The sequence below is a fragment of the Citrobacter sp. Cpa228 genome, from assembly GCF_030333085.1.
GTDB classification, from domain to species: domain Bacteria; phylum Pseudomonadota; class Gammaproteobacteria; order Enterobacterales; family Enterobacteriaceae; genus Citrobacter; species Citrobacter pasteurii.
In genome coordinates, this window is record NZ_JAOWGQ010000051.1 from 1 (window position 1) to 57,671 (window position 57,671).

Annotated in this window: 51 protein-coding genes, 1 rRNA gene and 1 pseudogene (1 of these 53 running past the window's edge); 16 read left to right on the forward strand and 37 right to left on the reverse strand. The window is 52.2% G+C overall.

Features of this window, described 5'->3' with window-relative positions:
• Together OGX91_RS13785 and gmhB are read right to left on the reverse strand one after the other, a co-directional pair.
• Positions 1 to 1,542 (reverse strand): 16S ribosomal RNA (locus tag OGX91_RS13785).
• Positions 1,543 to 1,906: 364 nt separating this feature from the next.
• Positions 1,907 to 2,473, reverse strand: a complete 567-nt coding sequence (gmhB, locus tag OGX91_RS13790) for a D-glycero-beta-D-manno-heptose 1,7-bisphosphate 7-phosphatase (RefSeq protein ID WP_005132069.1) — start codon at positions 2,471 to 2,473, stop codon at positions 1,907 to 1,909.
• 189 nt (positions 2,474 to 2,662) lie between these two features.
• Here gmhB and metN point away from each other — a divergent pair, with 189 nt between their 5' ends.
• The 6 genes from metN to proS all read left to right on the forward strand — a co-directional run bounded on the left by metN (position 2,663) and on the right by proS (position 8,254).
• Entirely contained in the window at positions 2,663 to 3,694 is a 1,032-nt protein-coding gene (gene metN / locus OGX91_RS13795) for a methionine ABC transporter ATP-binding protein MetN (protein ID WP_005132072.1), read from the forward strand.
• The gene (locus OGX91_RS13800; protein WP_005132073.1) at positions 3,687 to 4,340 is read left to right on the forward strand and encodes a methionine ABC transporter permease MetI; all 654 of its coding nucleotides are present in this window, start codon (positions 3,687 to 3,689) and stop codon (positions 4,338 to 4,340) included. The genes metN and OGX91_RS13800 overlap by 8 nt, the downstream gene beginning before the upstream one ends.
• A gap of 44 nt (positions 4,341 to 4,384) precedes the next feature.
• Positions 4,385 to 5,200: a methionine ABC transporter substrate-binding lipoprotein MetQ gene (metQ, locus tag OGX91_RS13805; RefSeq protein ID WP_003829145.1), complete on the forward strand. Its 816-nt coding sequence runs from the start codon at positions 4,385 to 4,387 to the stop codon at positions 5,198 to 5,200.
• 116 nt (positions 5,201 to 5,316) lie between these two features.
• Positions 5,317 to 5,721: an envelope stress sensor lipoprotein RcsF gene (rcsF, locus tag OGX91_RS13810; RefSeq protein ID WP_040230040.1), complete on the forward strand. Its 405-nt coding sequence runs from the start codon at positions 5,317 to 5,319 to the stop codon at positions 5,719 to 5,721.
• Positions 5,718 to 6,425 (forward strand): tRNA (N6-threonylcarbamoyladenosine(37)-N6)-methyltransferase TrmO, encoded by a 708-nt coding sequence (gene tsaA, locus OGX91_RS13815; RefSeq protein ID WP_005132077.1) that lies wholly within the window; start codon positions 5,718 to 5,720, stop codon positions 6,423 to 6,425. Before rcsF ends, tsaA begins: the two co-directional genes overlap by 4 nt.
• A 110-nt stretch (positions 6,426 to 6,535) precedes the next feature.
• Positions 6,536 to 8,254 (forward strand): proline--tRNA ligase, encoded by a 1,719-nt coding sequence (gene proS / locus OGX91_RS13820; protein ID WP_040230039.1) that lies wholly within the window; start codon positions 6,536 to 6,538, stop codon positions 8,252 to 8,254.
• A gap of 43 nt (positions 8,255 to 8,297) precedes the next feature.
• Here the strand turns inward: proS and nlpE are convergent, their stop codons facing one another.
• From nlpE to OGX91_RS13835, 3 genes are read right to left on the reverse strand one after another with little or no spacing between them, the layout of a single operon-like run.
• Positions 8,298 to 8,996 (reverse strand): envelope stress response activation lipoprotein NlpE, encoded by a 699-nt coding sequence (nlpE, locus tag OGX91_RS13825; RefSeq protein WP_155021536.1) that lies wholly within the window; start codon positions 8,994 to 8,996, stop codon positions 8,298 to 8,300.
• Between the two features lie 30 nt (positions 8,997 to 9,026).
• The gene (arfB, locus tag OGX91_RS13830) at positions 9,027 to 9,449 is read right to left on the reverse strand and encodes an alternative ribosome rescue aminoacyl-tRNA hydrolase ArfB (protein WP_005132081.1); all 423 of its coding nucleotides are present in this window, start codon (positions 9,447 to 9,449) and stop codon (positions 9,027 to 9,029) included.
• Positions 9,446 to 9,991 carry a YaeQ family protein gene (locus tag OGX91_RS13835; RefSeq protein WP_040230036.1) on the reverse strand — a complete coding sequence of 182 codons (546 nt, stop codon included), beginning with the start codon at positions 9,989 to 9,991 and terminating at the stop codon, positions 9,446 to 9,448. Before OGX91_RS13835 ends, arfB begins: the two co-directional genes overlap by 4 nt.
• Before the next feature lie 199 nt (positions 9,992 to 10,190).
• Here OGX91_RS13835 and OGX91_RS13840 point away from each other — a divergent pair, with 199 nt between their 5' ends.
• Together OGX91_RS13840 and rof are read left to right on the forward strand one after the other, a co-directional pair.
• Entirely contained in the window at positions 10,191 to 10,391 is a 201-nt protein-coding gene (locus OGX91_RS13840; RefSeq protein ID WP_005132083.1) for a YaeP family protein, read from the forward strand.
• Complete coding sequence (gene rof, locus OGX91_RS13845) at positions 10,378 to 10,638, forward strand: Rho-binding antiterminator (protein ID WP_040230035.1); 261 nt, start codon at positions 10,378 to 10,380, stop codon at positions 10,636 to 10,638. The genes OGX91_RS13840 and rof overlap by 14 nt, the downstream gene beginning before the upstream one ends.
• Before the next feature lie 64 nt (positions 10,639 to 10,702).
• Here the strand turns inward: rof and tilS are convergent, their stop codons facing one another.
• The 20 genes from tilS to rpsB form a co-directional block, all read right to left on the reverse strand.
• Entirely contained in the window at positions 10,703 to 11,995 is a 1,293-nt protein-coding gene (gene tilS, locus OGX91_RS13850) for a tRNA lysidine(34) synthetase TilS (RefSeq protein WP_040230034.1), read from the reverse strand.
• 61 nt (positions 11,996 to 12,056) lie between these two features.
• Positions 12,057 to 12,446, reverse strand: a complete 390-nt coding sequence (locus OGX91_RS13855) for a VOC family protein (RefSeq protein WP_286626553.1) — start codon at positions 12,444 to 12,446, stop codon at positions 12,057 to 12,059.
• A gap of 64 nt (positions 12,447 to 12,510) precedes the next feature.
• Positions 12,511 to 14,649 (reverse strand): lysine decarboxylase LdcC, encoded by a 2,139-nt coding sequence (ldcC, locus tag OGX91_RS13860; RefSeq protein WP_286626554.1) that lies wholly within the window; start codon positions 14,647 to 14,649, stop codon positions 12,511 to 12,513.
• Between the two features lie 99 nt (positions 14,650 to 14,748).
• Complete coding sequence (gene accA, locus OGX91_RS13865) at positions 14,749 to 15,708, reverse strand: acetyl-CoA carboxylase carboxyl transferase subunit alpha (RefSeq protein WP_003018513.1); 960 nt, start codon at positions 15,706 to 15,708, stop codon at positions 14,749 to 14,751.
• Positions 15,709 to 15,720: 12 nt separating this feature from the next.
• Entirely contained in the window at positions 15,721 to 19,203 is a 3,483-nt protein-coding gene (gene dnaE / locus OGX91_RS13870; protein WP_005132092.1) for a DNA polymerase III subunit alpha, read from the reverse strand.
• A 24-nt stretch (positions 19,204 to 19,227) separates the two neighbouring features.
• A complete protein-coding gene (rnhB, locus tag OGX91_RS13875; protein WP_005132093.1) occupies positions 19,228 to 19,824 on the reverse strand; it encodes a ribonuclease HII in 597 nt (198 codons plus the stop codon).
• Complete coding sequence (gene lpxB, locus OGX91_RS13880) at positions 19,821 to 20,969, reverse strand: lipid-A-disaccharide synthase (protein ID WP_005132094.1); 1,149 nt, start codon at positions 20,967 to 20,969, stop codon at positions 19,821 to 19,823. The genes rnhB and lpxB overlap by 4 nt, the downstream gene beginning before the upstream one ends.
• A complete protein-coding gene (gene lpxA, locus OGX91_RS13885) occupies positions 20,969 to 21,757 on the reverse strand; it encodes an acyl-ACP--UDP-N-acetylglucosamine O-acyltransferase (protein ID WP_005132096.1) in 789 nt (262 codons plus the stop codon). The genes lpxB and lpxA overlap by 1 nt, the downstream gene beginning before the upstream one ends.
• Before the next feature lie 3 nt (positions 21,758 to 21,760).
• A complete protein-coding gene (gene fabZ, locus OGX91_RS13890; RefSeq protein WP_003018528.1) occupies positions 21,761 to 22,216 on the reverse strand; it encodes a 3-hydroxyacyl-ACP dehydratase FabZ in 456 nt (151 codons plus the stop codon).
• 104 nt (positions 22,217 to 22,320) lie between these two features.
• Positions 22,321 to 23,346, reverse strand: a complete 1,026-nt coding sequence (lpxD, locus tag OGX91_RS13895) for a UDP-3-O-(3-hydroxymyristoyl)glucosamine N-acyltransferase (protein WP_040230032.1) — start codon at positions 23,344 to 23,346, stop codon at positions 22,321 to 22,323.
• Positions 23,347 to 23,349: 3 nt separating this feature from the next.
• On the reverse strand, positions 23,350 to 23,835 hold the full coding sequence (skp, locus tag OGX91_RS13900) for a molecular chaperone Skp (RefSeq protein ID WP_005132103.1): 486 nt from the start codon (positions 23,833 to 23,835) through the stop codon (positions 23,350 to 23,352).
• Between the two features lie 122 nt (positions 23,836 to 23,957).
• Complete coding sequence (gene bamA / locus OGX91_RS13905) at positions 23,958 to 26,378, reverse strand: outer membrane protein assembly factor BamA (protein WP_005132105.1); 2,421 nt, start codon at positions 26,376 to 26,378, stop codon at positions 23,958 to 23,960.
• A 29-nt stretch (positions 26,379 to 26,407) separates the two neighbouring features.
• Positions 26,408 to 27,760: a sigma E protease regulator RseP gene (gene rseP, locus OGX91_RS13910; RefSeq protein WP_005132106.1), complete on the reverse strand. Its 1,353-nt coding sequence runs from the start codon at positions 27,758 to 27,760 to the stop codon at positions 26,408 to 26,410.
• Positions 27,761 to 27,771: 11 nt separating this feature from the next.
• Entirely contained in the window at positions 27,772 to 28,629 is an 858-nt protein-coding gene (gene cdsA, locus OGX91_RS13915) for a phosphatidate cytidylyltransferase (protein WP_040230031.1), read from the reverse strand.
• Positions 28,630 to 28,641: 12 nt separating this feature from the next.
• Positions 28,642 to 29,400 (reverse strand): (2E,6E)-farnesyl-diphosphate-specific ditrans,polycis-undecaprenyl-diphosphate synthase, encoded by a 759-nt coding sequence (ispU, locus tag OGX91_RS13920; RefSeq protein WP_040230029.1) that lies wholly within the window; start codon positions 29,398 to 29,400, stop codon positions 28,642 to 28,644.
• A 188-nt stretch (positions 29,401 to 29,588) separates the two neighbouring features.
• The gene (gene ispC / locus OGX91_RS13925) at positions 29,589 to 30,785 is read right to left on the reverse strand and encodes a 1-deoxy-D-xylulose-5-phosphate reductoisomerase (protein WP_286626559.1); all 1,197 of its coding nucleotides are present in this window, start codon (positions 30,783 to 30,785) and stop codon (positions 29,589 to 29,591) included.
• A gap of 96 nt (positions 30,786 to 30,881) precedes the next feature.
• Entirely contained in the window at positions 30,882 to 31,439 is a 558-nt protein-coding gene (gene frr, locus OGX91_RS13930) for a ribosome recycling factor (protein WP_005132113.1), read from the reverse strand.
• A 139-nt stretch (positions 31,440 to 31,578) separates the two neighbouring features.
• Positions 31,579 to 32,304 carry a UMP kinase gene (pyrH, locus tag OGX91_RS13935; RefSeq protein ID WP_005132114.1) on the reverse strand — a complete coding sequence of 242 codons (726 nt, stop codon included), beginning with the start codon at positions 32,302 to 32,304 and terminating at the stop codon, positions 31,579 to 31,581.
• 145 nt (positions 32,305 to 32,449) lie between these two features.
• Positions 32,450 to 33,301: a translation elongation factor Ts gene (tsf, locus tag OGX91_RS13940; RefSeq protein ID WP_005132116.1), complete on the reverse strand. Its 852-nt coding sequence runs from the start codon at positions 33,299 to 33,301 to the stop codon at positions 32,450 to 32,452.
• A gap of 132 nt (positions 33,302 to 33,433) precedes the next feature.
• Positions 33,434 to 34,159 carry a 30S ribosomal protein S2 gene (gene rpsB, locus OGX91_RS13945; protein ID WP_005132117.1) on the reverse strand — a complete coding sequence of 242 codons (726 nt, stop codon included), beginning with the start codon at positions 34,157 to 34,159 and terminating at the stop codon, positions 33,434 to 33,436.
• Between the two features lie 448 nt (positions 34,160 to 34,607).
• Between rpsB and map the strand changes: the two genes are divergently transcribed.
• From map to OGX91_RS13965, 4 genes are all read left to right on the forward strand, one after another.
• A complete protein-coding gene (gene map, locus OGX91_RS13950; RefSeq protein ID WP_005132119.1) occupies positions 34,608 to 35,402 on the forward strand; it encodes a type I methionyl aminopeptidase in 795 nt (264 codons plus the stop codon).
• A 113-nt stretch (positions 35,403 to 35,515) separates the two neighbouring features.
• Positions 35,516 to 38,188 (forward strand): bifunctional uridylyltransferase/uridylyl-removing protein GlnD, encoded by a 2,673-nt coding sequence (glnD, locus tag OGX91_RS13955; protein WP_005132121.1) that lies wholly within the window; start codon positions 35,516 to 35,518, stop codon positions 38,186 to 38,188.
• A 31-nt stretch (positions 38,189 to 38,219) separates the two neighbouring features.
• Entirely contained in the window at positions 38,220 to 39,044 is an 825-nt protein-coding gene (dapD, locus tag OGX91_RS13960) for a 2,3,4,5-tetrahydropyridine-2,6-dicarboxylate N-succinyltransferase (RefSeq protein WP_005132123.1), read from the forward strand.
• Between the two features lie 109 nt (positions 39,045 to 39,153).
• A complete protein-coding gene (locus OGX91_RS13965) occupies positions 39,154 to 39,540 on the forward strand; it encodes a DUF3461 family protein (RefSeq protein WP_003018562.1) in 387 nt (128 codons plus the stop codon).
• A 94-nt stretch (positions 39,541 to 39,634) separates the two neighbouring features.
• Here OGX91_RS13965 and cdaR read toward each other — a convergent pair whose 3' ends face one another.
• From cdaR to dgt, 3 genes are all read right to left on the reverse strand, one after another.
• Positions 39,635 to 40,792, reverse strand: a complete 1,158-nt coding sequence (cdaR, locus tag OGX91_RS13970) for a DNA-binding transcriptional regulator CdaR (RefSeq protein ID WP_005132128.1) — start codon at positions 40,790 to 40,792, stop codon at positions 39,635 to 39,637.
• A 147-nt stretch (positions 40,793 to 40,939) separates the two neighbouring features.
• Positions 40,940 to 42,373, reverse strand: coding sequence for a serine endoprotease DegP (gene degP, locus OGX91_RS13975; RefSeq protein ID WP_005132129.1), 1,434 nt, complete (start codon positions 42,371 to 42,373; stop codon positions 40,940 to 40,942).
• Positions 42,374 to 42,502: 129 nt separating this feature from the next.
• Positions 42,503 to 44,020 (reverse strand): dGTPase, encoded by a 1,518-nt coding sequence (gene dgt, locus OGX91_RS13980; RefSeq protein ID WP_149691226.1) that lies wholly within the window; start codon positions 44,018 to 44,020, stop codon positions 42,503 to 42,505.
• A gap of 83 nt (positions 44,021 to 44,103) precedes the next feature.
• Here dgt and mtnN point away from each other — a divergent pair, with 83 nt between their 5' ends.
• From mtnN to OGX91_RS13995, 3 genes are read left to right on the forward strand one after another with little or no spacing between them, the layout of a single operon-like run.
• Positions 44,104 to 44,802: a 5'-methylthioadenosine/S-adenosylhomocysteine nucleosidase gene (mtnN, locus tag OGX91_RS13985; RefSeq protein ID WP_005132132.1), complete on the forward strand. Its 699-nt coding sequence runs from the start codon at positions 44,104 to 44,106 to the stop codon at positions 44,800 to 44,802.
• Positions 44,795 to 45,595, forward strand: coding sequence for a vitamin B12 ABC transporter substrate-binding protein BtuF (btuF, locus tag OGX91_RS13990; RefSeq protein WP_149691225.1), 801 nt, complete (start codon positions 44,795 to 44,797; stop codon positions 45,593 to 45,595). The genes mtnN and btuF overlap by 8 nt, the downstream gene beginning before the upstream one ends.
• A gap of 37 nt (positions 45,596 to 45,632) precedes the next feature.
• Positions 45,633 to 46,256 (forward strand): TRIC cation channel family protein, encoded by a 624-nt coding sequence (locus tag OGX91_RS13995; RefSeq protein WP_005132135.1) that lies wholly within the window; start codon positions 45,633 to 45,635, stop codon positions 46,254 to 46,256.
• Between the two features lie 119 nt (positions 46,257 to 46,375).
• On the opposite strand, the gene erpA is transcribed toward OGX91_RS13995, so the two are convergent.
• The 3 genes and pseudogenes from erpA to clcA all read right to left on the reverse strand — a co-directional run bounded on the left by erpA (position 46,376) and on the right by clcA (position 48,223).
• A complete protein-coding gene (erpA, locus tag OGX91_RS14000; protein WP_003018581.1) occupies positions 46,376 to 46,720 on the reverse strand; it encodes an iron-sulfur cluster insertion protein ErpA in 345 nt (114 codons plus the stop codon).
• Positions 46,713 to 46,778 (reverse strand): annotated as a pseudogene (yadW, locus tag OGX91_RS14005) (small protein YadW). The gene erpA and the pseudogene yadW overlap by 8 nt, the downstream one beginning before the upstream one ends.
• A 23-nt stretch (positions 46,779 to 46,801) precedes the next feature.
• Positions 46,802 to 48,223, reverse strand: coding sequence for a H(+)/Cl(-) exchange transporter ClcA (gene clcA, locus OGX91_RS14010; protein WP_040230022.1), 1,422 nt, complete (start codon positions 48,221 to 48,223; stop codon positions 46,802 to 46,804).
• 168 nt (positions 48,224 to 48,391) lie between these two features.
• Between clcA and hemL the strand changes: the two genes are divergently transcribed.
• Positions 48,392 to 49,672, forward strand: coding sequence for a glutamate-1-semialdehyde 2,1-aminomutase (gene hemL / locus OGX91_RS14015; RefSeq protein ID WP_005132140.1), 1,281 nt, complete (start codon positions 48,392 to 48,394; stop codon positions 49,670 to 49,672).
• A 115-nt stretch (positions 49,673 to 49,787) separates the two neighbouring features.
• Here the strand turns inward: hemL and fhuB are convergent, their stop codons facing one another.
• The 6 genes from fhuB to OGX91_RS14045 form a co-directional block, all read right to left on the reverse strand.
• Positions 49,788 to 51,770: a Fe(3+)-hydroxamate ABC transporter permease FhuB gene (fhuB, locus tag OGX91_RS14020; RefSeq protein WP_199947491.1), complete on the reverse strand. Its 1,983-nt coding sequence runs from the start codon at positions 51,768 to 51,770 to the stop codon at positions 49,788 to 49,790.
• A complete protein-coding gene (fhuD, locus tag OGX91_RS14025; RefSeq protein WP_040230018.1) occupies positions 51,767 to 52,657 on the reverse strand; it encodes a Fe(3+)-hydroxamate ABC transporter substrate-binding protein FhuD in 891 nt (296 codons plus the stop codon). Before fhuD ends, fhuB begins: the two co-directional genes overlap by 4 nt.
• Positions 52,657 to 53,454 (reverse strand): Fe3+-hydroxamate ABC transporter ATP-binding protein FhuC, encoded by a 798-nt coding sequence (fhuC, locus tag OGX91_RS14030; protein ID WP_005120619.1) that lies wholly within the window; start codon positions 53,452 to 53,454, stop codon positions 52,657 to 52,659. The genes fhuD and fhuC overlap by 1 nt, the downstream gene beginning before the upstream one ends.
• A 47-nt stretch (positions 53,455 to 53,501) precedes the next feature.
• The gene (gene fhuA / locus OGX91_RS14035; RefSeq protein ID WP_286626567.1) at positions 53,502 to 55,736 is read right to left on the reverse strand and encodes a ferrichrome porin FhuA; all 2,235 of its coding nucleotides are present in this window, start codon (positions 55,734 to 55,736) and stop codon (positions 53,502 to 53,504) included.
• A 210-nt stretch (positions 55,737 to 55,946) separates the two neighbouring features.
• The gene (locus OGX91_RS14040; protein WP_223237023.1) at positions 55,947 to 56,948 is read right to left on the reverse strand and encodes a fimbrial protein; all 1,002 of its coding nucleotides are present in this window, start codon (positions 56,946 to 56,948) and stop codon (positions 55,947 to 55,949) included.
• A 35-nt stretch (positions 56,949 to 56,983) separates the two neighbouring features.
• Positions 56,984 to 57,671 carry the 3' end of a fimbria/pilus outer membrane usher protein gene (locus tag OGX91_RS14045; protein ID WP_199947490.1) on the reverse strand. 1,796 nt of this gene lie beyond the right edge of the window, so 688 of the gene's 2,484 nt are visible here — the last part of the coding sequence; its start codon lies off the right edge, out of view; the stop codon is at positions 56,984 to 56,986.

Here is a 57,671-nt window from a genome sequence, read left to right on the forward strand (position 1 = left end):
TAAGGAGGTGATCCAACCGCAGGTTCCCCTACGGTTACCTTGTTACGACTTCACCCCAGTCATGAATCACAAAGTGGTAAGCGCCCTCCCGAAGGTTAAGCTACCTACTTCTTTTGCAACCCACTCCCATGGTGTGACGGGCGGTGTGTACAAGGCCCGGGAACGTATTCACCGTGGCATTCTGATCCACGATTACTAGCGATTCCGACTTCATGGAGTCGAGTTGCAGACTCCAATCCGGACTACGACATACTTTATGAGGTCCGCTTGCTCTCGCGAGGTCGCTTCTCTTTGTATATGCCATTGTAGCACGTGTGTAGCCCTACTCGTAAGGGCCATGATGACTTGACGTCATCCCCACCTTCCTCCAGTTTATCACTGGCAGTCTCCTTTGAGTTCCCGACCGAATCGCTGGCAACAAAGGATAAGGGTTGCGCTCGTTGCGGGACTTAACCCAACATTTCACAACACGAGCTGACGACAGCCATGCAGCACCTGTCTCACGGTTCCCGAAGGCACTAAAGCATCTCTGCTAAATTCCGTGGATGTCAAGAGTAGGTAAGGTTCTTCGCGTTGCATCGAATTAAACCACATGCTCCACCGCTTGTGCGGGCCCCCGTCAATTCATTTGAGTTTTAACCTTGCGGCCGTACTCCCCAGGCGGTCGACTTAACGCGTTAGCTCCGGAAGCCACGCCTCAAGGGCACAACCTCCAAGTCGACATCGTTTACGGCGTGGACTACCAGGGTATCTAATCCTGTTTGCTCCCCACGCTTTCGCACCTGAGCGTCAGTCTTTGTCCAGGGGGCCGCCTTCGCCACCGGTATTCCTCCAGATCTCTACGCATTTCACCGCTACACCTGGAATTCTACCCCCCTCTACAAGACTCTAGCCTGCCAGTTTCGGATGCAGTTCCCAGGTTGAGCCCGGGGATTTCACATCCGACTTGACAGACCGCCTGCGTGCGCTTTACGCCCAGTAATTCCGATTAACGCTTGCACCCTCCGTATTACCGCGGCTGCTGGCACGGAGTTAGCCGGTGCTTCTTCTGCGAGTAACGTCAATTGCTGCGGTTATTAACCTCAGCACCTTCCTCCTCGCTGAAAGTACTTTACAACCCGAAGGCCTTCTTCATACACGCGGCATGGCTGCATCAGGCTTGCGCCCATTGTGCAATATTCCCCACTGCTGCCTCCCGTAGGAGTCTGGACCGTGTCTCAGTTCCAGTGTGGCTGGTCATCCTCTCAGACCAGCTAGGGATCGTCGCCTAGGTGAGCCGTTACCCCACCTACTAGCTAATCCCATCTGGGCACATCCGATGGCAAGAGGCCCGAAGGTCCCCCTCTTTGGTCTTGCGACGTTATGCGGTATTAGCTACCGTTTCCAGTAGTTATCCCCCTCCATCGGGCAGTTTCCCAGACATTACTCACCCGTCCGCCACTCGTCACCCAAGGAGCAAGCTCCTCTGTGCTACCGTTCGACTTGCATGTGTTAGGCCTGCCGCCAGCGTTCAATCTGAGCCATGATCAAACTCTTCAATTTAAGTTTGATGCTCGTGAATTAAACTTCGTAATGAATTACGTGTTCACTCAGAGACTTGGTATTCATTTTTCGTCTTGCGACGTTAAGAATCCGTATCTTCGAGTGCCCACACAGATTGTCTGATAAATTGTTAAAGAGCAGTTGCGACGCGCTTTAGCGCTCTGTCGCGAGGTGGCGTATATTACGCTTTCCTCTTTCAGAGTCAACCCTCATTTTCAGGTTTTTCTCTTCAACCGGACCGGCTGTTTGTGTGAAGTGATTCACATCCGCCGTGTCGATGGAGGCGCATTATAGGGAGTCGACTCAGGAAGACAAGCGGAAAAATGCATTTTTGTTTCAACCGCTCACCTTTTATCCATAACGCTTACTTTTGCTTCTTTTTTATCGCCATTGGCAGGTCCGCCAGACTATTTAGCACTAAATCTGCCGCATTTTCTGCTTCCGGAGTGACTGGCTTGCCTGTGCGCACTAATACCTTCGTTCCTACATTTGCAGCTGTCGCCGCCTGCATATCTTCTATTTTGTCGCCCACCATATAAGAAGCAGCCATATCGATGTGCAGAAAGTCTCGGGCGGAGATCAACATGCCCGGATGCGGTTTACGGCAGTCGCAGACCTGGCGGTACTCTTCGACTGTGCCCTGCGGATGATGAGGACAATAATAGATACCATCCAGATCAACATCGCGATCGGCCAATGACCAATCCATCCATTCAGTCAACGTTTCGAATTGTGCCTCGGTAAATTTGCCACGGGCAATACCAGACTGGTTCGTCACGACAATCAGCGCATAACCCATCTTTTTAAGTTCACGCATAGCATCAATGACGCCGTCGATAAATTCGAACTCGTCGATCTCATGGACGTAACCGTGGTCCACATTAATAGTGCCGTCACGGTCGAGAAAAATTGCGGGTACAGTCTTTGCCACCTTTTATAGCTCCTGAATAAGGCATGTGGCTCTAGTATCGCATGTTTCGGCGGGCAAGAAAGTGCTCATCGTGCAAAGCTAGATTGATTTAGACGTCTGGATGCCTTAACATCCATCTTGTTGACGACTTCGACCGTCCCAGACAGACGAAAATGCCACGGCTAACTTAATTACGATAATAAATAACCAATGATTAAACTTTCGAATATCACCAAAGTGTTCCAGCAGGGGACTCGCACCATTCAGGCGCTTAATAATGTCAGCCTGCACGTTCCTGCCGGGCAGATTTATGGCGTCATTGGCGCCTCCGGTGCAGGTAAAAGTACGCTCATCCGCTGCGTAAACTTACTTGAACGCCCAACCGAAGGCAGCGTCCAGGTCGGCGGGCAGGAACTCACGACGCTTTCCGAGTCAGAGCTGACCAAAGCTCGCCGTCAAATCGGCATGATTTTCCAACACTTTAACCTGCTCTCTTCCCGCACCGTGTTTGGCAACGTCGCGCTGCCGCTGGAACTGGATAACACACCAAAAGAAGAGATTAAACGCCGTGTAACAGAACTGCTGGATTTAGTCGGTCTTGGCGACAAGCACGACAGCTACCCGGCCAACCTTTCCGGTGGACAAAAACAGCGTGTGGCGATCGCCCGTGCTCTGGCAAGTAATCCCAAAGTACTGCTGTGCGATGAAGCCACCAGCGCCCTTGACCCAGCAACAACCCGCTCGATTCTGGAATTGTTGAAAGACATTAACCGTCGCCTGGGTCTCACCATTCTGCTGATTACCCATGAGATGGACGTTGTAAAACGCATTTGTGACTGCGTGGCGGTCATCAGTAATGGTGAACTGATTGAGCAGGACACCGTCAGCGAAGTGTTCTCACACCCCAAAACCCCACTGGCGCAGAAGTTTATCCAGTCCACGCTGCACCTGGATATTCCGGAAGATTATCAGGAACGTTTAAAAGCAGAGCCGCAAGCCGACAGCGTGCCGATGTTGCGTATGGAATTCACCGGTCATTCGGTCGATGCACCGCTACTCTCTGAGACGGCCCGTCGCTTTAACGTGAATAACAACATTATCAGCGCACAGATGGATTACGCCGGCGGCGTGAAGTTCGGCATCATGCTGACTGAAATGCACGGTACACAAGAAGATACACAAGCAGCCATTAGCTGGTTGCAGGAACACCACGTAAAAGTAGAGGTACTGGGTTATGTCTGAGCCGATGATTTGGCTGCTGGTTCGCGGCGTATGGGAAACGCTGGCAATGACCTTTGTGTCCGGCTTTTTTGGCTTTGTGATTGGCCTGCCCGTTGGCGTACTGCTGTATGTGACGCGTCCAGGACAAATCATTGAGAACGCAAAGTTGTACCGCACGCTTTCTGCGCTGGTTAACATTTTCCGTTCCATCCCGTTCATTATTTTGCTGGTGTGGATGATTCCATTCACCCGCATGATTGTTGGCACCTCTATCGGGCTGCAGGCCGCTATCGTCCCGCTGACCGTCGGCGCCGCGCCATTTATTGCTCGTATGGTGGAAAACGCCCTGCTGGAAATCCCGACCGGGCTGATTGAAGCCTCGCGTGCAATGGGCGCTACGCCGCTGCAGATTGTTCGTAAGGTATTACTGCCAGAAGCGCTGCCAGGACTGGTCAATGCGGCCACCATCACCCTCATCACGCTGGTTGGTTACTCGGCGATGGGCGGTGCTGTCGGTGCCGGTGGTCTTGGCCAGATTGGCTATCAGTATGGTTACATTGGGTATAACGCTACCGTAATGAATACAGTGCTGGTATTGCTCGTCGTTCTGGTTTATTTAATTCAGTTATCCGGCGATCGCATCGTCCGGGCAGTCACGCACAAATAACGTTACACACAACACTAAAAACTCATTAAGAAAAGGAAATAAGCATGGCGTTCAAATTCAAAACCTTTGCGGCAGTTGGAGCCCTGATCGGTTCTCTGGCACTTGTGGGTTGTGGCCAGGATGAAAAAGATCCTAACCACATCAAAGTGGGCGTTATTGTTGGCGCAGAGCAGCAGGTTGCTGAGGTCGCCCAGAAAGTGGCTAAAGAAAAATACGGTCTGGATGTTGAATTGGTAACGTTCAACGATTATGTCCTGCCCAATGAAGCGCTGAGCAAAGGCGATATCGATGCTAACGCCTTCCAGCACAAACCGTACCTGGATCAGCAGATCAAAGATCGTGGTTACAAACTGGTTGCCGTAGGTAATACCTTTGTTTACCCGATTGCGGGCTATTCTAAAAAAATCAAATCACTGGATGAACTGCAGGACGGTTCACAGGTCGCGATTCCAAACGACCCGACTAACCTCGGCCGTTCCCTGCTGCTGCTGCAGAAAGTCGGTTTGATTAAACTGAAAGATGGCGTTGGCCTGCTGCCGACCGCGCTGGACGTGATTGAAAACCCGAAAAACCTGAAGCTGGTTGAACTGGAAGCGCCGCAGTTGCCACGCTCACTGGATGACGCGCAAATCGCGCTGGCAGTCATCAACACCACCTATGCCAGCCAGATCGGCCTGACTCCGGCAAAAGACGGTATCTTTGTTGAAGATAAAGATTCCCCATACGTAAACCTGATCGTGACGCGTGAAGACAATAAAGACGCTGAGAACGTGAAGAAATTCGTTGAAGCATACCAGTCAGACGAAGTTTACGAAGCGGCAAACAAAGTCTTCAACGGCGGTGCTGTTAAAGGCTGGTAATTTTAGGCTGTTTTCACAATCTGTAATATCATCAGGACGGGCGCTTGCCCGTCTTGTCATTTATGCAAGCACCTGATTCAATATCTGACGTTTAGATCATTCATTGAGGAAATATTATGCGTGCTTTACCGATCTGTTTAGTAGCACTCATGCTGAGCGGCTGTTCTATGTTAAGCAGATCCCCTGTTGAACCCGTTCAAAGCACCGCTACCCCGCCAAAAGCGGAGCCGGAAAAACCAAAAGCACCGCGCGCGACGCCGGTCAGAATTATCACCAATGCAGAAGATCTGGTCGGTAAACCATTCCGCGATCTTGGCGAAGTGAGCGGAGAGTCCTGCCAGGCATCAAACCAGGATTCACCTCCGAGTATCCCAACCGCACGCAAACGCATGCAGATAAACGCATCCAAAATGAAAGCCAATGCGGTATTGCTGCACAGCTGCGAAGTTACCAGCGGGACGCCGGGCTGCTATCGTCAGGCAGTTTGCATCGGTTCTGCCCTGAACATTTCGTCTAAATGAGTCATTTTCAGTTCGAGCAAATAGGCGTTATCCGCTCTCCTTATAAAGAAAAGTTCGCTGTGCCACGCCAGCCGGGTCTGGTGAAAAGCGCCAACGGTGAACTGCATTTGCTCGCGCCCTATAACCAGGCCGATGCTGTTCGCGGCCTGGAAGCATTCAGCCATTTGTGGGTGATTTTTGTTTTTCACCAGACAATGGAAGGTGGATGGCGTCCAACCGTGCGCCCTCCCCGTCTTGGCGGTAACGCCAGAATGGGCGTCTTTGCCACGCGCTCGACCTTCCGTCCTAATCCTATCGGCATGTCGCTGGTTGCGTTAAAAGAAATTGTCTGCCACAAAGAGAGCGTCATTCTGAAACTGGGTAGCCTGGACCTGGTCGACGGAACGCCAGTGGTCGACATCAAACCTTATCTGCCATTTGCAGAAGCACTGCCTGACGCCACTGCCAGCTACGCGCAGCATGCGCCGGTTGCTGAAATGGCGGTAAGTTTCACTACAGAGGTTGAACAACAGCTTCTGACGCTGGAAAAACGTTATCCATTGCTGAAAACATTTATCGGCGAAGTACTGGCGCAGGACCCACGTCCTGCGTATCGTAAGGGTGAAGAGACAGGCAAAACGTATGCCGTCTGGCTACACGATTTCAACGTGCGCTGGCGCGTAACAGAAGAAGGTTTTGAAGTCTTTGCGCTTGAACCCCGCTAATTTCGTGCCCTTCTCTTTTGACATCCCTTTCTCGCTGGTAAACTAAACCACTTTTTTTGTGTCAGGCTGGCATCCAGCCTGTTCGATCGTTCAACTGGAACCGTAACAACATGCGTACTAGCCAATATCTGCTCTCCACTCTGAAGGAGACACCTGCCGACGCCGAAGTCATCAGCCACCAGCTGATGCTGCGCGCCGGGATGATCCGCAAGCTGGCCTCCGGGTTATACACCTGGCTGCCGACCGGCGTGCGCGTCCTGAAAAAAGTCGAAAACATCGTGCGTGAAGAAATGAACAACGCCGGTGCGATCGAGGTGTTGATGCCGGTCGTTCAGCCTTCTGAACTGTGGGAAGAGAGCGGTCGTTGGGAACAGTACGGCCCGGAACTGCTGCGTATCGCAGACCGTGGCGATCGTTCATTCGTACTCGGCCCAACGCATGAAGAAGTCATCACCGACCTGATCCGTAATGAGTTAAGCTCTTACAAACAGCTGCCGCTGAACTTCTATCAGATCCAGACGAAATTCCGTGACGAAGTTCGCCCACGCTTCGGCGTGATGCGTTCCCGCGAATTCCTGATGAAAGATGCCTATTCTTTCCACACCTCTCAGGAATCTCTGCAGGAAACCTACGACGCCATGTATGCCGCATACAGCAAAATCTTCAGCCGTATGGGTCTGGATTTCCGTGCAGTACAGGCTGATACCGGCTCTATCGGCGGTAGCGCTTCTCATGAATTCCAGGTACTGGCACAGAGCGGCGAAGATGACGTTGTATTCTCCGACAGTTCCGATTTTGCTGCCAACATCGAATTTGCTGAAGCCGTTGCGCCGAAAGAACCCCGCGCAGCCGCCACTCAGGAAATGACGCTGGTTGACACACCGAATGCGAAAACTATCGCGGAACTGGTTGAACAGTTTAATCTGCCAATCGAAAAAACCGTTAAGACCCTGCTGGTGAAAGCGGTTGAAGGCAGCAGCTACCCGCTGGTTGCTCTGCTGGTTCGCGGCGATCACGAACTGAACGAAGTCAAAGCAGAAAAACTGCCGCAGGTTGCCAGCCCGCTGACTTTTGCTACTGAAGAAGAAATCCGTGCCGTCGTGAAAGCAGGTCCGGGTTCTCTTGGTCCGGTGAACATGCCGATTCCCGTGGTTATCGATCGTACCGTTGCGGTAATGAGCGATTTCGCTGCTGGTGCCAACATCGATGGTAAACACTATTTCGGTATTAACTGGGATCGTGATGTTGCAACTCCGGAAGTGGCAGATATCCGTAACGTGGTCGCAGGCGACCCAAGCCCGGATGGAAAAGGCACACTACTGATTAAACGTGGTATCGAAGTGGGCCACATCTTCCAACTGGGTACCAAGTATTCTGAAGCGATGAAAGCTGCTGTTCAGGGTGAAGATGGCCGTAATCAGATTCTGACCATGGGCTGCTACGGCATCGGGGTGACTCGCGTGGTTGCTGCCGCTATTGAGCAGAACTTTGACGATCGCGGCATTGTATGGCCAGACGCCATCGCACCGTTCCAGGTCGCTATTCTGCCAATGAACATGCACAAATCCTACCGTGTGCAGGAACTGGCTGAGAAGCTGTACGCAGAACTGCGTGCACAGGGTATCGAAGTGCTGATGGACGATCGTAAAGAGCGTCCAGGCGTGATGTTTGCCGATATGGAGCTGATCGGTGTTCCGCACACTATCGTGCTCGGCGACCGTAACCTCGATAACGATGATATTGAATACAAATACCGTCGTAACGGCGAGAAACAGCTGATTAAAACCGGCGACATTGTCGACTATCTGGTCAAAGCCATTAAAGGCTAACTCCGGTAAAAGGCCCTGACGATCAGGGCCTTTTTTACATCAATTAATTACATCCTTTACCGGGGATAAATTTCGCATCTTTATCCGCCATCAGCGTTTTCACTTTCTCGCCGGTGTCCGGGTTCGCCTCCATTGTGAAATGCGCTTCCAGCGTCAGCAATACAGATTGCCCGTTTTCCGTGCGCGCGGCTAAATAGTCACGTTCAAGCTGAGCGTTATTCGCTACCGGCATCCGTTGACCGGTTGCGCAGTCGGTAAAGATTGCCGCGTCAGCCATATAGAAGTACATCCCCCGCATCGGCATTGGCGTTACCGGTAAGCTGGCGGAAACCGGCTGAAGGGTGTAGTTGAACTGCGACTCAATCGGATTGCCTTCACGATCGAGCATTTCCAGCGCCTCGCCTTTTGCCCGGTAGTACGATTTTTCACCTTTACTATCCGTCAGCACCAGCTTGTCGGCAGTACGCGCCCATTTCCCATAAGACGCAAAGGAGGATGGCTCATCCCGTACGCCCTGGTAGCGTTCGTTCATCACCCATGTGCCGTCTTTTTCCAGGAACAGCGACGTTTCAATCCCTTCGCAGTCCGCGCAAGGCAAAATGCCACGCCAACTTTGCTGCATCGGTTTTAATTCTGCCGCCCGCGTTGGCTGTAATGCGTCGACCTCAGTGCGATTGTTACAGCCGATCAAGGAAAAGAGCGTGCATGCAGCGACTACGGACAATATTGCTGTTTTCACTATGAATTCCTTATAAATTTTTATTCCCGCTCGTCAGTCTTGCGTTCGACGAACTTTCCCGCGCAGTGCCTTCACTGTGGATTTTTGCGCCTTCGATGACAACCTGCGCTCTTTCGAGGCGCGCGTAGGGCGAGTTGCCTGCCGGCTTTTTTGCACCGCGGTTAATTCTTTTATCACCGCCACCAGTCGGGAGATTGCCGCTTCCCGGTTCAACTCCTGGCTACGGTATTCCTGCGCCTTAATAATAATGACACCATCGCCGCTGATCAGATGATGACTGGCAGCCAACAGGCGTTCCTTATAATACTCTGGCAGCCCAGAGGCCCGAATGTCAAAGCGCAAATGGATAGCCGTCGAGGTCTTATTAACGTGCTGACCGCCCGCGCCCTGTGCCCGAATCGCCGTGATTTCCAGCTCGTTATCTGGGATAGAGACATTTCGGGAGATAACGATCATGAACGCGGCTGCCACGCGGTCAGGTGAATTTCCAGATTATTCTGAGAATCGGACAGCCAGATAGCGCCATCCTGAATAGTCGCCTGTAGTGCCATTGTACGACCGGCAAAGTCACTCAGTTGTGCCAGTTGTTCATCATCCAGATACCACACGGTAAGATTTTTAAACTGCGCACACTTGCTCTGGTTTTGCTGCCACCAGATCTGGGCAGCTCGACTGTTGTAAGCAAACAGGGCTACCTCACCGGACTGGGTGCAGGCTTTCTTAATACGGCGCTCATCCGGTAGGCCCAGTTCAATCCAAAGATCGATACCCAGATGGTCGTTGCGCAACCATGCTTCGGGTTCGTCTTCAGCGCTTAAACCACGCGTGAACTGCAGCCGTTCATCGGCATATTTAATCCAGGCCAGCAGACGCAGCATCATGCGTTCCTGGGTTTCTGAAGGGTGACGCGCCAGCGTCAAGGCCGCGTCAAGAAACTGGTTGCGGTCAAGATCCGCGACGTTGACAACGGCTTTATAAATTGTCGCTTTAAGCGCCATGAGAGAACTCCTTTCGAATCAGGCGCACATTGTAGCGAAAACGGCGGCAAAAGGCTGCTAACGACTAACGTGTGTACCGTCTATCAAGGCGCTGATATTGCTTGAATGAGTATGGTATAGTCACCTTGCTAAACAGAGTTTATCTTCGTAGGCTTAGACTTGCATCCACGGTTAAGTCAGAGTGCTGACAGGAGGGCATGTGGAAAAATATTGTGAGTTAATACGCAAGCGGTACGCGGAAATCGCCAGCGGAGACTTAGGGTATGTCCCGGATGCGCTGGGTTGCGTATTGAAGGTACTTAATGAAGTGGCGGCAGACAGCGCCCTTTCAGAGTCGGTCAGGGAAAAGGCGGCCTATGCTGCCGCGAACTTACTGGTGAGCGATTATGTCAATGAATGAAACGTATCAACCCATCAACTGTGATGATTACGACAATCTTGAACTCGCCTGCCAGCACCATTTGTTACTGACGCTGACGCTCAAAGATGGCGAAGTTCTACAGGCAAAAGCAAATGACCTGGTTTCCCGCAAAAATGTGGAATATCTGGTCGCCGATGTCTCGGGTGAAACCCGTGAGCTTCGCCTCGACAAAATTGCCAGTTTCAGTCACCCACAAATCGGTACCGTGGTGGTCAGCGAATCTTAACCTTTCTTGCACCTTATCCGGCCTACTTTCCATACGATACGTAGGCCTGATAAGCGCCGCGCCATCAGGCACGCCACACCAGACTCACCCCTTCTTCACCTTTTGCCAGCCCTTCATGTGTCACGAAAACCCCTGCTGCCGCAATCAGCGTGTCACCGTAAAACAGTAATGGCGTCGTATCTCGCCGCCAGGGAGGAATCCCCTGCTCCTGCCAGATTTTTTTAAGCTTACGCCCACCGTTGCGCCCGACAATATGCAATAACCCAGGCGCTTTAAAACGAATGCTGACGGCTTCATCCGCTTGTGGCATACGCAATTCACCAGCAGGGATGAGCTGCACCGAGCCTAACCCAACTGGCAGCGCCAACGGCGTTTTCCAGAATTGCCACGGAATGACGGTTTCACTTTGACCGCCAACCGACTTCACCCACCACAGCTGTGACTGATAACGACGGACGTCATACTCACCGAGGCGAAAACAGGGCGATGCGTCTTCACGTGCCAACGCGACTTCCTGCCAGATACGTTCTAACGCATCACGGGAAGGCATCGGCGCATTTAATCCCGCCAGCCAACGGCGAAGCAGAGCGGCACGCCGCACGTTGCTCATCACCATTAACGGCGCCAGCAACAGTGTGTCATGGGATGTGACGCACCTGGCTAAATCGCTGGCCAGCAATTCATCCAGTAAGCTCTCCTGCTCAGCGCACAGCGCGGCGCTGCGAGCAGTGGCTTGTGCGAAGTGCGGCCAGCGCTGTTGGAGTAATGGGGTAACGCGCAATCTGAGAAAATTGCGATCGTAGGTATCATCCTGATTGCTTTCATCTTCTATCCAGCATAATTCATGCTGTCGCGCCCATGCTTCAAGCGCTTCTCGCGTTTGCGCCAGCAACGGTCGAATCAATTGAGTTCCGGCAAACGGTGAGCTTTCTCCCATGGCGGATAGTCCGGCGGGACCACTGCCGCGCTTAAGCGCCAGCAGGAATGTTTCACACTGGTCATCGAGATGCTGGGCGGTCATCAGCACCTCGCCCGGGAGTAAGATCTGCGCAAATGCCTGATAGCGCGCGCGTCGCGCCTGCGCTTCGATGCCCAGGCCATCATCCTCAAGATGGACCCGTTCAACCACCAGCGGCACCTGCCACTGCGCACATACCGACTCACAGTGCTGTACCCAACTGTCTGCGTGCGGGCTTAATCCGTGATGAATATGGATTGCGCGTAGGGTGACATCAGGATGCTGCGCTCGCCACAGCACCAACTGATGCAGTAGTACGGTAGAGTCGAGGCCGCCGCTAAAGGCAACGAGGATCGCGTTAGTGTTCAGAAGTGAAGTGTTCAGCGTGAGTGTCGTCATGATGGTTGCTTACAATGGCATTGCCCGGCACGTTACCGGGCTAACGCCACAATGACAAGCCTTACAGCTCGTACAGTTCAAGCGGTAATCCGTCTGGATCGTTAAAAAACGTAAAACGTTTGCCGGTAAACGGATCGATGCGTACCGGCTCGCATTTCACATGATGGGCCTCCAGATAAGCAATCGACTTCTCCACATCCTCGACGCTGAACGCCAGATGGCGTAAACCACAGGCTTCCGGTCGGCTCGGGCGGCACGGCGGGAAAGGAAAAGAAAACAGCTCAATCACGTACTGGCCGTTCAGCGCCAGATCGCCTTTCCAGGAGTCGCGTTCTTCCCGGTAGGCTTCACTCATTAACGTGAAGCCTAATACATCGCAGTAAAATGCCTTACTGGCCCTGTAGTCCGTCGCAATAATGGCAATATGGTGAACCTGTTTTAACCCCAGCATGTTCTTCGCCTCTTTAATTTTACTCTCAGCACGTTACTCGTGCGCAACGGGTTCCGGCAAGTCGTTATGCCATTTTTAGGACTCTCACACGATACACGCCGTCCTCACCCAACTTAGCCCCATGAATGTCAGTTTCAAATCCAGGGTAGCGCTGCCCCACCGAGCACAGCATCAGCAGGAAATCGAGTACTGACCGGCTTTTTTCTGTGATCATTTCTCCGGGCATCAGCAGCGGGACACCTGGAGGATAAGGCAGGATCATATTGGCGGAAACGCGCCCCACCAGTTGATCAAGAGTGACTGTCTCGACGTCACCTTTAATTTGCCGCTGCCAGGCCTGATGAGGCGTCATTTTCATTTCCGGCAACGTGTCGAATGCCCGCAGCATCAGCCCGGAGAGATCGTGCTGGCGGATCAATTGATGGATTCCCTGTGCCAGATCCTGAATACGCATAGTGCGATAAAAATCGGGATCCTCAGCATACAGATCCGGCAACATATTTTTCACGCGTAAATTCAGGTCGTATGAACGTTTAAATTCCGTCAGGCCGCGCAGCAGCCCCATCGCCCGGGTTTTATCAATACCAATACTGAACAGGAACAACAGATTATACGGGCCCGTTTTCTCCACGACGACACCGCGTTCATCAAGGAATTTCGCCACCAGCGCAGCGGGGATCCCCTCTGCGCTCATATTTCCCAGCTCATCCATCCCTGGCGTCAGAATGGTCACTTTCACCGGGTCGAGGAACATGTGGTCGGCGTCAGCATCGACAAAGCCATGCCAGTCTTCACCAGGTGCTACCGGCCAGCACTCTGCTTCATCTACCTTTTCCGGTTGCCAAATATCAAAGAACCAGCCGTCAGATTCTTCACGCAGCCGCTGGACTTCTTTACGGAAATGCAGCGCCCTCTCAACCGAACGATTGATCAGGCGCTTGCCTGAATTCCCGCGTAGCATTGCCGCCGCCGTTTCTATCGACGCCACTATCGGGTAGCTCGGCGACGTGGAGGTGTGCATCATAAAGGCTTCGTTGAACGTCTCTTCATCGTAGTCGCCCTTAATGTGGATCAGCGAAGCTTGTGACAACGCCGCCAGCATCTTGTGGGTGGACTGGGTTTCAAAAATCACTTTCCCCGGCACCCGCTCGCCGCTCATCCCGCTTTTCCCCTGATAGATCGGATGAAAATGGGTATACGGCACCCAGGCCGAATCAAAATGGATAGAGGGCACATCCAGCGTTTGCTTGATCCAGTTAGTGTTGTAGAGCAAGCCGTCGTAAGTTGAGTTAGTAATTACCGCATGCATCGGCCATTGCGCCTGAGGGATCTCTTCTACCTTGCGTTCGATGCTTTCGCGAGTGAATTCCCGACGGGGTATACCGCCGAGGATCCCCAGCGCATTGCGCGTCGGCTTTAGCCATACGGGCACGACATCGCTCATCATCAGCAAATGCGCCAGCGACTTATGGCAGTTGCGGTCAATCAGTAGCGTACTTCCCGAAGGTGCGGCATACATGCCGACAATCTTGTTCGACGTCGAGGTGCCGTTGGTCACCATATAGCTCTGCTCGGCGCCAAACGTGCGCGCAATATACTCCTCCGCTTCCAGATGCGGACCGGTATGGTCGAGCAGCGATCCCAGCTCAGTCACCGAAATGGAGACATCAGCCTTAAGCGTATTGCCGCCAAAGAAATCATAGAACAGGCAGCCGACCGGACTTTTCTGATACGCCGTTCCCGCCATGTGTCCGGGCGTGCAGAAGGTATACTTTCCTTCCTTTACATAGGTAAACAGCGCTTTGGTAAAGGGTGGCGTAATGTTGTCGAGATATTCATTGGTGTACTGGCGAATACGCGTAGCAATATCGTCAGACTGACCCAATGCGTACTCAAAGAACCACAGCGCCATGCGCAGATCGTGTGCGCTGACATCCATCGTCGAATGGGTATTAATAAAGGCATAAAGTGGGAGGTATTCGTTAAGCTGATTGATGTCGCTACACAAATCCAGACTGTATTCATCCCAGTCAAAAATGACGCCGCAAATTCGCGGGTTATGCTCGATAAACTTCAGCAGGTCGACGCTATTCTGCGGCCAGATAATCTGAAATCCCTGCTGCTGCAGCGCACGTTCAAGTTCCTTGATGGGCTCATCTTTGTAAAAGACGCCATGCGGTCCCATGATGGCAATGATATTCATGCGTTCCTCCTGGAAAAACCTTAGTTAAGCATAGCCTGGTCAAACCACAGGTAAAAAAAAGGGCCACAACGTTGTGGCCCTTTTCAGAATAAATGCAGTTTACGCGTAACCGTAGCTCATCAGACGCTGATAACGACGGTTTTTCAAATCATCTTTGCTTAACACGTCAAGATCGGCAAGATCGGCCAACAGCTGTGCTTTCAGTGATGCAGCCATCACTTCCGGGTTGCGGTGTGCCCCCCCCAGCGGCTCCGGGATGATAGAGTCGATAAGTTTCAGCTCTTTCAGACGCGGTGCGATAATCCCCATCGCTTCTGCAGCCAGCGGGGCTTTGTCTGCACTTTTCCACAGAATAGAAGCACAACCTTCCGGGGAGATAACGGAATAAGTGCTGTATTGCAGCATATTCACTTTATCCCCCACACCGATCGCCAGTGCGCCACCGGAGCCACCTTCACCGATAACGGTACAGATAACCGGCACGCTCAGACGTGACATTTCACGCAGGTTGCGCGCAATCGCTTCAGACTGTCCACGCTCTTCCGCGCCCACGCCCGGATATGCTCCAGGAGTGTCGATGAAGGTAATGATCGGCATATTGAAACGTTCAGCCATTTCCATCAGACGCAGCGCTTTGCGATAGCCTTCCGGCGCTGGCATGCCGAAGTTACGACGAATTTTCTCTTTGGTCTCACGGCCTTTCTGATGACCGATGATCATCACCGGACGGCCATCCAGACGCGCGATGCCGCCGACAATAGCCTTGTCATCCGCATAGGCACGATCGCCCGCCAGCTCATCAAATTCATCAAACGCCAGGCGGACATAATCCAGGGTGTATGGACGCTGTGGATGGCGAGCCAGCTGGGCTACCTGCCATGCGCCAAGATCGGCGAAGATTTTACGCGTCAGTTCTACGCTTTTTTCACGCAGACGATGCACTTCTTCATCGATGTTAATATCCAGTTTCTCATCCTGACGGCTAACCGCAGTCAGAGAATCGATTTTTGCTTCCAGCTCTGCAATCGGCTGTTCAAAATCAAGGAAATTCAGACTCATAGTATTCCTGTATTAGTCAAACTCCAGTTCCACCTGCTCCGAACCAATAAGGCCACGGAGATCGTTTAACAAACGATCGCTCGGAGAGACACGCCACGTTGCGCCAAAACGCAATCGTGCTCGTGCATCCGCCCTCTGATAGTAGAGATGTACTGGAATTGTCCCCGAGCGGTGGGGTTCCAGAGACTGACGGAGTCGGTTTAAAAGCTGGTCATCAATTTGCCTGTCCGTCAGCGAGATAGCAAGCCCGCGAGCATATTTTTCCCGGGCTTCGTCAATATCCATGACTTCACGGGCCATCATTTTAAGCCCACCGCTGAAGTCATCAAAGCTGACCTGTCCGCTGACGATAAGTATGCGGTCTTTTTCCAGCAATTGCTGGTATTTATCCAGGGCATCGGTAAATAACATCACTTCCAGACGCCCGGAACGGTCATCCAGTGTACAGATGCCGATACGATTGCCGCGCTTGGTGACCATTACCCGCGCAGCAATGACGAGCCCCGCAGCCGTGGTAACTTTACCACGTTCTGTCGGATGCATGTCTTTCAGCCTGTAGCCTCCGACATAGCGCTCAATTTCTTTTAAATACTGGTTGATAGGGTGTCCCGTCAGGTAAAGCCCTAACGTTTCACGCTCGCCGTCCAGTACCACCTGCTCCGGCCACGGCTGGCAGCTGGCATAGGATTGCTCAATTTGTTCCGGCTCTTCCGCCAGTACGCCAAACATATCAGCCTGACCGATAGCTTCCGCTTTCGCATGTTGATCGGCGGCTTTAAGCGCATCGTTCAGTGAGTTCATCAGTGCTGCGCGATGCGGCCCCAGGCGGTCAAACGCCCCGGACATAATCAGCTTTTCCAGCACCCGGCGGTTGAGTTTTTTGATATCCGTGCGGGCACAGAGATCAAACAGTTCGCGGAAGTAACCGCCTTTATTACGCGCCTCAATGATAGCTTCAATTGGCCCCTCACCCACGCCTTTTATCGCGCCGATACCGTAGACAATCTCGCCATCATCATTAACGTGAAAATGGTACAATCCGGAGTTGATATCTGGCGGCAGGATTTTCAGCCCCATACGCCAGCATTCATCCACCAATCCCACCACTTTCTCGGTGTTATCCATATCGGCCGTCATCACCGCCGCCATAAACTCAGCAGGGTAATGCGCCTTCAGCCACAGCGTCTGGTAAGAGACCAACGCATAGGCGGCGGAGTGCGATTTGTTAAATCCATAACCGGCGAATTTTTCCACCAGGTCAAAGATTTTCATCGCCAGCTCGCCGTCTACACCACGCTTCTTCGCCCCTTCTTCAAAGGTGCCGCGCTGCTTGGCCATCTCTTCCGGTTTTTTCTTACCCATCGCACGACGCAGCATATCCGCGCCGCCAAGGGTATACCCAGACAGCTCCTGGGCAATCTGCATGACCTGTTCCTGATACAGGATAATGCCGTAGGTCGGCTCCAGTACCGGTTTCAGACACTCATGCTGCCATTGTACATCCGGATAGGAAATCTCTTCGCGACCATGCTTACGATCGATAAAGTTATCTACCATCCCCGACTGTAGCGGACCGGGGCGGAACAGTGCCACCAGGGCTATCATATCTTCGAAGCAGTCGGGCTGCAGTCGCTTGATAAGATCTTTCATACCGCGGGATTCAAGCTGGAAGACGGCTGTTGTTTCCGAGCGTTGCAGCATGTCAAAACTTTTCTTATCGTCCAGCGGAATCGCGGCGATATCCAGCGGCGGTTCGCCGTTCTTCTCACGCCGCGCGTTGATCATCTCCAGCGCCCAGTTGATGATGGTGAGCGTGCGCAGACCGAGGAAATCGAACTTCACCAGGCCGGCGTATTCCACGTCGTTCTTATCAAACTGGGTAACCGGGTGCAGTCCCTGCTCATCACAGTACAGCGGTGCAAAATCAGTAATTTTGGTCGGAGCGATAACCACACCACCGGCGTGTTTACCCGCGTTACGCGTGACGCCTTCCAGCTTGCGCGCCATATCAATAAGCGCTCTAACCTCTTCATCTGCCTCATAGATTTCCGGCAGTTGAGGTTCGGCTTCAAAGGCTTTGGCCAGCGTCATGCCCGGGTCGGGCGGCACCAGTTTCGAAATACGGTCAACGAAACCATACGGGTGACCCAGTACTCGACCCACATCGCGGATAACCGCTTTCGCCGCCATGGTACCGAAGGTAATAATCTGCGAAACCGCATCGCGCCCATACATTTCCGCGACGTGTTCAATGACCTGGTCGCGTTTCTCCATACAGAAGTCAACGTCGAAATCGGGCATTGAGACGCGTTCCGGGTTCAGGAAACGTTCGAACAGCAGGTCAAATTCCAGCGGGTCAAGGTCGGTAATTTTTAACGCGTAGGCCACCAGCGATCCCGCACCGGAGCCACGGCCTGGGCCTACCGGTACACCGTTATCTTTCGACCACTGGATAAATTCCATTACGATCAGGAAGTAGCCCGGGAAGCCCATCTGGTTGATAACTTTAAGTTCAACTTCCAGACGCTCATCATAAGGCGGGCGCTTCTGCGCACGGACTTCAGGATCGGGGAACAAAAATTCCAGGCGTTCTTCCAGGCCTTCACGCGATTTCGCGACGAGGAAATCCTCGGTGGTCATGTCGCCGGTCGGGAACTGCGGCAGGAAGTATTCGCCCAGGCGCACCGTCACGTTGCAACGTTTGGCAATCTCGACGGTGTTTTCCAGCGCCTCCGGGATATCGGAGAACAGCTCGCACATCTCCTCTTCGCTGCGCATATACTGCTGCGGCGAATAGTTACGCGGGCGTTTTGGATCATCAAGGGTGAATCCGTCGTGGATTGCTACGCGGATTTCATGCGCGTCAAAATCACCGGTTTCAAGGAAGCGAACATCGTTGGTCGCGACCACCGGCAGGCCGCGTGTTTCGGCCAGCGCTACTGCAGCATGCAGGTAATTTTCTTCATCCTGTCGACCGGTACGGATCAGCTCAAGGAAGTAGCAATCAGGGAAATGCTCTTCATAAAACGCCACGCACTCGTCGACCAGTGCGCTGTTCCCACGCAACAGACTGCGTCCGACGTCACCCATCCGGCCGCCGGAAAGCAAGATTAACCCTTCTTTTAGCTCAACCAGCCAGTCTCTGTCGATCACCGGCCCTTCTGCGCCATAGCCACGCTGATAGGCTTTCGATATCAACAACGTCAGATTCTGATAGCCGGTATTGTTTGCGGCCAGCACGGTGAGCTGCGTGAGTTCATCGCCCAACAGTTCGTTACGGACATGAAAATCTGCGCCAACAATCGGCTTAATACCTGCGCCATGACCCGCTCCGTAAAACTTCACCAGACCACACAGGTTGGTAAAATCGGTGATCGCCAGCGCAGGCATACCCAACGCGGCCGCCTTTTTCACCAGCGGCCCGGTTTTCGCCAGCCCATCGATCATGGAGTAGTCGCTGTGCACCCGCAGGTGGACGAAACGAGGTTCAGACATCTTCAGATTCCTTTAACACAAGAATCAGGACGTGAGTCCCAGTGCGCGTTTGACAGGAGCAAAACTGCGACGATGGTGCTCAATTGCACCATGCTCAGCGAGCGCAGCCAGATGAAAAGCGGTTGGATAACCTTTGTGCTGGGCAAACCCATACTGCGGAAAAACCTTATCCAGCTCGGCCATTTCAGCATCGCGCGTCACTTTCGCCAGGATGGACGCTGCGCTGATTTCCGCAACGCGGCTGTCACCTTTTACCACCGCCATCGACGGTACCGGCAATGTCGGGCAGCGGTTTCCATCGATCAGGACGTATTCCGGCGCAATATGCAAACCTGCAACCGCACGCTGCATTGCCAGCATCGTGGCGTGCAGAATGTTCAGTTCATCGATTTCATGCGGTTCCGCACGCCCCAGGCTCCAGCTTAACGCTTTATCTTTGATTTCATCAAAAAGCGCCAGTCGACGCTTTTCCGACAATTTTTTGGAGTCATTAAGACCCACTATCGGACGTGCCGGGTCAAGAATAACGGCGGCAGTCACTACCGCGCCAACCAATGGACCACGTCCTACTTCATCCACACCCGCCACCAAATGCGTATGTGGATAAACAAATTCAATCATTGTGCTAACTCCAGAACTGCATCTGCCGCCTGCTCATCCGCATTGCAACGGATCTGCTGGTGCAATTCCCGGAACGTGTCGTGCATCGCATGACTGGTTTTACCGTTCGCCAACAGAGGCAGCAACGCCTGCGCCAGCGCCTGCGGCTCACATTCATCCTGCAACAGCTCTTTGACGAGTTCTCTTCCTGCCAGCAGGTTAGGCAGCGATACGTAATCGGTCTTCACCAGACGTTTTGCCAACCAGAAAGTGAAAGGTTTCATACGATAGCCGACAACCATTGGGCATTTCGCCAGCATACATTCCAGCGCAGCCGTGCCAGAGGCCAACAGCGCAGCATCACTGGCGACCATTGCTTCACGTCCCATTCCGTTGAGCAGATGTACGGAAAGATCGGGTGCAACTTCAGCTTTGATACGCTCAAACTGCTCGCGACGTTTGGCATTGACCAACGGCACGACGACTTCAAGATCCGGATAATGCTGACGTAATAGCTGCGCCGTTTTCAGAAAATCGGCGCTGAGCATCTCCACTTCTGCACCACGACTCCCAGGCAAAAGCGCCAGACAGTGAGCATCATGAGGAATGCCTAACACATCACGCGCCGCGTTTTTATCCGGATCCAGCGGCATGGCGTCCGCCATGGTGTGACCGATAAAGCGACACGGGACGTTAAATTTGTCATAAAACGCTTTTTCGAAAGGCAGAAAGGCCAGCACCATATTGGTGGATCTGCCTATTTTGAAAACGCGTTTCTGTCGCCACGCCCATACAGAGGGGCTGACATAATGAATGGTTTTAATACCCTGCGATTTCAGGTTACCTTCCAGGGTAATATTGAAATCAGGTGCATCAATTCCGACGAAAACATCCGGCTTAAGGTCGGTGAATCGGCGAGTGAGATCGGCACGGATATGCAGTAAACGGCGCAGGCGCCCGAGCACTTCTACAATGCCCATTACTGCCAGTTCTTCCATTTCGTACCAGGCTTCACAGCCTTCCGCCTGCATCAATGGACCCGCAACGCCAACAAACCGCGCATTGGGAACACGAGCCTTGAGTGCACGAATTAAACCGGCACCAAGAATATCGCCGGAGGTTTCTCCGGCGACAAGGGCAATCGTTAAAGGACGCTGCTCAGTCATTAACGAATCAGACCACGCGTTGAGCGTTCAAAGAAGTCACTAAAAGCCTGAACATCGGGGTACTGCTTCGCCAGTTCGGCGATTTCCGGTTTCACTTCCTCAAGCGTTTTACCGCTGCGGTACAGCGCTTTATAGGCGTTGCGGATCGCAGTAATGGCTTCACGGGTGAATCCGCGGCGTTTCAGACCTTCGATGTTAACGCCAAATGGCGTCGCGTGGTTGCCCTGGGCGATAACGTATGGCGGGACGTCCTGGGCTACGCCAGAGCAGCCACCCACCATCACGTGTGCACCAATAATGCAGAACTGATGCACTGCGGTCATGCCGCCGATGATAACAAAATCATCAAGTGAAACATGTCCGGCAAGTGTCGCGTTATTCGCCAGAATGCAGCGGTTACCTACCGTACAATCATGCGCAACGTGTGCGTTAATCATCAGTAAGTTATCGCTGCCCACCTTCGTCAACCCACCGCCTTGCACTGTGCCACGATGAATGGTGACGCTTTCGCGAATGCGGTTGCGATCGCCAATTTCCACACGGGTCGGTTCACCAGCATACTTCAAATCCTGGTTTACTTCGCCAATGGAGGCAAACTGATAAATCTCGTTATCGCGACCAATTTTTGTATGGCCATTCACGACAACGTGAGACTTCAGTACGGTACCCTCACCAATTTCAACATGGGGTCCAACAATACAAAATGGGCCAATGTGAGCATTCGCGCCAATGCTGGCGCCGTCTTCGACAATGGCTGTTGGGTGAATAAAGGCGGATTTATCAATCACGTATCAGGCCTCCCGGCTACGGGCACACATCATCGTTGCTTCGCACACAACTTTACCGTCGACCAGCGCAACCCCTTTGAAACGGGTCAGGCCGCGGCGCGTTTTCTCGAAAGTCACTTCCATGATCATCTGATCGCCAGGCACGACGGGACGCTTAAAGCGTGCTTCATCAATACCGGCGAAATAATACAGTTCGCCCGGTTCCAGTTTTCCTACGCTTTTAAACGCCAGAATACCCGTGGCCTGCGCCATCGCTTCCAGAATCAACACGCCAGGAAAAATCGGTTTACCCGGGAAGTGGCCCTGAAAGAAAGGCTCGTTAACGGATACATTTTTCACTGCGCGCAGAAAACGACCTTCTTCAAAATCCAGCACGCGGTCTACCAGTAAAAACGGAAAACGGTGCGGCAGAAGTTCTAAAATCTCTTCAATATGCAGAGTATGAGTGTTAGTAGTCAAAATACTCTTCCTGTCTAAATATACTAAAAGGCAATAATAACACGGCCTGCCGCAATCCCAGGAATGTGACAGGCCGTAAAGTCAGACATGCGTAAAACGATGTTTTAGTCTTGTTGATTAACCTTGCGCTCAATCGCTTTGAGACGCTTGCTCATATCATCAATATTCATCACCAGTGCAGCTGTTTTACGCCATACCTTGTTGGGTTGTAGCGGAATGCCTGAGGAGTAGACGCCCGGTTCAGTGATAGGACGCATCACCATACCCATGCCAGTTACCGTGACTTTGTCGCATATTTCCATATGCCCATTAATCACGCTGGCGCCGCCAATCATGCAGTAACGGCCAATCTTCAGGCTACCCGCCATAATGACGCCACCGGCTACAGCCGTATTGTCGCCAATCACGACGTTATGCGCAATCTGGCACTGGTTATCAATGATAACACCATTACCGATCACCGTATCGTCCAGCGCACCACGGTCAATGGTGGTACATGCGCCAATCTCAACACGATCGCCAATAATCACGCGACCCAATTGAGGGATCTTCACCCAGTTCCCGCGATCGTTCGCGTAACCAAATCCATCGGATCCGACAACAGTGCTGGACTGGATCAGGCAATTTTCACCGATCTGAATGTCGTGGTAAATCGTCACATTCGCCCACAAGCGTGAACCTGCGCCGATTTTTGTGTTTTTTCCAACGAAGCAGCCTGCGCCGATAACCACGTTATCGCCCAGTTCTACGCCAGACTCAATGACCGCATTCGCGCCCACAGAAACATTGTTACCCAACTTCGCCGTCGCATCGATCACTGCACTGGGTGCAATGTTTTGCGCAGGCTGAGGCGTGGTATCTAAAATTTGCGCCATTCGTGCATAGGTCAGGTAGGGATTCTTCACTACCAGCACAGCACTCTTAGCAAACGGAAGGGAGTCCTGCGTCATCACAACGGCAGAAGCCTGGCATGCACTCAGATGCTCACGGTACTTTGGATTCACCATGAACGTGATATTGCCAGTTTGCGCAGATTGCATGGACGCTACGCCGGTGATGACGATATCGCCATCACCGTGTAATTCTGCATCCAACTGCTCTGCTAAATCAGCCAGTCGAATTGAAGGCATTACTTATTTAACCTGTTTCAGTACGTCAGCGGTGATGTCTTTTACATCGCTGCTGTTGTATGCAACGGTGTTCGCGTCAACAACCAGATCGATGCTCTGGCTGCTTGCAACAGATTTCACAGCTGTCTGGATACGATTAACCAGCTTGCCGCGTTCTTCGTTAGAACGACGTTGACGATCCTGCTCGAAAGCCTGCGCTTTCTGAGAGAAAGTCTGGCGCTGCGCCATTACGTCTTTTTCCAGCTTGGTACGGTCGCTGCCTGCTTTCATTGATTGCAGACGCTGCATTTTAGATTGCAGGTCGGATTCCATACGCTGCAGTTCGCTGGCGCGGCCTTTGAACTCATTTTCCAGCGTAGTAGAAACGCCCGTCTTCTGTGCAACCTGTTGGAACAGGCTACCCATGTTGACGATTGCAATTTTGTCAGCAGCCTGTGCGGACGTTGCCATCGCTAAACCGAGACCTGCAGCTAATAACCACTTTTTCACAATTAACTCCTTACCATCCCATTTGCACACGAAGGTGCAGTTCTTTGCGTGGCCAGGCGATCCCATGCAAGATCGCCTAAAGTCAGCGCTACACTACCACTACATTCCTTTGCGAAGAACAATTACCAGGTTTTACCAATGTTAAACTGGAACTGTTCCGCTTTGTCTCCATCGTACTTCTTGAACGGTTGGGCGTAGGAGAAAACCAACGGCCCCAATGGGGACATCCATTGTAACGCGATACCCGCAGACATACGGATATTATTCGGATCGCTGTAGTCTGGCACGCCAACTGCACGGGTGTCAGCGGTATTCTGCCAGTTCGTATCCCACACGGTACCCATATCCCAGAAGAAGGAAGTACGGACCGAGTTAGCATATTTATCGCTGATAAACGGCGTAGGTGTGATGAATTCCAGGCTCGCTACAGCCATGGCGTTACCGCCGACTGCATCGTCTGATTGACAAGGTTTATTGTCAGTTCTCGAGCACTCTTCATAGTTACTCGAATTGGAATCCGATTTAGCACCTGGCAAATAGACTGCTTTTGGACCAATGGTGTTTGACTGGAAGCCACGTACAGTGCTGGAACCACCCGCGTAGAAGTTCTCATAGAACGGCATCTCTTTGCTGCCAATGCCATCACCATAACCCAGCTTGGTGCGTCCCAGAACCACCCATTTGTGATCGTCATCGATCGGCACATAGGTCGCCGTATCCAACGTCGCTTTATAGTATTCGTTATCAGAACCCGGGATGGTCACTTTACCATTCAGGTTGACACGCGTACCTTCCGTAGGGAAATACCCACGGTCCAGCTTGTTGTAGGTCCAACCGTAGTTGAAGGTGAAATCATCCGCGGCAAAGCTGTTGGTATTGTCTTCACCCATGGATTCAAGATAACGATCCATCGCAATCTGCGGCTGCATGTTGGACAGTTTGTTATGTACATAACCCAGGCCTGCACGCAACGTGTTGTATTCGTTGACCGGGAAGCCCAGCGTTACGTCCGTACCATAGCTTTTGTTGGTATAGTCGGACAGATCTGCATCATCTGCCTGGAAGTCGTTATAGAAGACACGACCACCGAGACTCACACCATCGACGGTGAAGTACGGGTTGGTGACAGACAGCTCAGTATAGGTCTGATAGTCGTTTTTGGTGCCGCTAATCCCGACGGAATAACCTGTACCTAACCAGTTATCCTGCTGAACGCCCGCCTGGAAGCTCACGCCACTTTCAGTGCCGTAACCCACACCGAAGTTAAAGCTACCGGTGTTGCGCTCTTTCACCTTATAAACCACATCAACCTGATCAGGACTGCCCGGAACACGTTGAGTATCGGTATCGACAGTTTCAAAGTAACCCAGGCGGTTCAGACGCTCTTTACCCTGGTCAACCAGATCGCTGCCCAACCAGGCGCCTTCCATCTGACGCATTTCGCGACGCAGCACGGAATCTTTCGAGGTGTCGTTACCTTCAAAACGGATCTTACGCACATAGAAACGGTTACCCGCATCCACGTTTACACGCAATTTAACGGTTTTGTCAGCATCGTTGATTTCAGGCTGCGACTGTACACGCGGGTAGGCATAACCATAGCGTCCCAGTAGCTTCTTGATATCATCTTCCATTTTGGTCACTTTAGTGCCGTTATAGAGTTCACCCGGTTCGATTTTCGTCAGGGTCTCAATTTCGGCAGAGTGTCCAGCCAGGTTACCACTCACCTGAACCCCAGAAAGCTTGTACTGATCGCCTTCTGTGATGTTAACGGTGATGTAGATACCTTTTTTATCCGGCGTCAGGCTAACCTGCGTGGAATCGATATTGAAGCGAGCATAACCGCGATCCAGATAGTAACTGCGCAGGGTTTCAAGGTCGCCTGCCAGTTTCTGTTTCTGGTATTTACGATCGCCCACCACGTTCCACCACGGTACTTCATCGCGCAGTTGGAAGTGAGAGATAAGCTCGTCGGTTGTGAAGGCATGGTTGCCGACGATATTGATCTGTTGGATCTTCGCCGAAACGCCTTCCTGGAAGACCAGTTTGAGGTCAACGCGGTTACGCGGCAACGGCGTTACCACCGCTTTCACACTGGCGCTGTATTTACCGACGCTATAGTAGAAATCTTCCAGGCCTTTTTCGATATCGGCAAGCGTTGTGCGATCCAGAGACTCGCCAACACGTACGCCAGACGCCTCGAGGTTTTGCTTCAGCATGTCATCTTTCACCGATTTGTTACCGGAGAAAGTAATGCTGGCAATCGTCGGACGTTCTTTTACCTGAACCAGAAGGGTATCACCATCGCGCAGGACGCGGACATCCTCAAAGTTACCGGTGGCGAACAGAGCACGAATGGTATTACTGATATCTTCATCATTAACCGTGTCGCCTGTACGCACCGGCATACTGAGGAGAGCCGCACCAACGGCGACTCGCTGTAGGCCTTCGAAATGAATGTCCTTCACGACGAACCCTTCAGCACCGTATACGGTGGCGCTGCTAAACAGCAGCGACGCTATGAGCAACTTTTTCATCGCCATCGTTATTATGCGTTCTTCCTAACACTCTCTTACAACCGAGAGAAATCATTGAAAAGTGCAAGCCCCATTAACAACACCAGCAAGATAGAGCCAATGCGATAACTAAAGTCTTGAACCCGCTCGGATACCGGACCGCCCTTCAGCTTTTCAATCGCCAGGAACAGCAGATGCCCCCCGTCAAGAACGGGCAACGGAAACAGGTTGATTATCCCTAAGTTCACGCTGATAAGCGCAAGGAACATCAGGTAATAAATCACCCCGAACTCCGCTGACATCCCAGCCCCCTGGGCGATAGAAATCGGCCCACTGAGGTTGTTCAGTTTTACATCACCGGTAATCAATTTTCCCAGCATACTGACCGTTAGCTTCATCAACTGCCACGTTTTATCCGAGGCTTCGAGGATGGCGCTGAATGGCCCATACTGGCGTACAGTCTTATACTCATCAGGCAGAGGAATAACTTTAGGCACCACGCCCGCAAAACCTTCTGCCTTCCCGTTAACCTCTTTTGAATCTGGGGTTAACGTTAAAGACAAGGAACTTCCTTGTCTTTCAATATCTAGTGCTAACGGCTTATCCGGATTATCGCGCACCAACGTCACAAACGTCATCCATTGCGTTAACGGCTGACCATTGACTTTAACGATCCTGTCGCCAGCTTGCAAACCCGCCTTACTTGCCGCGGAGTTAACCTGCACTTCTGACAGCACAGGTTCAATCTGCGGGCCACGTGGACGAATTCCCAAACTCGTGACGGGATCCTCTTTATCTGGCTCAAATGCCCATTGGCGCAAATCCAGCGTTTTATCTTGTCGCTGGTTACTACCAAACGGCGCCACGCTGAGGATAGTCTGCTCATCACCAATTTTGGCTACCAACTGCAATCGAACGGTATCCCAATCAGGGGTTTCGATACCATCAACCGCTTTTAGTTCCGTGCCTGGCTGAATTTGCGCCTGGGCAGCAATCGAGTTGGGTGTTATTTCACCAACAACCGGACGAACGCCAGGGACACCGATGATAAAGACCAACCAGTAGGCAAAAATAGCGAAGAGGAAATTTGCAATCGGGCCTGCAGCGATAATGGCCGCGCGCTGCCCAACTGTTTTATTGTTGAAAGCGTAATGGCGCAGCTCTGGTACAACGGGTTCAGCGCGCTCATCCAGCATTTTGACATAACCGCCGAGGGGAATTAAGGCGATAACGTATTCCGTACCCTGTTTATCGGTACGGCGCCAAAGCGCTTTTCCAAAGCCAATGGAAAAGCGCTCGACGCGGACTCCGCAGCGCCGTGCAACCCAGAAATGACCAAATTCATGCACGGTGATAAGTACACCAAGTGCAACGATGAATGCAGCCAGATTCCAGAGAATACTCAGCATAAGACCATCCGTTAGAGCGTCCTGAATACCAGTAACAACAGGCAAGCAAAGACCGGCACCGCAGCCGTCAGGCTGTCAATACGATCCAGAATGCCACCGTGTCCTGGGATTAAGTGACCACTGTCCTTAATACCTGCTTCACGCTTAAACATACTCTCGGTCAGGTCACCCAGCACGGAGGCCAGGGCTGCAACGATGGAGCAAATGAGCAAGGTGACAGGCGCAACTTCAAGATTCGCCCACATGCCGTAACCCCATGAGATCACAGCCGCAGTGGCGAGTCCGCCAATAAAACCCTGCCAGGTTTTACCCGGAGAAACCTTCGGCGCCAGCTTATGTTTGCCAAACAACTTACCAAACATATATGCACCGGAATCCGCTCCCCAGACGAGGATCATGACATACAGCAGCCATAGCGCGCCACTATAATGATTCTCATCATAGTGCCAGGCACGCAGCGCCAGCATTCCCCAAAAGAAAGGAACAATGGTTAACACGCCGAAAATTATGCGTAATGTTTTGGAATTACGCCAGACCGAGGCTGAACCGGGGTAAAACAGCACCAGTAATAGCGCCACGGCCCACCAGCCCAGCGACGCCCAAAGCGACACTTCAACCAGCGGTTGGTGAATATTATGATGATACTCAGGCAGCAAAAATAGCATCAGTGCCAGCAATAGCCCGCACAAAACCGCCAACCAAACTCGCTGTGTACGAGTGGCAAAACCACTTAACTGTCCCCATTCCCAGGCGGCCAGCATACAAACGACCAGCGTAACAATGGCGAACCCCACCGGCGGCAACAAAAACAACGCCGCGATGACAACGGGTATTAAAACAAAAGCAGAAATCAGGCGATACTTCAGCAAAAGCGACCCCCATCAGGCTTTTTCATCACCGGGCTCGGTGCCGCCGAAACGACGCTCACGATTAGCAAAGGCATGTAGCGCACCTTCAAAGTCTTGTTCATCGAAATCGGGCCAGAGAACATCCGTAAAGTAAAGTTCGGCATAGGCAATTTGCCACAACAAAAAATTACTAATTCGATGCTCTCCCCCAGTCCTTATCACTAAATCCACAGGAGCCAGCTCATGCATACACACTTGCTGACCAAGCATCTCTTCATCAATTTGCTCTGGACGCAACAGACCTTCCTGCACCTGTTGTGCCAGTTGCCTGACGCCCTGGACAATATCCCACCGTCCACCGTAATTCGCGGCAATATTCAGCGTTAACCCAGTATTCTGGGCGGTAAGCGCTTCCGACTTGCGAATCCGTTCTTGCAAACGTGTGTTAAATCGACTGATATCCCCAATAATACGCAGGCGCACGTTATGGCGGTGCAGGTTTTTCACTTCGCTATCAAGTGCCCACACAAACAACTCCATTAACGCACTGACTTCCTGCGCTGGTCGGTTCCAGTTCTCACTGCTAAAGGCATACAGCGTTAACGCATCAATACCGTTATTGGCAGCAAAAGAGACAGCCCGGCGGACGGATTTTGCTCCGGCCTTATGCCCGAAGGCGCGGATCTTCCCTTGCTTTTTCGCCCAGCGGCCATTGCCATCCATAATAATTGCGACATGGCGACAACCATGTGCTGGCAAGTTCTCGCTTAATGGTTTAGTTGCAGACAACATAACGCGTTTTTAGTCCCTGAAAGGATTATACGGTACTCAGGAATACTGAAGCCTATCCACAAAAAAGCCGTGTCAAACCACGGCTTACCCGATCGAAAAAAAGCAAATACCTGCGATCAGGTGGCGCAGACTATATCACTGAAGCCCAACGCTAACAAATAGCACGATCCCTCACAGAGGGATTATCATCAGCTTGAGAGTCGTGTCACTTGTTTTGTCGCGACGTCTCTGGCGATGGCATCGACCCTCAGCACATCGTCAACGCTCTGCGGTTCCTGCAAATCCATCCTATCCAGTACGGACAAATTAAGATCGGCGATATCCGTAAATCGAATCTGCTGCGCCAAAAATGCGGCAACGGTAATCTCATTTGCGGCATTCAGCGCAGTTGTCGCAGCCTGTCCTTGCTCAAACGCGTCCATCGCCAGTTTCAGGCACGGATAACGCTGATAATCCGGTGCGGAAAACGTCAACGCACTGAGTTGGCAAAAATCGACAGGCTTAACGCCAGAGCTCACACGTTCCGGCCATGCCATCGTATGGGCGATAGGCGTGCGCATATCAGGCTCACCCAACTGGGCCAGGACGCTACCATCCTGATAACGGACCATAGAGTGAATAACCGACTGTGGATGGATCAGCACTTCCATCTGTCTTGCACTGGCATTAAACAACCAACGCGCTTCAATGTATTCCAGACCTTTATTCATCATGGTGGCGGAATCGACGGAGATTTTTCGTCCCATCGACCAATTCGGATGACGGCATGCCTGATCGGGAGTCATTAGAGCCAGAGCGGGCAATGGCGTTTCACGGAAAGGGCCACCAGACCCGGTAAGCAGAACGGACACAACGCCGTTTTGCTCAAGGTCAGCGTATCCCAGATTGTGTTGGATAGGTTGCGGTAAACTCTGAAAAATCGCGTTATGTTCGCTATCTACCGGCAAAAGCTGCGCTTTATGCCGTTTCACGTCGTCCATAAACAGACGCCCGCAGGTTACCAGTGACTCTTTATTCGCCAGCAAAATGTTTTTGCCCGCGCGGATTGCCGCAAGCGTTGGCAACAAACCTGCCGCGCCAACTATCGCCGCCATGACCTGATCGACATCATCCAGCGCGGCCATATCACAGGCTGCCTGCTGCCCGCACATAACCTCGGTGCGACTTCCATGATCCCGCAATGCGGATTTCACCAGCGCTGCACTTTTATCGTCATCCATCACCGCGTAGCGGGGGGAAAACTCAAGACATTGCTCCACCATACGGGCGACATTTTTACCCGCTACCAACGCAGCAACACGAAATTTATCCGGGTTATGGCGTACTACATCGAGCGTACTGCAACCAATAGAGCCGGTTGAGCCCAGGATGGTTAATTGCTTCATGAGACATCCAGAAGAATTGAGACAGGATAAAAAAGCAAAACGCCGCCATCCAGCCTTCTCAGGCCTTCTAAGCGGCGTTTTTAGCGTACAGGCGAATCAGAACTGCATCAGTTCCGCTTCTTTCTCTGCCAGCGCCGCATCAACTTTCTTGATTGCAGCATCGGTCAGTTTCTGTACGTCGTCCTGAGAACGGCGATCGTCATCTTCGCTGATCTCTTTATCTTTCAGCAGCGCTTTCACTTTGTCGTTGGCATCACGGCGTACGTTACGCACCGCAACACGCGCGCCTTCAGCTTCACCACGTACGATCTTGGTCAGATCTTTACGACGCTCTTCGGTCAGCGGTGGCAGTGGTACGCGGATGTCAGAACCCGCTGAGCTTGGGTTCAAACCGAGGTCGGAAGCCATAATCGCTTTCTCAACGGCTGGTCCCATAGAACGGTCAAACACGTTGATTTTCAGGGTACGGGAATCTTCAACCGTTACGCTTGCCAGCTGGCGCAGCGGAGTCGGCGTGCCGTAATATTCTACGATAATGCCATCCAGCAGGCTGGGAGAAGCACGACCGGTGCGAATTTTGCTGATTTGATTTTTGAATGCTTCGACGCATTTGTCCATGCGTACTTCAGCATCTTTTCTGATATCGTTGATCACGTTACGAATCCTTGAAAGCTTGTTTCAGTCAGACCATACCCACCACGCAAGATGTGACAAGTATAGTCTTGATTAATTTTGAGGGACGTATCCCGCGACATTAAAGCGGAATATTACCTGCATTTAGCCGCAACGGGAATTATTCCGTGATTAACGTGCCTTCTTTTTCACCCATCACAACGCGGCGCAGCGCACCCGGTTTGTTCATGTTAAAGACACGAATCGGTAATTTGTGGTCACGAGCCAGCGTGAACGCAGCCAGATCCATCACTTTCAGCTCTTTATCCAGAACTTCAGCATAGGTCAACTGTTCGTACATGGTTGCTGTTGGATCTTTAGCCGGATCGGCGGTAAACACACCATCAACTTTAGTGGCTTTCAGAACCACATCCGCTTCGATTTCAATACCACGCAGGCAGGCTGCAGAATCGGTGGTAAAGAATGGGTTGCCGGTACCCGCAGACAAAATAACCACGCGGTTGTTGCGCAGCAGGCTAATTGCTTCTGCCCAGCTGTAGTTATCACACACGCCGTTCAGAGGAATTGCGGACATCAGGCGAGCGTTCACATAGGCGCGGTGAAGCGCATCGCGCATCGCCAGACCGTTCATTACGGTGGCTAACATGCCCATGTGGTCGCCCACGACGCGGTTCATCCCTGCTTTCGCCAGACCAGCACCACGGAACAGGTTACCACCACCGATCACTACGCCAACCTGGATTCCCAGCTCGACCAGCTCTTTGATTTCCTGAGCCATACGGTCAAGTATGCTTGCATCAATACCGAAGCCTTCTGAACCTTGCAGAGCTTCGCCACTTAACTTAAGCAGAATACGTTTGTAGACGGGTTTTGCATTGGTAGCCATGTTTCTTTCCTGAGACTGTCAACGAATGAGATGAGTTAATTCCAGCAACATTGTATGTCGCTTTTCAGCCCTGCCACTATAGCGCTTAGCTGAATTTACAAGTCGGGCGCAAAAAGAAGCCGCCCTCAGGCGGCTCCTTTTAAAATTAAGACTGCTTGGACATCGCAGCAACTTCTGCTGCAAAGTCAGTCTCAACTTTCTCGATGCCTTCACCCACTTCGAAGCGGATGAAACCAGTTACGTCAGCGTTGTGCTCTTTCAGCAGCTGAGCAACAGATTTGCTCGGTTCCATAACGAAAGGCTGACCAGTCAGAGAAACTTCGCCGGTGAATTTCTTCATGCGGCCTTCAACCATTTTCTCTGCGATTTCTTTCGGCTTACCAGACTGCATCGCGATGTCCAGCTGAACCTGGTATTCTTTTTCTACTACTTCAGCAGAAACGTCTTCCGGCTTAACGAATTCTGGTTTGCTTGCAGCAATGTGCATTGCCAGCTGTTTAACCAGTTCTTCATCAGCGCCAGTTGCAGCAACCAGAACACCGATACGCGCACCGTGCTGGTAGCTACCCAGTACTTCGCCTTCCAGGGAAGCAACGCGACGGATGTTGATGTTCTCACCGATTTTAGCAACCAGAGCAACACGTTCTTCTTCAAACTGTGCTTTCAGAACTTCAACATCAGTGATTTTGCCAGCAACGGCAGCGTCCAGTACTTTGTCAGCAAATGCCTGGAAACCAGCATCTTTAGCAACGAAGTCAGTCTGGCAGTTAACTTCCAGAATGAAAGCGATATTGCCGTCGATTTTGGTTTTGATTACGCCGTCAGCAGCAACGTTGCCTGCTTTTTTCGCTGCTTTGATAGCACCGGACTTACGCATGTTTTCGATTGCCAGCTCGATGTCGCCATTAGCTTCAGTCAGTGCTTTTTTGCAATCCATCATGCCTGCGCCAGTACGCTCACGCAGCTCTTTTACCAGGGATGCGGTAATTTCAGCCATTCTAAAATCCTCGGAAGATTTGATCTGCCCGGCATGAAACCGCACAGATTTAAAAGTGAAAAAGGGGCCTGAAGGGCCCCTAACCAAACATGATACTACCTGGTCTATAAGGGCTCTAACGAGCGTGCCTTATTATTCAGCTTCTACGAAGCTTTCTTCCGCCTGGGAAGCCAGATCCTGAGAACGGCCTTCACGAACGGTAGTAGCTACAGCGCCCAGGTACAGGGTCACAGCACGGATTGCGTCGTCGTTACCCGGGATAACGAAGTCAACACCGTCCGGATCAGAGTTGGTATCAACGATAGCAAATACCGGGATACCCAGGTTGTTTGCTTCTTTGATAGCAATGTGCTCGTGGTCAGCATCGATTACGAACAGAGCGTCCGGCAGGCCGCCCATGTCTTTGATACCGCCCAGGCTGTTTTCCAGTTTCTCAAGCTCACGGGTGCGCATCAGCGCTTCTTTCTTGGTCAGCTTTTCGAAAGTACCGTCCTGAGACTGAGTTTCCAGATCTTTCAGACGTTTGATGGACTGACGAACGGTTTTCCAGTTAGTCAGCATACCGCCCAACCAGCGATGGTTCACGAAGAACTGATCGCAGCTGTTAGCAGCGTCTTTCACCGCTTCGCTTGCAGCGCGTTTAGTACCAACGAAAAGGATTTTACCTTTACGAGCAGAGATCTTGTTCAGTTCAGCCAGAGCTTCGTTGAACATCGGTACAGTTTTCTCAAGGTTGATGATGTGAACTTTGTTACGCGCACCGAAGATGAACGGCTTCATTTTCGGGTTCCAGTAACGGGTCTGGTGACCGAAGTGAACACCAGCCTTGAGCATGTCGCGCATGGAAACAGTTGCCATGATAAAAACCTCTATATATAAAGTTGGGGTTAAGCCTCCACGCATCCCATATTACCGACCCTTAAGGGCACCCCGGAATATGTGTCGATACGTGTGTGTTGTTACACAAAGTGAGATTTGTCGCTCCCGTCCATCGTGTGTAGTCTGCGAATAGAACGGAAGTCCGGCGCGCTTTATACCACAAATAAGCCGTCGACACCAATAATTGTTGGTACTGTGTGCTGAATGAACGATGAATTTCGTGTTACAGGAAGGCGGCAAATTTTTGAATCTCCAGGAGCTTACATGTAGTAAGTGACTGGAGTGAAAAAATACAGCCAACGCACCTGTGGCACGAAAGGCGAAGTTCAGAATGATTCTCAATTTGGCAGGGTATACCCCAGACTGATACCATTGACGACACTTACACAATTATTGTCGAAATAATCGGCACTGATGGACAGAATTCATGGCTATCTCAATTAAGACTCCTGAAGAAATCGAAAAAATGCGCGTCGCTGGCCGTCTGGCCGCCGATGTACTGGAAATGATCGCACCGTTTGTTAAACCGGGCGTCAGCACCGGCGAGCTGGATCGCATCTGTAACGACTACATCGTGAATGAACAGCAGGCGATTTCCGCATGCCTGGGTTATCACGGTTATCCGAAATCCGTGTGCATCTCTATTAATGAAGTGGTGTGCCACGGGATCCCGGATGACGCTAAGCACCTGAAAGACGGCGACATCGTCAACATCGACGTCACCGTAATTAAAGACGAGTACCATGGCGACACGTCGAAAATGTTCATCGTCGGGAAACCAACCATTCTTGGCGAGCGTCTGTGCCGCGTCACGCAGGAAAGCCTGTATCTGGCGCTGCGGATGGTAAAACCGGGTATTCGCCTGCGTACCCTGGGAGCTGCAATTCAGAAATACGCAGAAGGCGAAGGCTTTTCTGTGGTCCGTGAATACTGCGGCCACGGTATCGGTCGCGGCTTCCATGAAGAACCTCAGGTTCTGCACTACGATGCGGACGACGGCGGTGTGGTACTGCAGCCGGGCATGACCTTCACCGTAGAACCGATGCTGAACGCCGGCGATTACCGTATCCGCACCATGAAGGACGGCTGGACGGTGAAAACCAAAGACCGCAGCTTGTCTGCTCAGTACGAGCATACTATTGTGGTAACGGAAAACGGCTGTGAAATTCTGACGTTACGCAAGGATGACACCATCCCGGCGATCATCACACACGGCGAATAATGTTTTGCCTGATGGCGATGCCCCTGCATCTTATCAGGCCTACAAATTGCACTACTTCGTAGGCCGGATAAGGCGCTCGCGCTGCCATCCGGCTTTTTAATGGGTGGCGCATAATGAATACTCTTCCTGAACAGCACGCAAATACTGCCCTCCCCACCCTGCCTGGCCAACCGCAAAACCCAGGGACATGGCCACAGCACGACCTCAACTGTACCGGCGTTAAAGCCCATATCGATAATTTCCAGCACTGGCTGGGGGAAGCTTTTGACAGCGGAATTTCCGCTGAACAGTTAATCGAAGCCCGCACCGAATTTATTGACCAGTTGCTGCAGCGCCTGTGGATTGAAGCCGGTTTCGGTCAGATTGCCGATCTGGCGCTGGTTGCCGTTGGCGGCTACGGGCGTGGTGAACTGCATCCCCTTTCCGATATTGACCTGCTGATCCTGAGTCGTAAAAAACTGCCTGACGCGCAGGCGGAGAAAGTCGGCGAGTTATTAACGCTATTGTGGGATGTGCGGCTGGAGGTAGGACACAGCGTGCGGACGCTGGAAGAGTGTCTGCTGGAAGGATTGTCAGATTTAACCGTCGCCACAAACCTGATAGAAACACGTCTGCTGATTGGCGATGTCGCGCTGTTTCTGGAGCTACAAAAGCATATTTTTAGCGAAGGTTTCTGGCCGTCCGATAAATTTTATGCTGCCAAAGTAGAAGAACAGAATCAACGCCACCAGCGCTATCACGGCACCAGCTACAACCTGGAGCCGGATATCAAAAGCAGTCCCGGCGGCCTGCGCGATATTCATACTCTGCAATGGGTCGCCCGCCGTCATTTTGGTGCCACGTCGCTGGATGAGATGGTCGGCTTCGGCTTCCTGACGCTGGCAGAACGCGCCGAATTGAATGAATGTTTGCATATTCTGTGGCGGATCCGCTTCGCATTGCATCTGATCGTGAACCGTTACGATAATCGTCTGCTGTTTGATCGGCAGCTCAGCGTGGCTCAACGCCTCAATTATGGCGGTGAAGGCAATGAGCCGATCGAGCGGATGATGAAAGACTATTTCCGGGTCACGCGACGAGTGAGTGAACTGAACCATATGCTGCTCCAGCTGTTTGACGAGGCGATCCTCGCCATGCCGGCTGATGAAAAACCGCGCCCAATTGATGACGACTTTCAACTGCGTGGCACATTGATTGACCTGCGCAATGACGACCTGTTTATCCGCGAGCCCGAGGCCATTTTGCGGATGTTTTACATCATGGTACGCAATAGCGCGATCACCGGAATTTACTCCACCACACTGCGTCATTTGCGTCATGCCCGCCGTCATTTAACTCAACCGCTGTGCTACATTCCGGAAGCGCGCTCGCTATTTCTCAGCATGTTGCGCCATCCGGGCGCAGTGAGTCGCGGCCTGTTGCCAATGCATCGCCATAGCGTGTTATGGGCCTATATGCCGCAGTGGTCACATATTGTCGGTCAAATGCAGTTTGATCTGTTTCATGCTTATACCGTGGATGAGCACACTATCCGCGTAATGCTGAAACTGGAAAGTTTTGCCAGGGAAGAGACTCGCCAGCGCCATCCGCTGTGTGTGGATCTGTGGCCGCGCTTGCGTCAACCGGAACTCATTCTGATTGCGGCGCTGTTCCACGATATCGCCAAAGGACGTGGCGGCGATCACTCTATTCTGGGGGCTCAGGACGTACTCAAGTTCGCCGAATTACACGGACTCAACTCCCGCGAAACGAATCTGGTCATGTGGCTGGTGCGCCAGCATCTGCTGATGTCGGTGACCGCTCAGCGCCGTGATATTCAGGATCCGGAGGTGATTAAGCAATTCGCTGAAGAAGTGCAAACGGAACATCGTCTGCGCTTTTTAGTGTGCCTGACCGTCGCGGATATTTGCGCGACTAACGAAACGCTGTGGAATAGCTGGAAGCAAAGTCTGCTGCGCGAGCTGTACTTTGCGACGGAAAAACAGCTACGTCGTGGGATGCAAAACACGCCGGATATGCGCGAACGCGTGCGCCATCATCAGCTTCAGGCGCTGGCGCTACTGCGAATGGACAACATTGACGAAGAAGCGCTGCACCATATCTGGTCACGCTGCCGCGCCAACTATTTCGTGCGCCACAGCCCAAATCAACTGGCCTGGCATGCGCGTCATCTGCTGCAACACGATCTCAGTAAACCGCTAATTTTACTCAGCCCGCAGGCCACGCGCGGCGGAACGGAGATTTTCATCTGGAGCCCGGACCGTCCTTACCTGTTCGCCGCCGTCTGCGCCGAACTGGACAGGCGTAATCTTAGCGTTCACGATGCACAAATTTTCACCACCCGTGATGGCATGGCGATGGATACGTTCATCGTTCTGGAGCCGGACGGCAGTCCGCTGTCGTCAGACCGACACGAAGCGATCCGTTTTGGACTGGAACAGGCGATCACGCAGCGGAGCTGGCAGCCGCCGCAACCACGTCGCCAACCGGCAAAATTGCGCCACTTTACCGTCGATACCGAGGTCACTTTCCTGCCGACCCATACCGACCGAAAATCATTCCTTGAGCTTATCGCCCTCGACCAGCCTGGACTGCTGGCGCGGGTCGGGCAGATTTTTGCCGATCTGGGAATTTCGCTGCATGGCGCCCGAATTACAACTATTGGCGAGCGAGTAGAAGATTTATTCATAATCGCCACCGCCGACCGGCGTGCTCTTAATAATGAGCTGCAGCAGGAAGTACATCAACGGTTGACAGAGGCCCTCAATCCAAACGATAAAGGGTAATGTTTTTATTTATTATGGAAAGAGTTTAACAATGCAGCAGTTACAGAACGTTATTGAGTCCGCTTTTGAGCGTCGTGCCGACATTACTCCGGCAAATGTGGATACCGTAACCCGTGAAGCGGTTAATCAGGTTATTTCTTTACTGGATTCCGGTGCACTGCGTGTCGCAGAAAAGATTGACGGCCAGTGGATCACCCATCAGTGGCTGAAAAAAGCGGTCCTGCTCTCTTTCCGTATTAACGATAATCAGGTTATCGAGGGTGCGGAAAGCCGCTACTTCGATAAAGTGCCGATGAAATTCGCCGACTACGATGAAGCACGCTTCCAGAAAGAAGGCTTCCGCGTGGTTCCGCCTGCGGCCGTGCGTCAGGGCGCATTTATCGCGCGTAACACCGTGCTGATGCCGTCTTACGTTAACATTGGTGCGTATGTCGATGAAGGTACGATGGTTGATACCTGGGCGACCGTAGGTTCTTGTGCGCAAATCGGTAAGAATGTTCACCTGTCCGGCGGCGTCGGCATCGGTGGCGTACTGGAGCCATTACAGGCAAACCCGACCATCATCGAAGATAACTGCTTCATCGGCGCACGTTCTGAAGTTGTGGAAGGCGTGATTGTCGAGGAAGGCTCTGTTATCTCGATGGGCGTGTATATCGGTCAGAGCACCCGTATTTACGATCGCGAAACCGGCGAAGTGCATTATGGCCGCGTTCCGGCGGGCTCTGTGGTTGTCTCCGGCAACCTGCCATCGAAAGATGGCAAATACAGCCTGTACTGCGCGGTGATTGTGAAGAAAGTCGATGCCAAAACGCGTGGCAAAGTGGGTATCAACGAACTGTTACGTACCATCGACTAACAGCAATTTGAAAAAGCGGGCTTAGCCCGCTTTTTTTACATCTGCGAGTGGCATAAACAAGGCTTTTCGTTAATTATTCAATGGTTATGGTGAGCTTAAGGGTACCGCTATGTATGACAATCTGAAAAGTCTGGGCATTACTAATCCTGAAGAGATCGATCGTTACAGTCTGCGGCAAGAAGCCAACAACGATATCCTGAAAATCTATTTCCAGAAGGATAAAGGCGAGTTTTTTGCCAAGAGCGTGAAGTTCAAATATCCCCGCCAGCGTAAAACAGTAGTCGCCGATGGCGTCGGTCAGGGCTACAAAGAAGTGCAGGAGATCAGTCCAAACCTGCGCTATGTGATCGACGAGCTGGATCAGATCTGCCAGCGCGATCGCAGTGAAGTCGATCTTAAACGCAAGATCCTCGATGATTTACGTCATCTGGAAAGCGTCGTGACCAATAAGATCAGCGAAATTGAAGCCGATCTGGAAAAGCTAACGCGTAAGTAAGCAGTTTGTTGCCGGATGGCAGCGTATTACGCCTTATCCGGCCTACAGGTATGTCCTCGTAGGCCGGATAAGCGTAGCGCCATCAGGCAATGAATCAATGCTGCTCATCCAGCTGTAACGCCACATACAGCAGCAGTCTGTCATCGAAATTCCCCAAATCCAGCCCGGTAAGTTCTGAAATACGATTCAGGCGATATTCCAGCGTATTGCGATGGATAAATAGCGCCTTTGAGGTCGCCAGCGGCTGTACGTTGTGGCGAAACCATGCCGCTAATGTCCGACGCAGCAAGCCGTTGTTATCCATCGCTTTCAGTCGTACCAACGGACGGGCCAGCTCATTAGCCTGCCAGCCACCACGCAAGCTGTCTAACAGCACTGGCAACATTAAATCCTGGTAAAAATAGCTGCGGCTTTCCGGCATCCGTTGCTTACCGACCATCATGGTGGTGCGCGCCGTACGATACGAACGGGCAATACTGCCGGGTCCGGTAAAATAGTTGCCCAGCGATACGCGAAAGCGTAGCTGTCCGTTCTCTTTCATACGGGCGATCAGCTGTTCAACACGCTTGCGATGATCTTCTGCATCCCAGCGGCCAAACTGATTCAGTGCGGGTTTCAGAACCACCATCTCAGTCAGTGAAACAATCGCAATCAGGTTATTTCGTTCTGGTGTCGTCAACGCATTTTGTAATTGCTGTAGTTCAGCCATGGCGCTGTCTACACCAAGCTGACCGCTGTCGACCTCCACCACCGCTACCACGCGCGGCTGGTTCAGATCTATACCTAGCCGCTGCGCCCATTCCACCAGCGCCGGGGTGTTCTCTTCAGCCTGAATCAGGTTCATCACCAGTTCTTCGCGCAGACGACTGTCCTGAGCGAGCAGATGCATCAAACGCGACTGCTCCAGCATCATTTCGGCGGTCATACACACCAACTCGCCGTATTTACGCAGATGTTCCGGTTCACCGGTAAGCCCAATAACACCAACGATTTCGCCTTCAAGACGCAACGGCAGGTTTATCCCCTGACGCACGCCGTGCAAATGCCTTGCCACTGCATCGTCAATGTCCACCACCCGGCCTTGTGAGAGCACCAGCAGCGCACCTTCGTGCAATTCACCAATACGTTCGCGATCGCCACTGCCAATGATCCGCCCACGGGCATCCATTACGTTGATATTGGTATCAATGATGCGCATCGTGCGCGCCACGATATCCTGCGCCATTTTGGTATCGAGATGCCAGCCAGCCATAAACCCCTCCTGTGAGCAGAGCTCAAGCATAGAGAAGATAATAAGCGGCGACATTGTGCAAATGCACAAAGCAGAAGGAAGAAATATGGAGTTGTGGGAGGTATCACAAAAAGAACCCCTTCCTTTACAGGAAGGGGTTGAGGGAGATTACTGCATCAACAGATAGATGGAGCTGTCGCCACGCTGAATGTTCAGCGCCAGTACAGCCGGTTTACTGTCGAGAATTTTGCGCAGTTCGGCGATGTTTTTCACTGGTTGCTGGTTAGCACCGATGATGACATCCCCTTTCTTCAGGCCAATCTGTGCCGCCGGCGAATTCGGTTTCACATCACTTACCACGACACCTTTATCCTGGCCTTTGTTGCTCATATCCGCACCTTCAATGCCTTTGAAGATAGAGCTGGAATCAACCTGAGTCTGGCTGCTCTGCTGCAGTTCCAGGTTCACCGTTACCGGCTTACCGTCGCGCAGCAGGCCAAGGTTAATTTTACTCCCCACTGGCATGGTGCCAACCTGCGCACGCAGGGCTGCGAAGCTGCTGATTGGTTTACCGTTCAGTGATGTAATCACGTCACCAGCTTTGATACCGGCTTTCGCTGCAGAAGAGTTCGGCATCACCTGGCTGACGAATGCCCCGCGCTGGGCATCCACTTTCATCGCTTTCGCCAGCTCAGAGCTCAGCTCAGTCCCCATAATACCCAGCTCACCGCGTTTAACCTGACCGAACTCAACCATCTGCGAAGTCAGGTTTTTCACCATGTTGCTTGGGATAGCAAAACCGATCCCGATGTTGCCACCATCCGGTGCGAGGATCGCGGTGTTAATCCCGATCAACTCACCATTCAGGTTAACCAGCGCACCACCAGAGTTACCGCGGTTGATCGCCGCATCCGTCTGGATAAAGTTCTCGTAGTTTTCGGCATTCAGGCCACTACGCCCCAGTGCAGAAACGATACCTGATGTCACCGTTTCACCGAGGCCAAACGGGTTGCCAATCGCTACAGTGTAATCACCCACGCGCAGCGCATCAGAATCTGCCAGCTTAATTGCCGTCAGGTTTTTCGGATCCTGAATTTGGATCAGCGCGATATCAGAGCGCGGATCTTTTCCGACGATCTTCGCGTCAAACTTACGCCCATCGCTCAGTTGAACCTTGATCACCGTGGCGTTATCGACCACATGGTTGTTGGTCACAACATACCCTTTCGCGGCATCAATGATGACGCCAGACCCCAGCGCCATAAATTTCTGCTGCTGTCCGCCGCCGTTGTCAGCGCCCGGAGCACCGCCCTGGCAGAACGGGGAGCTCTGGAACGGAGAACCGTCCTGGCAGAACGGAGAGTTATCACCGAAGAACTGCTGGAAATTACGCGGCATACGTGGCGTATTGACCGTCGTGCTCCCCTCGACATTAATACTCACCACCGATGGCATCACTTTTTCGAGCATCGGGGCCAGGCTTGGCATCTGTTGGGCTGTTGTCGCTGAAGACGCTGTCTCAGCCGCCGTTGCAGACAGGGGGGACAACGCCAAACCTAAACTCAGAGCCAGTGCACTCATTGCTAATGTGGTTTTTTTCATGTGTTTCGTTCTCGATTAACAGGTCACGCAAAATTGCTGTATACCTCAGAGTCGTTTTATAGCGCTAAGTTCCAGAATGAAGTTTAAGGAAAAAGTAAAATTTTATTGTCCGCCTTTACAAATGAGTATTTATTGTTCTACCGCCATCAGCCGTCTATATTCATCCCAGGCATACAAGTCAGTCATCCCGCTGATATAATCCTGAATTAAACGACAGCGGTAATAATATTCCATGACCGGGAACTCGGCACTACCTGGCAATATTTTACTGACCGCCTCAACATAAGCAAGACGATGGCGGGTAGACAACTTCTGAAATAATCGTGATTCGATAGGAAACTGTTTTAATCTTTCGTGTTCAACCAGCCCGCTAAAGTCGGATAATGACATTTTTAACAGTGGTTGGTAGATTTCCAGAAGCCCACTGATAACCCGATAGCCTTGCAATTCCAGTTGCTCCACATCTGGATGGCTAAATACATGTTTTACCGCCACATTTTTATAGACACCCAGCAACTGGCTGAAGCTACTGGCATCTTCTAATAAAGCGTGATTAAAACTCCCCTCAAAAATTTGTGGCACATTATCAATAAAACGCTGAGCGGCGTACGGTACCAGCTTATTCAGCGTGTTAACGCGTAAATACATAAAGAACTGATCTTCCGTACTGCGGCTTAATGTATTTGCGCGAGATTTTTCCCAGGCGTTCTCAACAACCAGGCTAAACAGGGAACCTTTTTCATGATGTCCCCACGCCTCATACAGATGGTGGTAAAGCTGCTCGACGCTGAAGATTCTTTTCTCAACAGCATCCTCCAGATCAGCCACACAATAAGAGATATCGTCCGCTGCTTCCATAATCCAGGTTAACGGAAAGCGACTGTAAGGTGCTAAGGATAATTCTTTACGTAACCGCTCAATATACGGTTCCTCGGAAAGGTAATATCCTGGTTTCTTCATTAAATAGCTATGCGTCGCCGGCGTACCTCCACGCCACCATGCCGGGCGCGTATATTTTAAAATTCCCCCCACCTGCGACCAGGTCAGGTTCATGCGCATCAGGGTATGCACCAGCCGAATGCCCTGCGCATTGCCCTCAAAATGGCACAGGTCCTGACGTACCTTGCGGCGAATATCATTGAGCGACTCTTCACCTTCACGCAAACATAACGCAGACACCAGGCAGCGATCGTCGCTTAACGGCTGACTTTCAGCATCAGCCGGATAGAGTCGCTGGCGAAACCAGTCATTAATTGCTGCCTCGCCAAAATGACCAAACGGCGGATTGCCGATGTCATGCATCAGGCAGGACATTTCGACGATGCTTTCAAAGGGACCGGTCAACTCATCCAGGCCGTACTGCTCCAACAGCTTTTGCTCTTTCAGTCGGCTGAGGATCTCTTTGGCGATATAACGTCCTACCTGCTGAACTTCCATCGAGTGCGTCAGCCGCGTACGCACCGCCGCGTTACGCTCCAACGGAAAGACCTGGGTTTTTTGCTGCAGTCGGCGAATAGCCGGAGAATTGATAATGCGTCCACGGTCGCTTTCGAAAATGCGCAGGATCTCATGTTCAGATTTCACGCCCTGCGGCGAACGGTAACGACGATGCCAGTTTATTTTTTTTCGGAAATCGATCTGTGCCATGTCCTCTCCCGCCTGAGAAATGCGCTACCCCTTAAGCGCATGATAGACTATGCCCTCAAATCTGGCTTATCGCGAGTAAATCTATGAAAATCGGCATCATTGGTGCAATGGAAGAAGAAGTTACGCTGCTGCGTGACAAAATCGAAAACCGTCAGACAATCGCTCTTGGCGGTTGTGAAATTTACACCGGCCAACTGAACGGCACTGAGGTTGCGCTACTGAAATCAGGCATCGGTAAAGTGGCTGCGGCGCTGGGCGCAACGCTGCTGCTTGAACACTGCAAGCCAGATGCCATCATCAATACCGGTTCAGCGGGTGGCCTGGCTTCTACGCTGAAAGTGGGTGATATCGTGGTTTCTGACGAAGCGCGCTATCACGATGCTGACGTCACCGCATTCGGCTATGAATTTGGCCAGTTACCGGGCTGCCCGGCCGGTTTTAAAGCCGACCCGGCACTGATTGCGGCGGCGGAATCCTGCATTGCCGAACTCAATTTGAACGCGGTCCGTGGACTGATCGTCAGCGGCGATGCCTTCATTAACGGTTCCGTTGGCCTGGCAAAAATTCAGCATAACTTCCCGCAGGCAATTGCCGTTGAGATGGAAGCAACCGCAATTGCGCACGTGTGTCACAACTTTAACGTGCCGTTTGTTGTCGTTCGCGCTATCTCTGACGTCGCCGATCAGCAGTCCCATCTCAGCTTTGACGAGTTCCTGGTCGTTGCTGCGAAACAGTCAAGCCTGATGGTTGAAACGCTGGTACAGAAACTGGCACATGGCTAAATACATCTCCAGGGCGCTGGTCGCCCTGCTTTTCATACTTCCGGCGTGGCTTTACGCCGCGCCGCGCGTTATTTCGCTTTCCCCAGCCAACACTGAACTGGCCTTCGCCGCCGGTATTACCCCCGTTGGCGTCAGCAGCTATTCAAACTACCCGCCAGAGGCCAAAAATATTGAAGAGGTCTCAACCTGGCAAGGCATGAATCTGGAACGTATTGTGGCGCTCAAACCCGATTTGGTTATTGCCTGGCGTGGAGGGAATGCTGAGCGGCAGGTTAATCAACTGACCGCCCTGGGAATTAAGGTCATCTGGGTCGATGCCGTCACCATCGAGCAGGTCGCTGAGGCATTGCGTCAACTTGCGCCATGGAGTCCCAAGCCTGAACAGGCAAAGCAAGCAGCGCAAACCTTGCTTGATGAGTATGCTTTACTAAAATCTCAGTATGCCAACAAACCCAAAAAACGTGTGTTTCTCCAGTTTGGCGCAAATCCTCTGTTTACCAGTGGAAAAGGTTCCATTCAAAACCAGGTTCTTGAGGTATGTGGTGGAGAAAACATCTTTTCCGGCAGCCGGGTTCCATGGCCGCAGGTCAGCCGCGAACAGGTTCTGGCGCGCGCCCCTCAGGCAATTGTTGCTACCGGCGGTTCAGGCGAAATTCTTAAAATTGAGCAATACTGGGGAAATCAGCTAAAAATTCCGGTTATTACTCTTGATAGTGACTGGTTTGAACGCGCGAGCCCGCGTATTATCCTCGCCGCAAAACAACTCTGTAATGCGCTTTCACAAGTAAATTAGCGCCTGCCCCCACCAGGTTTGTTGTGAGGATGTAAAGATGCTCGTCTATTGGCTGGATATTGTCGGTACCGCGGTATTTGCTATCTCTGGCGTATTGCTTGCCGGAAAACTGCGTATGGACCCCTTCGGCGTTCTGGTCCTGGGCGTGGTAACCGCCGTCGGTGGCGGTACGATCCGAGATATGGCGCTGGATCATGGCCCCGTATTCTGGGTTAAAGATCCCACCGACCTGGTAGTGGCGATGATCACCAGTATGTTGACGATCGTGCTGGTGCGTCAGCCAAGACGCTTACCGAAATGGATCCTTCCGGTGCTGGATGCCGTCGGCCTGGCGGTGTTCGTGGGTATTGGCGTGAATAAAGCGTTTCTCGCCGGAACCGGACCCCTGGTGGCAATTTGTATGGGGGTCATTACCGGCGTCGGCGGCGGAATTATTCGCGACGTGTTAGCGCGTGAAGTGCCGATGATCTTACGTACCGAAATCTACGCTACCGCATGCATCATTGGCGGCATCGTCCACGCCACCGCGTTTTATACCTTTAATGTGTCGCTGGAAAACGCCAGTATGATGGGGATGGTCGTTACCCTGCTGATTCGGCTTGCCGCCATTCGTTGGCATTTGAAATTGCCGACGTTTGCGCTGGATGATAACGGGCGTTGATGTGACGATGCAGAACATGTAGGCCGGATAAGGCGTTTACGCCGCCATCCGGCATATTGCCCGGTGGCACTACGCTTACCGGGCCTACACCGTCAGACCATCGGTATTACAGACAGCAATCAGATGCTGAAAGAGGAACCACACCCGCAGGTGCTTTTGGCGTTCGGGTTAGTCACAACAAAGCGAGAACCTTCCAGACCTTCGGTGTAATCAACCGCACCGCCTACCAGATACTGCAGGCTCATCGGATCAACCACCAGACCAACACCCTGCTTCTCAATGGTCATATCACCATCGTTTACCTGATCATCAAAGGTAAAACCGTACTGGAAACCGCTGCAACCACCGCCGGTGATATACACGCGTAATTTCAGATTTGGGTTATCTTCATCTGCGATCAGGCTTTTTACTTTATTGGCTGCTGCTTCAGTAAATTGCAGTGGCAGCGCTACGTCATCACTCATATTTTGCTCCAAACGACATTGGCAATTGGGCAAATTATAACCCAATGGTTGAGGCCATTATCTAATACCCTGGTATTTCGTTCAAGTATTCTCGCCCGTGGCGGTACTCTGGCTTTTTGCCGCCTGCTCTGCTTCCTGTTTAGCCAGTGTGCGGGCAAGGATAGTCGAGTATAGCGGTTTTCCACCCATAAACTGGGCTAATAGTGTTGCGCCAAGACAGGTAATAATCATTGGCAAAATGAGCTGATAGTTATCCGTCATTTCCAGCACCAGCACAATGCCCGTTAACGGCGCACGCACTGAAGCGGCCAGCAATGCCCCCATCCCGGCAATAGCAAACGTCCCCGCCTCCAGATGATACTGCGGAAACGAGGCTGCTGCAGCCATGCCAAATGCAGTTCCCAGCAATGTGCCTAACGCCAGCATCGGGGCAAATATCCCACCAGGCGCGCCGGATGAGAAGCACAGCAGCGTGGTGAGGACCCTGGCGATAAAGATAAACAGCAGCAGGCCCACGCTGAAATTGCCCGCAGCGGCAATCGGGATCAGGTTAAATCCACCGCCTGCCGCTTCAGGTTGAATCAAACCGAGGATCCCGCACAGGCCGCCGATCACACCGCCCATCAGCACCCATTTTTTAATTTCACCACCGTGAAAGCGTTGAAACATATCCTGGGTACGCAACACCATGGTATTGAACAACGGCCCGACGCAACCAAAAATAATCCCAAGGATGAGGTACAACCACAGCGTATTAACCGGCGCATTGGAGAGTTTCCCGACCTCAATAATCGGAGCCTCGCCGTTGAAAATACGAAACACAATGCTCGACATAATCACGCCAGTAAATACGGCTTTGATCGACACGAGGTTATAACGAAACTGTGGTCGCATCTCTTCAATAATGAACAGAATGCCGGCCAAAGGCGCATTAAACGCAGCCGACAGCCCCGCAGCCGCACCGGTTGCCAGTAAGGTGTGCCGCGCTTCGGCGCTACGCATGCGGAAAATATCCAGCACCATGCGCCCGATATTGCCACCAATTTGCACCGTTGGCCCTTCCCGGCCAAGCACCATTCCGGCGCCCAGCGTTCCCATACCGCCGATAAATTTTACCGGCAGCACACGCCACCAGCGCACTGGGCGGAGCTCTTCCAATGCGCCTTCAATCTCAGGTATCCCCGAACCACCGGCTTCCGGGGCAAATTTACGCACCAGAAAATACCCCACCATCGCCAGCAGTGCAGAAAGAATAAACGCCAAAGGCCATACCAGGACGGCGTGGTCAGCAACCTGTGCCAGCGTGCCAATACGCAGATTTTGCACCCAGGTCACGGCTTTCTCAAACGCCACACCCACTAACCCCGTCACTGTCCCCACCACGGCGGCCATAAAGAGGATCGCCAACGGCGTTTTGTCACGCTCAAGGAGTCGACGGATCTGATCCCTGCGCCGTAAACGCACAATTTGTTGTGCTTCAAAAGAAGGGGTGTCTGTTTTCATCAGATAATCATTAATTGGTAATACAAATACGGAAACGGCATTCTACTCGCACGTTTCGTGAAAATCCCCTGCAAATCGTATTGTTTCAAATACGCAAAACTTTCATAACCTTCTCTGAATAACTAGAATAGCGGGCATTTACTTTTTCTACGAACCAGGACCCCATCCATGAGTAAGTCTGAAAACCTCTACAGCGCAGCACGCGAACTTATCCCCGGCGGCGTTAACTCCCCCGTTCGTGCCTTTACTGGCGTGGGTGGTACTCCGCTGTTTATTGAAAAAGCGGACGGCGCATATCTGTATGATGTCGATGGTAAAGCCTATATCGATTATGTCGGCTCCTGGGGGCCGATGGTGCTGGGTCATAACCACCCGGCAATTCGCAATGCCGTGATTGAAGCGGCAGAGCGCGGTTTAAGCTTCGGCGCGCCGACCGAAATGGAAGTAAAAATGGCGGCGCTGGTCACTGAGTTAGTGCCAACCATGGATATGGTACGTATGGTGAACTCCGGTACCGAAGCCACAATGAGCGCGATCCGTCTGGCGCGTGGTTTCACCGGACGCGATAAGATCATCAAATTTGAAGGTTGCTACCACGGCCATGCTGACTGCCTGCTGGTCAAAGCCGGTTCCGGCGCGTTAACGCTGGGTCAGCCTAACTCCCCAGGGGTTCCGGCAGATTTCGCGAAACATACCCTGACCTGCACCTATAACGATCTTGCCTCAGTACGTGCGGCATTCGAACAGTATCCGCAGGAAATCGCCTGTATTATCGTTGAACCGGTTGCCGGCAACATGAACTGCATTCCGCCACTGCCGGAATTCCTGCCGGGCCTGCGTGCGCTGTGTGATGAGTTTGGCGCACTACTGATCATCGATGAAGTGATGACCGGTTTCCGCGTCGCACTGGCGGGTGCGCAGGATTATTACGGCGTTGTACCGGACCTGACCTGCCTGGGTAAAATTATCGGTGGCGGCATGCCTGTTGGCGCATTTGGCGGCCGTCGTGATGTGATGGATGCCCTGGCCCCAACCGGGCCGGTTTACCAGGCGGGTACGCTGTCCGGTAATCCAATTGCGATGGCGGCAGGATTCGCCTGTCTGAATGAAGTCGCCCAGCCGGGGATTCATGAGACGTTGAACGAACTGACCACGCGCCTGGCAGAAGGCCTGCTGGAAGCCGCTCAGGAAGCAAATATTCCATTGGTGGTTAACCATGTCGGCGGGATGTTCGGGATTTTCTTCACTGACGCAGAAACCGTAACCTGCTATCAGGACGTGATGGCGTGCGATGTTGAGCGCTTCAAGCGTTTCTTCCACATGATGCTGGATGAAGGCGTTTACCTGGCGCCGTCTGCCTTTGAAGCAGGCTTTATGTCTGTCGCGCACAGCGAAGAAGATATCAATAACACCATCGACGCCGCACGCCGAGTGTTTGCGAAGTTGTAAAAAAGAGAACGGGCAGAAATGTAGGCCGGGTAAGGCGAAGCGCCGCCACCAGGCTTTTTTATTGCCGGATGGCGACGCAAAGCGTCTTATCCGGCCTACATGAAAGGGGACAGCCTCAGCGACTCTGTTTTCTCAGCAGATAGATAAAGTACGGCGCGCCAATAAACGTTGAAAGCAGTCCCGCTGGGATCTGATACGGAAACAGCACCATACGCCCGCACCAGTCGGCAAACACCAGCAACACGCCCCCCGCCAGCGCGGATATCACCATATGCGGCATCGTACGTCGAAAACCTAACATCCGTGCAATATGCGGCGCCATCAGCCCTACAAAGCTCAACGGACCGATTGTCATGGTCGCCGTAGCGGTCAGACCCGCAGCCAACATCAGTAAGCCAACACGCGACGGCGTTAATGCCATACCGACAGCCCGTGCAGTGTCCCCTCCTAACGGTAGAATCGTCAGCCAGCGGCGACACAACGGCGTTATCGCCAGCAGAATAATCATTACAATGCCGGTACGTAAAACCTGTTCGTTGGAGGCGTTATAAGTCGAGCCGGACATCCAGGTCAGAATGCCCGCCATGCGAGGATCGCCGCTGGCTTGCAGCATCATCAGCAGCATAGTAAATGCCGTACTGAGCGCCATCCCCGCCAACAGCATCCTGTGCGGCGAAAAACCACCTCGCCCGGCGGCAATCATAATAATAAGTAAGGTGACCGCTGCCCCGAGGCTCCCGGCGGGCAACAGCCAGCCAAAGGCATTGCCGGGGACCAGAAACAACATGAGCACGACACCGAAGGCCGCGCCGGAACTAATGCCCAACACTTCCGGGCTGGCCATCGGATTACCGGTCAAACGCTGAATAATACAACCCGCCACAGCCAGCATTACGCCAGCCACCAGTGCAGCCAGGATACGCGGCCAGCGCCAGGGCATCAGTTCATCCAGCATTGTGCCACTGGCCCAGCTCCAGCCGTGAGCATCACGGCCCAACGACAGCGCGACCACAACCGTCAGCAACAATATTGCGCCCCCAGCCAGCGCGAACATCAGCACGTGCTGGCGCTCAGCGGCGACACGGTTGCTGGCATTCATATCCGGCGTACTTATGCTCTTCAGACGCGGCAGCAACCACAGCAGTAGCGGTGCGCCAATCAGCGCCGTCACCGATCCCGTGGAGACTTCCATCCAGACGCGAGTGAGCCACAAAATAATTTGATCGGAGAGCCAGAGGATCAGCGCGCCAATGAGCGGGGCCAGCAGCAGACGCGCCAGCAAACGCCGCGCGCCGAGCATTTTCGCCAGCAGCGGCGCAAACAGGCCAATAAAGCCGATAATCCCGACGGCGTTAACCAGCAAGGCGCTGAGAACAATCGCCAATGACAAGGCCGCCAGACGCGACAATGACAGCGCCAGTCCGAGATTACGCGCCACGCCGTCATCCAGTCCCATCAGCGTCATTGGGCGTAATAGTAGCAGCGTCAACATCACGCCCCCCACCAGTTGCGGCCACAGTCTTTGCACCCCGCTCCAGTCGGTTTGCGTTAGCGTGCCGCTGCTCCATAAAAACATGGTTTGCAGTTGATCGTGATGGAAGATAACCATCAACTGGTTAATCGCCCCGCAGTACAGGCTGACCACCAGCCCGGCAAGGATTAACGTCACCGGAGAAAGACGCTTGCCCCAGGCGACGCCAAACACCAGCGCCCCAACAATACAAGCCCCTGCCAGCGCCGCAAACTGCGTGGTAAGCGCACCGGGAATAACCCACAGCGTAGTCACCGTGATGCCAAGTTGCGCACCGGTCGCGACGCCCAGCGTGGTTGGCTCTGCCAGCGGGTTACGCAGCACCTGCTGAAACAAGACGCCGACCAGCCCCAGCCCGGCGCCAACCAGTAGTGAAATCGCCAGCCTCGGCAGCAGACTGTAGTGGAAAACCATCTGCTCAATGAGATCAATATTCGGTGACCTGATAGCCTGTTGCCACTGGCTACGCGGTAGAGCAGCGGAAAAGTTAAACCAGGTCAACCAGCAGGCAGCCACAAACAGAACCGCCAGCAGCAGGGTCGGGAATAGTGCAATTCTTTTACTCACGCTTTGCCCCCCAGCGCATTATCAAGAATGCGCGCGAAGTGCATAGCCGATAGCGTGGCGCCATAGAACCAGACGGCAGGGACGCGCTGAAAACGTCCGCTGCGGACAAACGGCATCGCCTGCCACAACGGTGTAGACATCAGCGTTTGCATATCCTTGTTGTTACCGTGATCGAAGCACAGCACATCGACATCTTTGTAGGCGGCAAGCCGATCAATCCCTACCGCGGTGCTGCCCCAAAAGTTGGTTTCACCCTGCCAGGCGTTGCGGATCCCGTACTCATCCAGCACCTCCTGAAACAAGCAGTTAGGCCCAAACACCAGCATATGGCGAGGATCGAGCAAAGTTATCAGCAGTAATGGCCGCGAGCCTCGCTGAACAAAGCGCGGTTTCAGGCTGGCAATCACGTGTTCGTACTGCGCCAGATGACGTTCGGCAGCGGTCTGCAGATTCAGCAACTGCGCCAGTTCTTGCAACGACTGACGCGCAACCGCCAACGGCTTTTTGCCATCACTGAAGTTAAAGCCACGACCCGGCGCAATACGTGCAAGCTTCTCAGGTGCAGGACCGTAACCTGCCGACCAGACCATAAATGAGGGTTTCATTTCGGTCAGCAGTTCGAGATTAGGTTCAGTTCGTAATCCGACATCGATGACGGAGTCCGGCAGCGCGGGTTCGTTGACCCACAGTTTGTAGTTTGGAACATCCGCGACGCCGTAAGGTGCAACACCCAACGCCAGCAGCAGCTCAACCGGAAGCCATTCCAGCGCCACTATACGCTGTGGATCAACCGCCGCCGCACGGGCTGTATTCATTTGCCACAGTAGCGGCGACAACGCCATTGCCGTTAGCAGCCGTCGACGGGAAAGATGAGGTAATCCAATCATTAATAGACAAAACTCACGGGTGCGGCACCGGCCGGATGCGGCAAAATGCCCATCGGGATACCGTAAATCAGTTCCAGGGTTTCACTACGCATCAGTTCCGCGGGGGTTCCCTGTGCAATCATTTCACCGCCGCGCAGCGCGACCAGGTAATCACAGTAGCGGGCCGCCATATTGATATCATGCAGTACGGCGATCACCGTCAACCCACGCTGTTGGCTCAAGCGATGCACCAGCGCCAGCACGTCAACCTGATGCGCAATATCCAGCGCCGAGGTCGGTTCGTCAAGCAGCAGGCAACGGCTGTCTTGTGCTACCAGCATGGCGATCCACGCACGCTGACGCTCGCCGCCAGACAAGCTATCCACCAGGCGATGCGCCAGCGGTTTGAGCCCAACAAGCGTAATTGCCTCTTCCACTTTCTCTCTGTCGGCCACGCCAAAACGTCCCAGCGCGCCATGCCAGGGATAACGACCAATCGCTACCAGCTCACGTACCGTCATCCCTTCGGCCTGCGGTAACTGCTGGGGTAAATAGGCAACCTTACGGGCAAACGCTTTGCTGCCCCAGCTCTCCAGCGGCTGCTCATCAAGCAGGATTTCACCTTCTGACGGCGGCTGATGGCGCCCCAGCATTTTCAATAAGGTGGATTTACCGGAGCCGTTGTGGCCGATAAGCCCCGTCACTTTACCCACGGGAAAGGTTAACGAGAGAGGATGCAAAAGCGTGCGGCCAGGCACACGGAAGGAGACATTCTTCAACGCAAACGTCGTGTCGGGATGGGATCTGTTTTCCTGCATAGCGGCCAACTTGTAAATCGGGCACGCAAAGCGTGCCCAAAGAGAAATTAGAAACGGAAGGTTGCTGTTGCAACGACCTGACGTTCCGCGCCCCAGAAGCAGCCATAGGTTTGGAAGCAACTAGAAACGTATTCACGGTCCAGCAGATTGGTAACGTTGACGGCAACACTAGAGCCAGCCATACCAAAACGCGCTAAATCGTATTTAACAACCGCATCCATTACAGCAGCACTTCCCACTTTAAAGGTGTTTGCAGGATCGCCATAGCTAGAACCGATAAAACGTCCACCGGTTCCCAGTGTCAGTCCCGACAGAACGCCTTCGTTAAAGGTATAATCGCCCCAGAGTGATGCCATATGTTCAGGAACTTGTTCTACGTTGTTCCCTTTGAGATTGGTATCCTTGGTATACTCCGCATCAGTGTAAGTATATGAAGCTGTAACATTGATATTGGCATTCAAGGCCGCTTTAGCTTCAAATTCAAAGCCCTGAGAACGTACTTCGCCTGACGGAACTTGCAGATTCGAGTTGGTCGGATCGGTTGTCAGCGTATTCGTCTTCGTCAAATGATATGCCGCAGCCGTAATCACCACCGGCAGATCTTTCGGCACATATTTTACACCTGCTTCATATTGTTCACCCTTAGATGGCGCAAAAGCCATGCGTGGAGTGCTGTAGAGATCGAATGCGTTTGGTTCAAATGACTGGCTATAGCTAACGTACGGAGAAATACCATTATCAAACAGGTAGTTTACACCGCCACGCCATGTGAACTGATGATCGTTACGCTCAATATAACCCGCTTGCGGCGTGGTTGAATTCTGGCGAATTGTCGTTGCTTGCTGTGACCAGTCATAACGACCACCCAGCGTAAAGACCCACTTATCCCATTCCGCCTGATCCTGGATATAGATACCGGTTTGTTTGGTTTCGTTCATCTGATAAGGCTCGGTAGAGTCGAAAGCAAAATCATCCAGAATCTGTGGGTTATAAAGATCCAGAACAGGAGCTGTACCAAATTTAGCATTGATATCATTACGCATACGCATGAAGTCAATACCAGTCAGCAACGTATGCTCCACCGTTCCCGTCGCGAAATTGCTCTGTAGCTGGGTATCAACACTGAAGTTCTGCAAACGTTCATCATCGACAACAGTGCCACGGCCAAGATAGTGATCGCGCTGATCGACCGGAATTGCCTGGCAAGGCGCATTAAACGTATTTGTTGTACAGATACCCGTGCCGTACACGCTCTGCTGCGACGTTTTCATTTCAGCAAAACGTAAATTCTGCCGGACGGTGAAAGTGTCATTAAAGCCGTGTTCAAAGCTGTATCCCACCATTTTCTGATTGCGGGAATAAGTATTATTTGAAGCACCTTCATTAAAATCTGTCGGCAGACGCTTGCCGTTAGGTAGCGGTTCAACCGTACCCTCCTTCGGCAACCAACCGTAGTAACCCGTTTCGGGTTCATTCTGGAAATAGGAGAGGAATGTAAAGTTGGTCTTGTCGTCAGGACGCCATGAGAAGGACGGAGCAACGGTATAACGCTGTGATTCAGAACCCTGCTGTTGCTCATTTTTGGAACGAGCCAGCCCGGTTAAACGGTAAGAGAATTCACCGTTATCATCTAATGCGTCACTAAAATCAAACCCAGTCTGGAACAGATTATCTGTTCCCATTTTGAACTGAACTTCTTTTAGCGGCTCGGTGGTTGGACGTTTACTAACCATCGAAATAATCCCACCAGGGTTACTCTTACCGTACAACACGGAAGTTGGTCCACGCATCAACTCAACACGCTCCAGCATGTAAGGATCGATAACCGCGTCGTTATAGAAGTTTCCTTGTAGTTTCAGACCATCCAGATAGTTGTTCTGGCTTAAACCGACAGAGGTAAAACCACGGATGCTGACAAAATCGTAGGTATTCGAAGCACCACGGTTACTGACCACAACGCCCGGGGTATAACCCAGTGCTTCCTTTACGGAACGAGACTGATGGATCTGCATCTCTTCACGCGTCACAACCGAAACAGACTGCGGGGTCTTTTCGATAGGCGTATCAGTCTTGGTGGCGGTGGCGGAACGCTTCGCGGCAATCGTCGGCGAAGGCCCCCATGCGCTTTCTTGTGCGGCAGGTGCTGCGGTTACGGTGATTGTTTCTTCTTTCGGTTGAACCGCCGCCTGTGCATACACAGACATGCCGCTAACCGCTGTGGCTACCACGACTGCAATTTTGCGCAGTGAGGAGTTTGGCTGAGCAGTTTTAAGACGCGCCATTGGTATATCTCTGATGAAAGTGAATGATAACGTAAACGAGAATTATTATTATAACGGCAGCATAATATTCGAAACACTGGCGAGATAGCAAGCGATACGCACCCCTACTAAAACTAAGGGGTTAAGAAATAACCAGATGAAAAGAAAGGGTTAATAAATTAGGCTGGAATGTTAGAACGCTGGCGACCCGCCGAAACGGGCCACAAGAAATTAGCGGTAAAAAACTTCAAAAGTAGCTACGGCGTCCACTTTCCCGGCTTTGACATTGCCAGTTTTGGCATAGCGTGCCTTCAGCGGAATTTCTGCCACTTCGTTAGCGCTGGTGCTGCTCACAGCGGTATAGGTTTGATCAAAACTCAGCACATTATTGTTCGCGTCCAGAATCTGGATACCGACACCGCTGGCAGAGCTGTCTCCATTGGTGATAGCCAAAATATTGCCATCCGTAACGCCTGTTGAACCAGCACTGTCGAACTGATAGTCGATTTGCGTACCTGCCCGACAATCAGCAATCTCGATTTTAAAACTATTGTCAGTAAGTACTTCTGAAAATTGACTGTCAAAGTTATCGACATTAATCGTCTTCAGCGGCACGTAGATATTTTTATCTTCCAGATTACAGGTATTGGTCTGGATATGAATACTGGTGGGAGATACCACTATCTGAGCAATCACATCATTACCCCACTTCTCTTCTGCCGTCAGCCTGGAGGTATCAAGATAACCATCCTCAACGTCGCCCGTCACAACCAACTGCATTGACGCATGGTACTTCGTATGAATAGTGCTCGATCCGCTCGAACCATAGCTATAAAAATGCATGGGAGTGACGATATCATCAGAGGTAAAGGTAGACATTCGTTCTTCCGCTTCCGCCATACGGATACCTATACCTGGCACGCCAGTCTGATAAACGCCTTCCAGCACTTCATTGCGGGCATCGGCATCCGTTAACATCACGTAGCCTTTGTATTTGTTGCCACTATTCCGGCAATTCATATCAATTTGACCGCTCTCAATGCTTCCCTCATAAATAATCGTACCAACTGGTGTATCAGGCTCCACCGTTATGCTTGCCGGAAGTTGAAAGATCAGTGCGCTATTTTCCGGGAGGGTTCCGGTACATGTGGTGGCATAAACAGGAGCTGCCGCTCCCGCTAAAATCAATATGATCAAAATAGCCCTGAAAATATTTTGATTCCTTTTACTCATATCTGACAAATTCCATATTTATAAGTCATCTTCAGTTATTGGCAATTAACCGTAGCAGTGAAAATTCCCGCACCCGCGTTCTCAGGCACGCTTACGCTACCCGTGCATTTCGTTTGTGCGGTATTTCCCCATTGCGCCTCAATGCGCTGTGTTCCTTTTAGCCCCGTGACATACACTTCACCGTCGTCACCTACGATCGATGTCGTACCGTCCATACTCAACACCGCGCCAAAAGGAACTACGCTCTGACCATGTTTTAAGGTAAGTAATGCACGCTTGCCTGAACGCGCCGTGAAGTCAACTTTCACGACTGCCCCTTTTGTCGGGGTCGTATCCAGAGAAGCATCCTTAATATCAATATCGTCACGTCCCTGGGTATTCACAGTAATAGTATTACGGCGATAATTGGTTAAAGTCGGCACAATGGCATTGCCCCAATAATCGGTGTAAACCCCCAAAGAATTTTGTATTTTTACATTATCGCCATTGGTAATGTGCACAATGGCAAAGGCATCCTGTATGGATTGACCAAGCGTGATTCCCTGCGAATGTGCGACAACGGAACCCTGCGCGCTATAGCCCCACTGCTTACTGTCCTTTTGATAACTGTAATTGGTGCTGAACTCGCCAGCCGATGTCCGATACCGGGAAGAGAGATAGGCACCATAACCGACATCGTTATCGGTGTAGGTTTGCTGGAGGTTGTAATTTAAATTGTTATTT

Excerpts from the sequence above, each read along its gene's own strand:
- metN (WP_005132072.1), top strand. The coding sequence starts at position 2,663 with ATGATTAAACTTTCGAATATCACCAAAGTGTTCCAGCAGGGGACTCGC.
- OGX91_RS13800 (WP_005132073.1), top strand. The coding sequence starts at position 3,687 with ATGTCTGAGCCGATGATTTGGCTGCTGGTTCGCGGCGTATGGGAAACG.
- metQ (WP_003829145.1), top strand. The coding sequence starts at position 4,385 with ATGGCGTTCAAATTCAAAACCTTTGCGGCAGTTGGAGCCCTGATCGGT.
- rcsF (WP_040230040.1), top strand. The coding sequence starts at position 5,317 with ATGCGTGCTTTACCGATCTGTTTAGTAGCACTCATGCTGAGCGGCTGT.
- tsaA (WP_005132077.1), top strand. The coding sequence starts at position 5,718 with ATGAGTCATTTTCAGTTCGAGCAAATAGGCGTTATCCGCTCTCCTTAT.
- proS (WP_040230039.1), top strand. The coding sequence starts at position 6,536 with ATGCGTACTAGCCAATATCTGCTCTCCACTCTGAAGGAGACACCTGCC.
- arfB (WP_005132081.1), bottom strand. The coding sequence starts at position 9,449 with ATGATCGTTATCTCCCGAAATGTCTCTATCCCAGATAACGAGCTGGAA.
- OGX91_RS13835 (WP_040230036.1), bottom strand. The coding sequence starts at position 9,991 with ATGGCGCTTAAAGCGACAATTTATAAAGCCGTTGTCAACGTCGCGGAT.
- rof (WP_040230035.1), top strand. The coding sequence starts at position 10,378 with ATGTCAATGAATGAAACGTATCAACCCATCAACTGTGATGATTACGAC.
- tilS (WP_040230034.1), bottom strand. The coding sequence starts at position 11,995 with ATGACGACACTCACGCTGAACACTTCACTTCTGAACACTAACGCGATC.
- OGX91_RS13855 (WP_286626553.1), bottom strand. The coding sequence starts at position 12,446 with ATGCTGGGGTTAAAACAGGTTCACCATATTGCCATTATTGCGACGGAC.
- ldcC (WP_286626554.1), bottom strand. The coding sequence starts at position 14,649 with ATGAATATCATTGCCATCATGGGACCGCATGGCGTCTTTTACAAAGAT.
- accA (WP_003018513.1), bottom strand. The coding sequence starts at position 15,708 with ATGAGTCTGAATTTCCTTGATTTTGAACAGCCGATTGCAGAGCTGGAA.
- dnaE (WP_005132092.1), bottom strand. The coding sequence starts at position 19,203 with ATGTCTGAACCTCGTTTCGTCCACCTGCGGGTGCACAGCGACTACTCC.
- rnhB (WP_005132093.1), bottom strand. The coding sequence starts at position 19,824 with ATGATTGAATTTGTTTATCCACATACGCATTTGGTGGCGGGTGTGGAT.
- lpxB (WP_005132094.1), bottom strand. The coding sequence starts at position 20,969 with ATGACTGAGCAGCGTCCTTTAACGATTGCCCTTGTCGCCGGAGAAACC.
- lpxD (WP_040230032.1), bottom strand. The coding sequence starts at position 23,346 with ATGCCTTCAATTCGACTGGCTGATTTAGCAGAGCAGTTGGATGCAGAA.
- bamA (WP_005132105.1), bottom strand. The coding sequence starts at position 26,378 with ATGGCGATGAAAAAGTTGCTCATAGCGTCGCTGCTGTTTAGCAGCGCC.
- rseP (WP_005132106.1), bottom strand. The coding sequence starts at position 27,760 with ATGCTGAGTATTCTCTGGAATCTGGCTGCATTCATCGTTGCACTTGGT.
- ispU (WP_040230029.1), bottom strand. The coding sequence starts at position 29,400 with ATGTTGTCTGCAACTAAACCATTAAGCGAGAACTTGCCAGCACATGGT.
- ispC (WP_286626559.1), bottom strand. The coding sequence starts at position 30,785 with ATGAAGCAATTAACCATCCTGGGCTCAACCGGCTCTATTGGTTGCAGT.
- pyrH (WP_005132114.1), bottom strand. The coding sequence starts at position 32,304 with ATGGCTACCAATGCAAAACCCGTCTACAAACGTATTCTGCTTAAGTTA.
- tsf (WP_005132116.1), bottom strand. The coding sequence starts at position 33,301 with ATGGCTGAAATTACCGCATCCCTGGTAAAAGAGCTGCGTGAGCGTACT.
- rpsB (WP_005132117.1), bottom strand. The coding sequence starts at position 34,159 with ATGGCAACTGTTTCCATGCGCGACATGCTCAAGGCTGGTGTTCACTTC.
- map (WP_005132119.1), top strand. The coding sequence starts at position 34,608 with ATGGCTATCTCAATTAAGACTCCTGAAGAAATCGAAAAAATGCGCGTC.
- glnD (WP_005132121.1), top strand. The coding sequence starts at position 35,516 with ATGAATACTCTTCCTGAACAGCACGCAAATACTGCCCTCCCCACCCTG.
- dapD (WP_005132123.1), top strand. The coding sequence starts at position 38,220 with ATGCAGCAGTTACAGAACGTTATTGAGTCCGCTTTTGAGCGTCGTGCC.
- OGX91_RS13965 (WP_003018562.1), top strand. The coding sequence starts at position 39,154 with ATGTATGACAATCTGAAAAGTCTGGGCATTACTAATCCTGAAGAGATC.
- cdaR (WP_005132128.1), bottom strand. The coding sequence starts at position 40,792 with ATGGCTGGCTGGCATCTCGATACCAAAATGGCGCAGGATATCGTGGCG.
- degP (WP_005132129.1), bottom strand. The coding sequence starts at position 42,373 with ATGAAAAAAACCACATTAGCAATGAGTGCACTGGCTCTGAGTTTAGGT.
- dgt (WP_149691226.1), bottom strand. The coding sequence starts at position 44,020 with ATGGCACAGATCGATTTCCGAAAAAAAATAAACTGGCATCGTCGTTAC.
- mtnN (WP_005132132.1), top strand. The coding sequence starts at position 44,104 with ATGAAAATCGGCATCATTGGTGCAATGGAAGAAGAAGTTACGCTGCTG.
- btuF (WP_149691225.1), top strand. The coding sequence starts at position 44,795 with ATGGCTAAATACATCTCCAGGGCGCTGGTCGCCCTGCTTTTCATACTT.
- OGX91_RS13995 (WP_005132135.1), top strand. The coding sequence starts at position 45,633 with ATGCTCGTCTATTGGCTGGATATTGTCGGTACCGCGGTATTTGCTATC.
- erpA (WP_003018581.1), bottom strand. The coding sequence starts at position 46,720 with ATGAGTGATGACGTAGCGCTGCCACTGCAATTTACTGAAGCAGCAGCC.
- clcA (WP_040230022.1), bottom strand. The coding sequence starts at position 48,223 with ATGAAAACAGACACCCCTTCTTTTGAAGCACAACAAATTGTGCGTTTA.
- hemL (WP_005132140.1), top strand. The coding sequence starts at position 48,392 with ATGAGTAAGTCTGAAAACCTCTACAGCGCAGCACGCGAACTTATCCCC.
- fhuD (WP_040230018.1), bottom strand. The coding sequence starts at position 52,657 with ATGATTGGATTACCTCATCTTTCCCGTCGACGGCTGCTAACGGCAATG.
- fhuC (WP_005120619.1), bottom strand. The coding sequence starts at position 53,454 with ATGCAGGAAAACAGATCCCATCCCGACACGACGTTTGCGTTGAAGAAT.
- fhuA (WP_286626567.1), bottom strand. The coding sequence starts at position 55,736 with ATGGCGCGTCTTAAAACTGCTCAGCCAAACTCCTCACTGCGCAAAATT.
- OGX91_RS14040 (WP_223237023.1), bottom strand. The coding sequence starts at position 56,948 with ATGAGTAAAAGGAATCAAAATATTTTCAGGGCTATTTTGATCATATTG.